General features: G+C 36.4%; 43 protein-coding genes and 1 pseudogene (2 of these 44 running past the window's edge). 34 read left to right on the top strand and 10 right to left on the bottom strand.

The annotated features are described in order from the left end of the window. Positions 1-929, top strand: the 3' portion of a protein-coding gene (gene gor / locus IGJ23_RS13115; RefSeq protein WP_063627678.1) for a glutathione-disulfide reductase. 418 nt of this gene lie to the left of the window's left edge; only the last 929 of its 1,347 coding nucleotides appear in the window; its start codon lies off the left edge, out of view; its stop codon occupies positions 927-929. Between the two features lie 108 nt (positions 930-1,037). Here the strand turns inward: gor and IGJ23_RS13110 are convergent, their stop codons facing one another. Then, positions 1,038-2,486 carry a helix-turn-helix domain-containing protein gene (locus tag IGJ23_RS13110; protein ID WP_228011925.1) on the bottom strand — a complete coding sequence of 483 codons (1,449 nt, stop codon included), beginning with the start codon at positions 2,484-2,486 and terminating at the stop codon, positions 1,038-1,040. 356 nt (positions 2,487-2,842) lie between these two features. Between IGJ23_RS13110 and IGJ23_RS13105 the strand changes: the two genes are divergently transcribed. The 11 genes from IGJ23_RS13105 to IGJ23_RS13055 all read left to right on the top strand — a co-directional run bounded on the left by IGJ23_RS13105 (position 2,843) and on the right by IGJ23_RS13055 (position 20,905). Next, positions 2,843-4,264: a helix-turn-helix domain-containing protein gene (locus IGJ23_RS13105; RefSeq protein ID WP_063627677.1), complete on the top strand. Its 1,422-nt coding sequence runs from the start codon at positions 2,843-2,845 to the stop codon at positions 4,262-4,264. Between the two features lie 122 nt (positions 4,265-4,386). Next, positions 4,387-4,920, top strand: a complete 534-nt coding sequence (locus IGJ23_RS13100) for a hypothetical protein (protein ID WP_063627676.1) — start codon at positions 4,387-4,389, stop codon at positions 4,918-4,920. Positions 4,921-4,985: 65 nt separating this feature from the next. After that, positions 4,986-9,698, top strand: a complete 4,713-nt coding sequence (locus IGJ23_RS13095; RefSeq protein WP_438775061.1) for a hypothetical protein — start codon at positions 4,986-4,988, stop codon at positions 9,696-9,698. 46 nt (positions 9,699-9,744) lie between these two features. Continuing rightward, positions 9,745-11,490, top strand: a complete 1,746-nt coding sequence (locus IGJ23_RS13090; protein ID WP_370566299.1) for a VirD4-like conjugal transfer protein, CD1115 family — start codon at positions 9,745-9,747, stop codon at positions 11,488-11,490. A gap of 469 nt (positions 11,491-11,959) precedes the next feature. After that, positions 11,960-12,190, top strand: coding sequence for a hypothetical protein (locus IGJ23_RS13085; protein ID WP_010720705.1), 231 nt, complete (start codon positions 11,960-11,962; stop codon positions 12,188-12,190). A gap of 24 nt (positions 12,191-12,214) precedes the next feature. Beyond that, positions 12,215-13,039, top strand: coding sequence for a hypothetical protein (locus tag IGJ23_RS13080; protein WP_010737215.1), 825 nt, complete (start codon positions 12,215-12,217; stop codon positions 13,037-13,039). Positions 13,040-13,050: 11 nt separating this feature from the next. Beyond that, complete coding sequence (locus tag IGJ23_RS13075; RefSeq protein WP_010737216.1) at positions 13,051-13,413, top strand: PrgI family protein; 363 nt, start codon at positions 13,051-13,053, stop codon at positions 13,411-13,413. Continuing rightward, positions 13,410-15,746 carry a VirB4-like conjugal transfer ATPase, CD1110 family gene (locus IGJ23_RS13070; RefSeq protein ID WP_053765982.1) on the top strand — a complete coding sequence of 779 codons (2,337 nt, stop codon included), beginning with the start codon at positions 13,410-13,412 and terminating at the stop codon, positions 15,744-15,746. Before IGJ23_RS13075 ends, IGJ23_RS13070 begins: the two co-directional genes overlap by 4 nt. A 32-nt stretch (positions 15,747-15,778) precedes the next feature. Beyond that, a complete protein-coding gene (locus tag IGJ23_RS13065; RefSeq protein WP_251849743.1) occupies positions 15,779-18,844 on the top strand; it encodes a lysozyme family protein in 3,066 nt (1,021 codons plus the stop codon). Between the two features lie 102 nt (positions 18,845-18,946). Beyond that, positions 18,947-19,831 carry a hypothetical protein gene (locus IGJ23_RS13060; RefSeq protein ID WP_207433498.1) on the top strand — a complete coding sequence of 295 codons (885 nt, stop codon included), beginning with the start codon at positions 18,947-18,949 and terminating at the stop codon, positions 19,829-19,831. Between the two features lie 33 nt (positions 19,832-19,864). Next, complete coding sequence (locus IGJ23_RS13055) at positions 19,865-20,905, top strand: hypothetical protein (RefSeq protein ID WP_242694129.1); 1,041 nt, start codon at positions 19,865-19,867, stop codon at positions 20,903-20,905. Between the two features lie 98 nt (positions 20,906-21,003). On the opposite strand, the gene menA is transcribed toward IGJ23_RS13055, so the two are convergent. The 3 genes from menA to pplA form a co-directional block, all read right to left on the bottom strand. Next, a complete protein-coding gene (gene menA / locus IGJ23_RS13050) occupies positions 21,004-21,957 on the bottom strand; it encodes a 1,4-dihydroxy-2-naphthoate polyprenyltransferase (protein ID WP_010737221.1) in 954 nt (317 codons plus the stop codon). A 12-nt stretch (positions 21,958-21,969) separates the two neighbouring features. Then, positions 21,970-23,070 (bottom strand): FAD:protein FMN transferase, encoded by a 1,101-nt coding sequence (locus tag IGJ23_RS13045; RefSeq protein WP_010720696.1) that lies wholly within the window; start codon positions 23,068-23,070, stop codon positions 21,970-21,972. A 175-nt stretch (positions 23,071-23,245) separates the two neighbouring features. Further along, the gene (gene pplA, locus IGJ23_RS13040; protein WP_010720695.1) at positions 23,246-24,175 is read right to left on the bottom strand and encodes an extracellular electron transfer flavoprotein PplA; all 930 of its coding nucleotides are present in this window, start codon (positions 24,173-24,175) and stop codon (positions 23,246-23,248) included. A 300-nt stretch (positions 24,176-24,475) separates the two neighbouring features. Between pplA and IGJ23_RS13035 the strand changes: the two genes are divergently transcribed. From IGJ23_RS13035 to IGJ23_RS13015, 5 genes are all read left to right on the top strand, one after another. After that, positions 24,476-26,413 (top strand): NAD(P)/FAD-dependent oxidoreductase, encoded by a 1,938-nt coding sequence (locus tag IGJ23_RS13035; protein ID WP_053765979.1) that lies wholly within the window; start codon positions 24,476-24,478, stop codon positions 26,411-26,413. Between the two features lie 135 nt (positions 26,414-26,548). Further along, positions 26,549-26,959: a NusG domain II-containing protein gene (locus IGJ23_RS13030; protein WP_010737224.1), complete on the top strand. Its 411-nt coding sequence runs from the start codon at positions 26,549-26,551 to the stop codon at positions 26,957-26,959. Between the two features lie 12 nt (positions 26,960-26,971). Next, positions 26,972-27,538 carry a Gx transporter family protein gene (locus IGJ23_RS13025; RefSeq protein WP_010720692.1) on the top strand — a complete coding sequence of 189 codons (567 nt, stop codon included), beginning with the start codon at positions 26,972-26,974 and terminating at the stop codon, positions 27,536-27,538. Positions 27,539-27,560: 22 nt separating this feature from the next. Then, on the top strand, positions 27,561-28,550 hold the full coding sequence (locus tag IGJ23_RS13020; protein WP_207414274.1) for a polyprenyl synthetase family protein: 990 nt from the start codon (positions 27,561-27,563) through the stop codon (positions 28,548-28,550). 749 nt (positions 28,551-29,299) lie between these two features. Beyond that, complete coding sequence (locus tag IGJ23_RS13015; protein ID WP_010737226.1) at positions 29,300-29,542, top strand: hypothetical protein; 243 nt, start codon at positions 29,300-29,302, stop codon at positions 29,540-29,542. Between the two features lie 537 nt (positions 29,543-30,079). Here the strand turns inward: IGJ23_RS13015 and birA are convergent. From birA to IGJ23_RS12995, 4 genes are all read right to left on the bottom strand, one after another. Next, positions 30,080-31,042 (bottom strand): bifunctional biotin--[acetyl-CoA-carboxylase] ligase/biotin operon repressor BirA, encoded by a 963-nt coding sequence (gene birA, locus IGJ23_RS13010; RefSeq protein WP_207433496.1) that lies wholly within the window; start codon positions 31,040-31,042, stop codon positions 30,080-30,082. 96 nt (positions 31,043-31,138) lie between these two features. Next, the gene (locus tag IGJ23_RS13005; protein ID WP_094940706.1) at positions 31,139-31,942 is read right to left on the bottom strand and encodes an ABC transporter ATP-binding protein; all 804 of its coding nucleotides are present in this window, start codon (positions 31,940-31,942) and stop codon (positions 31,139-31,141) included. Continuing rightward, on the bottom strand, positions 31,935-32,849 hold the full coding sequence (locus IGJ23_RS13000) for an ABC transporter permease (RefSeq protein ID WP_010720687.1): 915 nt from the start codon (positions 32,847-32,849) through the stop codon (positions 31,935-31,937). The genes IGJ23_RS13005 and IGJ23_RS13000 overlap by 8 nt, the downstream gene beginning before the upstream one ends. 18 nt (positions 32,850-32,867) lie before the next feature. After that, positions 32,868-33,836, bottom strand: a complete 969-nt coding sequence (locus IGJ23_RS12995) for an ABC transporter substrate-binding protein (protein WP_207433494.1) — start codon at positions 33,834-33,836, stop codon at positions 32,868-32,870. A 497-nt stretch (positions 33,837-34,333) separates the two neighbouring features. Here IGJ23_RS12995 and IGJ23_RS12990 point away from each other — a divergent pair, with 497 nt between their 5' ends. The 4 genes from IGJ23_RS12990 (at position 34,334) to msrA (ending at position 43,445) form a co-directional block, all read left to right on the top strand. Further along, the gene (locus tag IGJ23_RS12990) at positions 34,334-34,576 is read left to right on the top strand and encodes a hypothetical protein (RefSeq protein ID WP_010720685.1); all 243 of its coding nucleotides are present in this window, start codon (positions 34,334-34,336) and stop codon (positions 34,574-34,576) included. Positions 34,577-34,581: 5 nt separating this feature from the next. Next, positions 34,582-38,199, top strand: a complete 3,618-nt coding sequence (gene rpoB / locus IGJ23_RS12985) for a DNA-directed RNA polymerase subunit beta (RefSeq protein ID WP_010720684.1) — start codon at positions 34,582-34,584, stop codon at positions 38,197-38,199. Positions 38,200-38,278: 79 nt separating this feature from the next. Then, entirely contained in the window at positions 38,279-41,932 is a 3,654-nt protein-coding gene (gene rpoC, locus IGJ23_RS12980) for a DNA-directed RNA polymerase subunit beta' (protein WP_010720683.1), read from the top strand. Positions 41,933-42,920: 988 nt separating this feature from the next. Further along, positions 42,921-43,445 (top strand): peptide-methionine (S)-S-oxide reductase MsrA, encoded by a 525-nt coding sequence (gene msrA / locus IGJ23_RS12975; protein ID WP_438775060.1) that lies wholly within the window; start codon positions 42,921-42,923, stop codon positions 43,443-43,445. A 311-nt stretch (positions 43,446-43,756) separates the two neighbouring features. Here msrA and IGJ23_RS12970 read toward each other — a convergent pair whose 3' ends face one another. Then, a complete protein-coding gene (locus tag IGJ23_RS12970) occupies positions 43,757-44,434 on the bottom strand; it encodes a prepilin peptidase (RefSeq protein WP_207433484.1) in 678 nt (225 codons plus the stop codon). 72 nt (positions 44,435-44,506) lie between these two features. Here IGJ23_RS12970 and IGJ23_RS12965 point away from each other — a divergent pair, with 72 nt between their 5' ends. The 4 genes from IGJ23_RS12965 (at position 44,507) to rpsI (ending at position 47,847) form a co-directional block, all read left to right on the top strand. After that, complete coding sequence (locus IGJ23_RS12965; protein ID WP_207433482.1) at positions 44,507-46,048, top strand: gluconokinase; 1,542 nt, start codon at positions 44,507-44,509, stop codon at positions 46,046-46,048. A gap of 190 nt (positions 46,049-46,238) precedes the next feature. Further along, complete coding sequence (locus tag IGJ23_RS12960; protein WP_438775059.1) at positions 46,239-46,706, top strand: Dps family protein; 468 nt, start codon at positions 46,239-46,241, stop codon at positions 46,704-46,706. Positions 46,707-47,010: 304 nt separating this feature from the next. Next, on the top strand, positions 47,011-47,439 hold the full coding sequence (gene rplM, locus IGJ23_RS12955; protein ID WP_034686358.1) for a 50S ribosomal protein L13: 429 nt from the start codon (positions 47,011-47,013) through the stop codon (positions 47,437-47,439). Between the two features lie 15 nt (positions 47,440-47,454). Further along, positions 47,455-47,847 carry a 30S ribosomal protein S9 gene (rpsI, locus tag IGJ23_RS12950; protein ID WP_002287505.1) on the top strand — a complete coding sequence of 131 codons (393 nt, stop codon included), beginning with the start codon at positions 47,455-47,457 and terminating at the stop codon, positions 47,845-47,847. A gap of 22 nt (positions 47,848-47,869) precedes the next feature. Here rpsI and IGJ23_RS12945 read toward each other — a convergent pair. Next, positions 47,870-48,266, bottom strand: a pseudogene (locus IGJ23_RS12945) (tyrosine-type recombinase/integrase); the annotation flags it as partial. On the opposite strand from IGJ23_RS12945, the gene IGJ23_RS12940 reads away from it, so the two are divergent. From IGJ23_RS12940 to IGJ23_RS12900, 9 genes are all read left to right on the top strand, one after another. Further along, the gene (locus tag IGJ23_RS12940; RefSeq protein WP_096709799.1) at positions 48,220-48,531 is read left to right on the top strand and encodes a hypothetical protein; all 312 of its coding nucleotides are present in this window, start codon (positions 48,220-48,222) and stop codon (positions 48,529-48,531) included. The pseudogene IGJ23_RS12945 and the gene IGJ23_RS12940 sit on opposite strands and share 47 nt — an antisense overlap. A 482-nt stretch (positions 48,532-49,013) precedes the next feature. Continuing rightward, positions 49,014-49,967 (top strand): hypothetical protein, encoded by a 954-nt coding sequence (locus tag IGJ23_RS12935; RefSeq protein WP_096709801.1) that lies wholly within the window; start codon positions 49,014-49,016, stop codon positions 49,965-49,967. A gap of 14 nt (positions 49,968-49,981) precedes the next feature. Further along, on the top strand, positions 49,982-50,449 hold the full coding sequence (locus tag IGJ23_RS12930; RefSeq protein WP_096709802.1) for a hypothetical protein: 468 nt from the start codon (positions 49,982-49,984) through the stop codon (positions 50,447-50,449). 14 nt (positions 50,450-50,463) lie between these two features. After that, on the top strand, positions 50,464-52,488 hold the full coding sequence (locus tag IGJ23_RS12925; RefSeq protein ID WP_096709803.1) for a hypothetical protein: 2,025 nt from the start codon (positions 50,464-50,466) through the stop codon (positions 52,486-52,488). A gap of 977 nt (positions 52,489-53,465) precedes the next feature. After that, a complete protein-coding gene (locus IGJ23_RS12920; protein WP_438775058.1) occupies positions 53,466-55,409 on the top strand; it encodes a BglG family transcription antiterminator in 1,944 nt (647 codons plus the stop codon). Between the two features lies 1 nt (position 55,410). Then, positions 55,411-55,872 (top strand): PTS sugar transporter subunit IIA, encoded by a 462-nt coding sequence (locus IGJ23_RS12915; RefSeq protein ID WP_010720675.1) that lies wholly within the window; start codon positions 55,411-55,413, stop codon positions 55,870-55,872. 23 nt (positions 55,873-55,895) lie between these two features. Further along, positions 55,896-57,242: a PTS galactitol transporter subunit IIC gene (locus tag IGJ23_RS12910; protein ID WP_034700117.1), complete on the top strand. Its 1,347-nt coding sequence runs from the start codon at positions 55,896-55,898 to the stop codon at positions 57,240-57,242. A gap of 22 nt (positions 57,243-57,264) precedes the next feature. Further along, the gene (locus IGJ23_RS12905; RefSeq protein ID WP_010720673.1) at positions 57,265-57,549 is read left to right on the top strand and encodes a PTS sugar transporter subunit IIB; all 285 of its coding nucleotides are present in this window, start codon (positions 57,265-57,267) and stop codon (positions 57,547-57,549) included. Positions 57,550-57,575: 26 nt separating this feature from the next. Beyond that, on the top strand, positions 57,576-57,671 hold the 5' end (the start) of the coding sequence (locus IGJ23_RS12900; RefSeq protein WP_081128970.1) for a class II fructose-bisphosphate aldolase. Its footprint extends 732 nt past the window's final position; only the first 96 of its 828 coding nucleotides appear in the window; the start codon lies at positions 57,576-57,578; the stop codon falls past the right edge of the window.

Genomic DNA, 57,671 nt, shown 5'->3' with positions numbered 1-57,671 from the left:
GTAAGCCTAGCAAAATGACGATCCCTGGTGGCGAATATGCAATTGATTCAAATGGCTTCTTTGAGATGACAGAATTGCCAAAACGGACAATTGTTTTAGGAGCAGGTTATATTGCCGCAGAACTTTCTGGTGTTTTACACGGGCTAGGTAGTGAGGTAATGTGGGCGTATCGAAAAGAACGTCCATTACGAACTTTTGATAAAATGCTATCTGATAACTTAGTTGAGATGTATCAAGAAGCTGGGATCAAAACTTACGCTGGACATATAGCTAAAGAAATCATCAAAAACGACAATGAGTATACAGTTGTATTTGAAAATGGTGAACGACTCTCTGGTGATTGTGTATTGTTTGCAGGTGGTCGAGTGCCTAATACCGATCAATTAGGATTAGAAAATACCCAAGTAAAATTAGATGAACGTGGTTTTATAAAAGTTGATAAATATCAAAATACCACAGATCCACATATTTTTGCGGTGGGAGATGTGATCGGTAAAATTGATTTGACACCAGTGGCAATTGCTGCAGGTCGCCGTTTATCTGAACGGCTATTCAATGGGAAAGAAAATTCTTATCTAGACTATCACTTAGTACCGACTGTTGTATTTACCCATCCACCGATTGCAACGATCGGTGTAACAGAAGATGAAGCATTGGCTACCTATGGAAGTGATCAGATCAAAGTTTATCGTTCACGATTTACACCTATGTATTTTGCATTGAATGACTATCGTCAAAAATGTGAGATGAAATTGATTTGCGTAGGAGAAGAAGAAAAAATCATTGGCTTACATGCAATTGGTATTGGTGTCGATGAAATGTTACAAGGTTTTGCTGTTGCAATTAAAATGGGCGCGACAAAAGCAGATTTTGATGATACGGTCGCTATCCATCCAACTGGTGCAGAAGAGTTTGTTACTATGCGATAGAAAGTATAACTATAGTGCGAGTCCAAAGTTAGTTTTTAGACTAACTTCAGGTCGCACTATATTTTTATGCTGTGATACCGATGTTAAATGAGCAATGATGTAACTCCCTTACGCATAAAGAAGTTCTTTTAGGTTGCTCCAAAAAGCAGAAGTGGGAATTTTTGATATTTTTAACATATTAGTCGAGATCTTCGTTTGATTTAGCTCGATATCAGTTAAAATTAGGTCATATTGATTGATTTTCACATAATCAACAGAGAAAATATTTTCTTGATACATATCAATTTTATATAACGACGGAAATTTTTTTAACAGCAGTTGTTTATAGAAAGACAAAATCCGTTCTTCCTGATAAGAAACAATGACGATGGATAAATGTTTTTTATAAGGAAGGAGTGTTGATAATAATTGTGGAGATAATGTAATCAGTTCTAAAAATAATTCTTCATAAAGCAATTGGTTTTCTTTGATTTCAGTCAAACCGGCTTGTTCGATTGACTTTTCATAAGCTGATAATAGTTTTTCTGATTCTTTGATAAATGTTTGTGACAAAAGATCTATGTATGTCGTCTTAAAGGATTGCAATCGTTCATTAAAATGGATAAAGTCATTTAGTCTTTGTATGTCATTAGGAGATAAGGTAATATCTATGCCCATATAATGATAAAAACTATGAACTAAATTTTGTAATTTCTTTTGCTCCATTAATTCATCATTTTTTGAATTAAAAAAATATAAATGACTATATGAACTTAATAGGTTATGGACATTTGACTTTGTAATACTAAAATTATATTTCTTTTCAATGATCGAACAAAGAACGGTACTTTTTGTCAATAAGTCAAAAAATAATCGTTCACTTTCGGTTTCTTTTTTTAAAGGGTAATCAATTATGTGTCGTTGTCCGATACGAATAATGGACGTATAAAAATAGTAACTATTTAAAATTAACTTATATGTACTTACTGAAGAAAACGTATGGTTTTTATTATGATAACGTTGTAACAAGTCAAATATATAGTCAAAATGTGGTAGTTGCTGCGGGGTATAAATTTCACGAAACATGCTACAAAAAAAATGCCGTATAAAACTTTCGTCACCTGTAATTTGTAACTGAGAAGCAACTTTAATCATGATTGGCCAGTTTCTTTCAGAAAAATATTCATTGATTTTAAAAATAATTCGCCGAATACTGGTTTCACTTAAAAATAATGTTTCAGCGAGTTTTGACAAAACAGGTTCATTGATAAAAATAGTTTTTAAGATTTGAACGTTCGTAGAATGATTTAGTATTTTTTTGATTAAGTCTTCCAGATTCATATCATTAGGCATTTTTAATGTTATGATTTGATACTGATCAATTTTAACGACAACAGGTGAATAGGTGTGGTTAAAAAAAACAATGTCACTTAATAATGTTTTTTTTGTCACATTTAATTGCTTTGTTAGCGTGTTGCACTCAATTGATGACATACCCAGAAGTAATGCTAACTTGACTTGCCTTTCTGAAGTTTTTTCCAGTATATTAAGTTCTTTCATCATCATTTTGGATTTCAAAATCTTAGAAATCGCTTCCTCCCACCTTTCTCTTATGGTATATAAATTATTTTATCATATATTTTTGTTATGTTAGTGTTTTTTTTATAAATTTCTATACTTGTTTTTTATTAACTTTATAGTAAATCGTTCATGGTTATTTGTTACATTGGTTATTATTGTATTTAGTTATTGTTATTTAAAAAATGGAATAGATATATTCTATATGATTGGATTTTTAAATTTTATATTTTAACACAATTCAAATATTTTTGAGAACTTAAATTTCTAAAACTAGAAAAAAACATACGGGAAATTAAAGGAATTGACTGTACGATACTCTTACATGATGTTTAATAGAAGGGAGTTTTGTACTTATGGGGTTACTTGAAAAGCAATTAGAAAGGCAAGTTACCTTACTTTATTTGTTAAATACTAGGTCTTCCAATCTTAACAAACTAGCAAGGAAGCTGACAATTACCGATAAAACACTAATTGCTGATATTGAACACTTCAATGATTCCTATTTTCCTGTTCATATTGAGGTAAATAATCACAAAGAAGTGAGTTTGACGATACCGAACAATGTCAATTTAGATGATATTTTTGTTAAAATACTGAATAATTCAATTAATGTCAAAATACTAAAATACATAGTCATATACGAACCAACACTAACTGAAATTTCTCAATCTTTATTTTTGAGTAAAACAAGTATTCGCAGGATTGTGTCAAAAATAAACAATTATTTTTATACAGAGACCATAAATATTCAGATCGATTTACAAGCAAAATTAATGGTAGTTGGCAATGAAACGGAAATTAGACGTTTATTTGCATGTATGTTTAAAGAGATGTATCGAATACAAGAGTTTGCTTATTTTGATTCTATCTATCAATTAATACGTAGGTGTCTCAAAGCACAAAATAAAACGGCTAGTGCTCCTAAAATTATTTATTCGGTGTATTACATTTTTCTTTCGATCATTCGTATAGGTCACAAACACTTTGTACCGGAAGATGAGTTGGAGAATAAAGAAATGGTTGTCACTGAGCTTTTAACAGTAATTCAAAAAGATACGGTCTTTACAACGTTGATGAGTCAAAAATATAAGTTTAATGTAACTAGAAATAATGTAGCAAATGTCTTAAGTTCCTATTTCGGTTTGCTCTTTACAACAGATACTAATCGCCAGACAATCATGCCTAAGAAAATTGAAACTTTTCTTACTCATTTTTATTATTTACTTAATATTGAAGGATCGATCAGTAAAAGGACAATCGACTACTTATCTGACTTTATCAATTTTTATAAAGAATTAATGATCTTTAAAGTCAGTTATGCGGATATATTTTATCAAAAAGTGATGCAAAACAATCCTAAGATTTGGCAAGCGTATCATCATTCGCTAGAAGTTGCAGAACTGAGCTTTATTGAAAAAAGTGAATTATTACATAAAGACTTATTTTTGGAATTACTTATTTCTTCCAATCAATTAGTACATATGATCGAACCACAAGTGAAAGAAAAGTCAATTTTGGTTTTAAGTACACAGGAAATTGGTGTCGCTTTACTTTATAAAAATATTATTTTAAACAAGTATCCTTTTTTTAAGCAGATTGATATTTATGAACAAGATGTCTTTTCAATTGATTACCAGGTGTTGAATCAATATGACTTGATACTAACAGATCTCTCCCTGAATTTTGAACGAATCAATGCGGATATTTTAAAAATTTCAAAAGTGCCAACGCCAATTTTTTGGTCGAATTTTGAGGCGTGTTTATATTCTTCCTAAGGACAACTTTTACGAGTGCCATCTTTTTTTATTTTTTGGAAAAAATAGGATAGAGCTAGCAAGAAAGTCAGGTATGATTAAAATAAACAAAAAAATAAAAAAATTTAAAGGAGGAAAAAGTGATGGATTCTGAAGATCGTAGTATGTTGTTTCTTTTATGTTGTCTATTTGGGGGCTTGGGATTTTTGACTGTGAAATTATTAAAATGGACTTGGGAAATCTCAAAGGTTATTTGGGAAGTAGCGAAGTGGACTGGAGCTAAGCTTTGGAACGGAGCAAAATGGACTGGGGTTAAACTTCGAGAAGGATATAAAGTTCTTAAGAACAAATGGGATGAACGGCAAGCAAGAAAGGCATTGGCCAAAGAAAAACAAGACCTAAGCCAAGAAACAGATAAGGTCCCATTACTTAAAGATGAACAAGTTCCAGAATTACAACCAATTGATAAACAAGTTCCAAAATTACAACCAATTTGGGTAGTAGCGCAACAACAAAATCCTGAGAGAGTACCAGTACCAATTAAACAAGTAGATGACAAAAAGAGTATGAAAGATGTCACTACGGGAGCAGTAAGAACCAGTATAAATACTAAAAATAGTCTAACAAGTGGTTTCCAAATAAACAACGGTCATAGTGCAATTGCACATCAGCTTTAATCAAATTGCGCTATTACGCAATTAGTATAGATCTAGTAGAATGATCCAAGAAGGATGAAGGAGGAATGAACTACTTGGTAAGAAAGAATATATTGGAGAATGAAACCGGTGAATGGCAAAATAAATCTAATTTAAAGTCCGAGTTTATCAAAGAAGCATCGTCGTTTTCTGTCAAAAAAGAAAATGTCTTTACTCTTTGTGAAAAGTCAATCCAAGAGAATCATGGAGAAAAGACTGCACTTTTAAAAGTGCAAGATATGTTAGATGACTTTAAATTTGAAGTACTTCGACGGATGGCTGGGGATCGTAAAGTGTTTGAATTACAAAGTGAAAAAACTGAGTATGAAGCAAGAATCGAACACGCCGAGGGAAAAATCAGCGGGGAGCAACTTCAACAAAAAATTAATGTATTAGAAAAGGAACAAGAAACGAAGATCGTAAAGCATGAAAGGGATAAGGCCACAATAGAAGAATTAGAAACAAAGGACGTTTTTTTATCTAATAATAGTCATGAAAGTAATGATTATCTTGGAGCCATCGCAAAAGATGAAAAAACGAAGTACTTTGAGAATAAAGATCTGGCCGAAATATTAGCTAGTGAGATCAGTCAATCGAAACAAAAACTTACTGGGCTTAAGCAGCACAAACGAAACGAAGTAGCAGATTGTAACAAAAAATTAAATGAATTAAATAATGTTAGTCAGAAAAATAAAAAAATGATGCAAGAGATGTCAAATACGTCAAATACGCTAGATCCGCCAAATGCGTCAGATAAGGTAAGAGACCAAACAATAACAGATCAAACAATAACAGACGCTAAGATTGTTGATAAAATTAAGAAGCTTGTTAAAGAATTCATGAGAACTGAGAATTTTGAAATAATAAAAACGGATACTTTGGAAGAGAGGTATGCAAAAGCTACTGCAGTTGATATTACGAGGGAGGAAGTAGAGAACAGAAAAGACAAGGCGAAAAAAGTTCTCGTAGAGACAGCCACTATAAGGAGGAAAAAAAGACAGGATAGGGGGAGTGTATTAGAACAAAATCAAGACCAAATGAATGTATCAGAAAGGGTTGCAGCGTTTGAAAAGAATGGAGAGTCAAAACCCGACCAAACAGTATCAGTAAAAACACCTAATAAAAATGGAAGTAATCTATCAAAAGGAAACAAGCAGCAAACGAATAATTCTTTCAATCGATCAGAAGACGATTTGCGAGATCAAGTAAAACCTGAACCTGAACCTAAATCTATCAATCGCCTAAGTAATAGTAATCTATCAAAAGAGAACGAGCAGCAAACGAATCATTCTCTCGATGAATCAGAAGTCGTTTTGCGAAAACAAGCTAAGCCTGAAATTCAAGCTACTAATAGTCTCCCAAATGGTGCATCAGAAAAGGATTCGGCAAATGCTAGACCTTACAGTGGCGATGTGCGAGGGCTAATCGATAAATTTAATAGCGAAAAAAAAGACTCTCACGAGCTTCAGAAAGGTCCTAGAATAAAATTCAATCAAGGACATAGCCAACAAGACCAACAAGAAGTGTCTAACCCAAACGGAAATAAGCAGCAAACGAATCATTCTCTCGATGAATCAGAAGTTGGTTTGCGAAAGCAAGCTAAGCCTGAAATTCAAGCTACTAATAGTCTCCCAAATGGTGTATCAGAAAAGGATTCGGCAAATGCTAGACCTTACAGTGGCGATGTGCGAGGGCTAATCGATAAATTTAATAGCGAAAAAAAAGACTCTCACGAGCTTCAGAAAGGTCCTAGAATAAAATTCAATCAAGGACTTAGCCAACAAGACCAACAAGAAGTGTCTAACCCAAACGGAAATAAGCAGCAAACGAATCATTCTTTCAATCGATCAGAAGACGATTTGCGAGATCAAGTAAAACCTGAACCTATCAATCGCCTAAGTAATAGTAATCTATCAAAAGAGAACGAGCAACAAACGAATCATTCTCTCGATGAATCAGAAGTCGTTTTGCGAGATCAAGCAAAACCTGAAACTAAATCTATCAATCGCCTAAGTAATGTATCAGAAATAGTTTCGACGTTTGAAAAGAATGGAGAGTCAAAACCCGACCAAACAGTATCAGTAAAAACACCTAATAAAAATGGAAGTAATCTACCACAAGGAAACAAGCAGCAAACGAATAATTCTTTCAATCGATCAGAAGACGATTTGCGAAAGCAAGCTAAGCCTGAAATTCAAGCTACTAATAGTCTCGCAAATAGTGTATCAGAAAAGGATTCGGCAAATGATAGACCTGTCCCTGTCCCTGTCCCTGTCCCTGGCCATGTGAAAAATCTAATCCATAAATTTAATAATATAGAAGAAAAAGACTCCCTCGTGCTCCGGAAAGGTCCTAAAGCAAATTTTATTCATGGACTTAGCCAACAAGAGGAGCGTAGACCAAATAGAATAGCAAGATCTAGATCAGTTAGTCACACATTACATGAAGTACATAGAGAACAAACAGATAAAGGTCGCCGAAACAGTGCACCAGAACTCACTATGCCATCTGAATCTCCATTACGTTCAGAAGATCGAGAAACATCTTCACCCATGTATGATGACAGTCTTCATGAACGGCATTTAAAATTATCAGATTTTGAGTTAGATCCAGAGAAAAAACCATTTGATGATACACAATTTGACAAATTTCAAAGGTTTGAAAATGATATTCCATTGCGTTACATTGGAAAGTTACGGAATTTAACCAATTCAGAACGTGTACTATCATCATTATCTACAACTCAAGATTTAAAGAATCATGACAAGTTAGTTCGTAGAAATTCGGCTCCCGGAGTAATGACGGAACAGTCTATACCAAGTCACAGTTTTGACCAATTTGACCGAATTCTTATACCAAGAGTTAAATTGCGTTATGTTAATGGTAAAGTTAGTTTATCAAAGGAAATTACAAATCAAACTGCTGAACTCAATAAATTTCCAGAATTAAGCAGTTTTACAAACCAAGTTTTAACACCAGGAGATTCCTTAGACCAACCGTCTACACCCAATAGCGATTCAGAAATAAATAATTTTACAAATCAAGTTCCACTACCAAAGGATTCTTCAGATTTACGTTCAGTATCAGAAGGTGACATGAACCAAACTTCTATGCCGGAAAACGTCAACAGTACATTAGATGAAACAGATAGTGTGAAAAAATCAGTTTCGGTTGAGGATCTAAAGTTAGCATACGTAGAAAGATTACGATCTCAGGTCGCGTTTGTCGAACAAAAGATAAAGCACGATGAAGAATTAAAAAAATATGGACCGTACAATAATTTTTTCCTTGATCAATCGAAGAAGTCTAAAGCAGCAAGATCTAAGATAGAAATCGATCTTACTAAAAATAAAACACTATGTGAAGGTTTAAAGACAATTCTTGGCGATGAAAAAAAATTAGCTGAATTTTTAGAAGAGATACAGCCAAAGGATCCTCAGGTGCTAGCTAAGGAACTTGAAAATGTTAAGCAAGATACGGCAGAATTGATAGGAAAAGCCGAAGAGTTAAAAGAAATTACTTATAAAGATCTTAAAAAGAAATGGTATCAGGTGCTGACCCGCCCTTCATTTTATTTGTTTTTAGCAAGACAAGTACTGTGGGTTGCACCGATGGCGTTTTTTAGTGCGATGGCTGGCGCTCTTCCGCTAATGCCTACTGGCACACAAATATTACACGGATCCGCTGTAGTCAACTGGTTAAGAGGCGTGATTATTGGTAGTTATGTCGGTCAACGTTTAGTAAATGCCGTACCTAAAATCATTCCACGTACTTCCAAGAGAGTCCAGCGATTTGCTAAGGAAAGATTTCCTAAGACAGTGGCAGCGCTAGAAAAAGGTTCAAAAACAATTGCTAGACCATTTAAATCCATCGGAAAATCGGTGCGCTCGACAGCTAGAACAATTGGTCGACCTTTAAAACCAGTCGGTAAAGTAGTGGCTAGACCATATAAATTTGGTAAGGAAAAATTAAGTAATCTTAACGCTAAAACCTTTGTTCCAATCGGAAAGAAAATAAAAGAAACATTCGATATTGCCCATTCTGAAAAACGTTCATCAGAAGAAAACCAAAAACTGAAAAAAGGATTGGATGCTAACGGACAGCGGTTGCCGTTTGCTACTCGAGTAAAAAATGCGGCATTGATGACGACAACCAGTTTCGCCAAACGTTTATGGAGAAATAAAGTGAAAACGTTAATTGGAGTCGCCCTATTTGTTGGGTTAGCTACTTTCGGCTTACCTTTACTGTTAACCGCAGCTCTTCCAGCGATTTCTGGTACACTTATTGCTTCAGTAGCAGCTATAGCAGTTCCTGCCCTTTTTACGTTGCTAGGTGTGTGGGTTGCTGATAAATACTTATTGAAACCTCTGCAAAATCGATTAGCTAATCGAGAAAATGAGAAGCGTGAACAGTTATTTACCGAACGCTCAGCTAAAGTGCAAGAACTAGGACAGCACCACTCTCTTACCCCTGACTTTAATACGCGAGTAGCACGAGTGGCTCAGATAGACAATGAAAAGCAAACAGCTGAAAAACAGAAAACGCAGACGAGCCAAAAAACGCAAGAACAAGAATCAGCTCGGACGAGTATATCTTCCATTTCTACTTTGAATAAACAGCCAGAAAATGTCAAACAACGAAGATTAAGTGATTCTCTTAATAGAGTGCTGAATAATCCAACTAATGAAAAACAATCTAGTGGACGAGCATCAGTGAGCAGTAAAAATGATCACCAGCGCTCGGAGGGCTACGGACGTTAGTGATAATATCACATAAACGCTATATTCAAATTAAGTAACGAAAGGGATGAACAACCACTTGAAAAAGTCTCAATATGTTTTATGGGTAGTCCACGTAGTTGTGGTGAGTACATTAATGTATATAGGGAATCGTACATTTTTTTTATTTACGATTGATCAAAATACAACCGTAACATTTGTGGAAAAAATAGCTAGATCTTTTCTTCACGCAGTTGATGAAATAGCTAGTTTTTCCTTCCAATTCTCATTTAACGTAAAGTCATTACTGGGAGGGCTCGCTTTTGTTCTTTCTTATGGATTACTAGTATTATACAAAACGTTTGATGAAAAAAAAGTACGCCCAAATGAAGAATATGGAAGTGCAAAATGGGGGAAATTTCGAGATATCAAACCATTTTTGGCGAAGAAAAAGAGTTTTAATATCATATTGACTAAAACAGAGAGTTTATCCCTGTCAGGACGAATGAAAATTACTGGTAAAGATAATTTTAACCGTAACAAAAATGTCGTTGTGGTTGGAGGAGCCGGTAGTGGTAAGACGCGATTTTATGTAAAACCGAATCTGATGCAAATGCATTCTTCCTATGTCGTCAGTGATTCCAAAGGATTGTTATTGATGGAAACAGGAAAAATGTTTGAGGAAGCGGGTTACAATATCAAAGTCTTTGATTTGATCAATCGGCGTGACACCCATCACTACAATCCATTTAAATACATAAGAACGGAAGACGATATTCTAAAAATCGTAAATAATTTGATTAAAAACACTTCAAATCCTGATAAAAAAGGTGGCGATGATTTCTGGGAAAAGGCAGAGACTGCTTTATTAATGGCAATTTTTAGCTATTTGATCCAAGAAGTCGTTGAAGAAGATCGCACATTAGGAAATGTGATTGAATTGGTACGTCTAGCAGATATTGACGAAAATGTTCCTGGATTCGTCAGTCCTTTAGACGTGCTGTTCAATGAGTTAGAAGAGAAAGATCCAACAAACTTCGCGGTTGCGCAATATAAAATTTTCAAACTATCAGGGGATAAGACGACCAAGAGTATTTTAGTTAGTTTAGGGGTAAGGTTGTCTCCGTTTGATATTCCTAGTATCAAAGACTTGGTCTCTAAAGATACATTAGAATTGGACACCATTGGGGATCGGAAAACGATTTTGTACATCTTACTGCCAGATACAGATACCAGTTTTAACTTCTTAGCCAGTATGATGTACCAACAGCTCTTTGATATGCTGGTCTACAAAGCAGATAATATTTATAAAGGACGCTTACCATGTCATGTTCGCTGTATTCTAGATGAATTTGCCAATATTGGTCAAATTCCGGATTTTGAGAAAGTTATTTCGGTTATTCGAAGTCGAGAAATCTCAACAAATGTGATCTTACAAAATATTAGTCAGTTAAAAACGTTGTATAAAGACACTTGGGAAACCATCATCGGTACGAGTGACGTCTTTTTATATTTAGGTGGGATGGAACAAAGTACGCATGAATATATTTCTAAACTTTTAGGTAAAGAAACGATCGAACAAAGAAATATCAGTGTCACTAAAGGCTCAAATGGATCATTCAATGAAAGTTTCCAAAAGTTGGGGCGTAATTTGATGGACCCCGATGAAGTAGCCAGTTTGAAAGGGCAACAATGTATTTTAAAAATACGTGGAGCAAATCCTTTCCTGTCTGAAAAATATGACATTGTCAAACATAAAAACTATAAAAAATTAGGGGATGTGACAGACTCATATATGTATGAACGTAATCTCTCTACACCTTCCACTACGTAACATACATATGTAATAGGAATTTAATCCTTGTCAATGATGCTGAGTGAAACTAGTAGAAGATGATATAAGGACTGTCTGGCACTCGAAAATCATGGGAAATCCAAAATTGACTTCTTGTTATTTTGAGCATTTTTGATTTTTTGACTTATTTTCAGGAATCAATTCTTAAGCGCTGTGCATTTGTTTGAAAAAAATGGATAGATGTTCCAAGTTTTATAGATGAATCAATTTATTGTGTCCAAAATAACGAATTTTAAAATTTTTTAGAGTAACTATTCTTCTCAGCTAGTCTGCTTTTTGATAAAGACCTCTTACATATATTGACTAAATTAGTCAATTATAAAATTTGAGAGAGGGAGTTTCTAAAATTTCTCAACTTAGAAATAACTGGCAAACATCGGTTGAAAAATTACCATATACTAAAAGTAGTAACAAATAATAAATAACTCAAAAAAGGGGAAATGTTTAAATGAAAGATGCAGCTTTATTAGAAAAAGTTTTTAGTTTAGTATCAAACTTCACTTTAGTAGGTGGAGGTCTTTGGCTAATTTGGGGAACGGTCATTTTAGCTGGTGCATTAAAAGATAAAAATGGTCCGCAATTACAGCAAGGAATTTGGCAAATTGTCGGTGGTGGATTGATTTTAGTTGCTGCAGGCTGGTTCGCAACTCAATTTGATTTCTCTTCACTTTTACAATAATACACTGAAAGCAGGATTTAATTTATGACATCAGCGATAATGTGGCTCTTTAATCAAATCATGTTTTATTTGAATGGAGATGATTTAAAATACACTCTGAGTAAGAATCTATCAGGATACATGTATGATGCATATAAATTAGTAGTAGATTTACAGGAACTAGTTGTTATTCCGCTTTCATTGTCTATTTTAGCCATCTTTATTCTTTTGGAATTTCAAAAAATTTCACTTAAGGTTGAGGGAGCTGGAGGAGCACCAATGCTTGGGTTTGAAATGATCATCAAATCATTTATTAAATTTGCGATTTGTTATGTGGTTATTTTAAAAATCCAAGTTTTGTTAGACGGAATCATAGTGATTACTTCTAATTTGACGTATAAAATTTTACAAGTAGGTGACGAAAAAACTGTAGCGAATGTAGCAGCAAGAGTAGAACAGGCGGTAAATGATCTAGATTTCTGGTCACAAATCGCTGTGCTATTAATTATGTTCATTCTATTTTTAGTGTCACTTGTTGTACGGACGTTGATTCAGGTAACAATTTATTTACGATTTATGGAGCTTTATATTTTTAGCGCGATGGCACCAATTCCGATGGGGGCTCTACCAAGCCAAGAATTTTCTGCTATGACCAAAGGCTTCTTTAAAAATTTTGCCGCTACGGGGTTGCAGTCAACCTTTATCGCCCTGGTTTTAGTTACATATCCAATGCTATTCATGAGAATAATGGAAGACGTTGGCACCCATATGTTTGGGATTATTTTAGGATTAACGATCTATATGATTGGAATCTTACTAGCTATCAATAAAACTAAAGGATGGGCCAAAACACTAATATCTGCATCATAAGGAGGGGAGATATGGCAATAGAAGTAAAAGTTCCAAAAGATATCAAAGAATACAAAGAAAAAGTAATAGCAGGAATGAATCTAAAACAATTATTGTGTCTTTGTATTGCTGGCGGGGTAAATGTCGCGATCGCACTGATATTCATTGCATGGTTAAAAATGCCAATCGAAATCATCAGTTGGTTGATGATCATTGCCTCTATTCCAATCGTGTCTTTTGGATGGTTCAAACGAAATGGCTTATCATTTGAAGTTTATGTTAAGCAATTTTTTAAATACCATATTTCGACAGGAACTAGAAAAAAGAAACGAAAAAAGAATGATGGTCAACAAGATATGTCAGAAAGTAAAGAATTAGGCGGACAAGAACGATGATGAAATTAAAGTCAAAAATAAAGAATAATCATAAAAATTTAAAGAAGACTTCTAAAAATATAAAGAAACAACAGAAAAAAAATCCACAAGATGTGGATTTTTTGCGCGATACTTTTTACTTTAAAACAATTTTTCCCAGCGGTGTTTGTCAACTGGATGATAATACGTACTCCATCACAGTCGAATTAGAAGATATCAACTATCAGCTTTCATCAGAAGAGAATCAGATTGAGATTTTCTCGCAATATTGTGATTTCCTTAATTCTTTAAGTAGTAAAACCCAGCTACAGTTAACTGTCTACAAAAAGAAACGACCGTTGAGTGAATTGCAATCAATTCTTTACTACCAAGAAAAGAATGATTTTTTAGACCCTTATCGCGTAGAAATGAATGATGTTATTTCCAGAAAACTGGATGAAGAAAAAAATGGCTATAAGAAACGGATTTTGTTTACCTTCATCCAGCAACATCAAACAGAAAAACTTGCTCATAAAGAGCTGGAAATGGTTGTAGATCGCTTTGCAATGTTTGCGAGTCGATTAGGTAGTGGGATCAACCGTCTTGAGAAAAAACAGATGTTGACAATTTTGTCTGATATCTTATTAACAAAAAGCGATAAGGAAGAACCAGAGATTGAGGATATCCTACCAGAAGTGATTGAACTGAAACAAAACAAAAACTACTTGAAAATGGATGATCATTATGCCAAAACCGTTTATTTGCAAGAATATCCATCGGAACTAGCAGATACCTTTATTTTTGAACTGTTAGAAATCCCTCAAGAGTTGGTGATTACATTACATATTAAGCCACTTGAACAAGATGAAGCATTTGACTTAGTGAAGACCAAATTAGCTTTTATGGAACAACAAAAAGTGGATGAACAGAAAAAAGCCCTACAAAATGGCTACGATTTTGAAATGCTTTCCTATGATTTGACTTATTCGTTAACAGAAGCGAAAAATTTAGTTGATGATTTACAGAACAAGGGTCAAAAGCTTTATTCGATGACTGGAAGTATCCATTTCCATGCCCCAACAGTTGAAAAATTAACAGAAGTACATGACGAGGTATCTTCTATTGGTCGACAATTTGGATTTAAGATCATCGAGTTAGAATTTATGCAAGAGGCTGGGCTGAACGCAACCTTACCTTTAGGAAATAATATATTGCCATTGGATCGAACACTAACGACTGCCAGCACTGCGATATTTGTGCCGTTTACTATTTCAGATCTAATTCAAGAAAATGGGAAATATTATGGCGTAAATGCTATTTCAAAGAATATTTTATCTCTTGACCGGAAATTATTAAAAGCACCCAATGGATTTGTTCTAGGAACTCCTGGTTCTGGTAAAAGTTTCTCGGTGAAGCGTGAGATCGTAAATGTACTATTGCGTGATGCCGAAGATGAAGTCATCATCATTGATCCTGAACGTGAGTATTCCGTTATCGGTAAAAATTTCAATGGTGAGATTATCAAGATCGCTAGTGATTCCGCTACCACGATCAATCCAATGGATATCAACGAAAACTATGGAGATGACAGTGACCCGGTTGTTTTAAAGTCGGAGTTTTTGATTTCATTGTTCGACTTGATTATTGGCGGTGCATTGGGGCTAACCTCTACCCAGAAAACGTTGATCGACCGTGTATGTCGTCGAACGTATGAAACAGTTAGCGATCGGATGCCAACTTTTGTAGATTTCTACCACATCTTACAAGAGCAAGAGGAAGAAGAAGCGCACCAATTGAGGACGGACTTGGAAATTTATATCGAAGGAAGTTTGTCAGTATTCTCCTCTGAAACAAATGTCGATATTACCAAACGGCTCGTTGTCTATGATATCAAAGATTTAGGGAAACAGCTTAAAACAATGGGGATGTTGATCGTGTTGGACCAAGTCTGGAATCGGATCACCACCAACCGGGAAAGAGGCGTTCGGACCTGGTTGTATATCGACGAAATGCAATTACTGTTTACAAATGAGTATTCTGAAAATTATTTCTTTGAATTATGGAGTCGTGCCAGAAAGTGGGGGGCAATTCCAACTGGGATTACACAGAATGTGGAGACACTTTTACTTTCGGACCTTGCACGGCGGATGCTTTCAAATAGTGATTTCGTCATGATGCTCAATCAAGCAAAATCTGACCGTTCACAATTAGTCCGGTTATTTGATATCTCAGAAGAACAAGAAAAATTTGTTGTGAATTCACCAGAAGGTTATGGACTGATGGTATTTGGCGATACAACTTTACCTTTTTATGATCATTTTCCGAAAGATACGCAGTTGTATAAGATGATGTCAACCAAACCTGGTGAAGACTAAAACGAAAATGGAATCAGAAAGGATACGTCACAGTGCCCGATTTGAATGAACCCAATAACGAACAGCAGGAATCACAAAATAGTATTATCAGCACAGGATTAGAAAAAACCAAAGGTCTCATTAAAGACCAAAAAAAAAGTTCAGAACTAACAAAAGCGATCCTTAAAAACAATCAGACAATTAAAGTAACGATAATCGTCCATAAAAATGATAAACTACCAATCATTAAAAAAAAATCTCGTTTAAAAAGAGTCATTAAACAAGGGAAACAAAAGATTAAACTGACTAAGAAACAAATTTCAAAAATAAAACGAGACGTTGAAGAATTTGGTAATAAAACCGTCGTATTAGCTAAAAATAGGTTCCGTAAAGTTTTAGGCCTAAAACGCAAAAATGATCAAAAAAAAGTGCGACAGGAATTACGATCTGATTCAAAAAGTCAGAATAACATCCAGGGAACAAAACAGTCGACAGATCAACCAAAAGTGAATGTGCAAAAGAAACAGCTAAAAAAAGAACAGTTAAAAAAAGTAGCAGAAGAAACAAAAAAAGGCAATTTGGTTGCTCGTTCTTCTAAGGATAGTACCCCTTACAGCTACACTGCTTACAAAGATCAAAAAGGATTTGCACCTCAAGATTCAGTGAAATCCACCAAAAAAAAATGGTACAATATTTTTGGTAAGGGTAAAAACACGAAAGTTGTCTATGTAAATCCTACAAAAGGCGTCGGCAAAAAGGGTGGGTTCTTCAAGAAATTTCTAGGTAAAAAAAAATCAGCGTCAAAATTTTTAGATATGGCTCAAAAGCTGTCACCAAAAGGGCAAGCAAAAGAAGCGGCTATGAAAATGCTTGGTGGGCGAGATGAAAAGGGAGATTTAACGATTATCGGGATCCTCATTACGCTGATTTTTTTAGTGATTACAATCAAGGCGCTATTGATCATCGCGATAGTTATCGTTATACTGGCGATCATTCTCGTGGTAATCTCGGTCGTTTTAGCGATTTGGACTTTTATTGTCGCCTTGTTCACATTGAAAACAGAAGATATGGCGATCGCTGAAGCATTTGAGTATATTTCCTATTTGGATGCCTCTAAAAATAGAGATGTTTATAATCGTTACAATCAATTAGTTGAAGAACATGATGAAGTTTATTTTGAAGTGAATGGAATGGTTGCCGATCCGGAACAATTTTCGTTTGCTTCAAATGGGGATAACTATATCTATTACTTAAATGCCAAATATGAAAATTATAATATTAAAAATAGTGCGCTTCCTAATTATCTGAAACGACTAAAAGACCAAACATCCATGAGTCCTCCATTATATATGTCTTTTTATGCCCAGTTTAAAGATAAGTATTCACCAATGGAGGAAGAGCCAGTTAAGATTGCAAAAGTAGAAGATGAACTTCGCGCAATCCATGATGGCACTTTTACATACAAAGTCGAATATGAAGAAGATAAAGATACAGAAGAAAAAGTTAAAGACAAAGACAAAGACAAAGAAGAAGAAGACAAAGAAGAAAAAGACAAAGACAGCGTCACGCTGAATGTCAAAGTACAAACGATTGCTGAATTTCTTGATTTAGATCCTCAAATCGAACTCTATTCAAACAATAAAGTGATAGGAACGATCTCAGCATTCTCACAAGATGAAATCGATAAATATTATCCTGTGTTAGAAATCGATCGTTTTCAGGATAAGATTTTTATGGATAATCCTTTAGGGAAAGTTTCGTATGCTTCTGTTATTGGTAATTATGGTTATCGCGGTCGGGACGATGCCAATATGAATGATGAAATAATCATTGATGCGAAACCACAAACGCCTGTCTATGCCACATCAAACGAGAAGGTAACAGAGATCAGTACGCGTACGGCTCGAGATCTAAATGGGAAAAAGCAAACGACAACAAGTATCAAAACGGAAACAGGGAAATACCAAGCTTATTATATTAATGTGACGCCGATCATACGTGAAGGAGCTTCTTTAGAAAGCGGAGATTTGATTGGTTACACAAGTGACAAATTTGACGGTAATTTATTGATGATCATGAAAGAAAAACGAATCTTCCTCTACCGCAATCCAGAAATCAATCCGACAATTTTTATTGAAAATTTGGTTTATGGAAATCGTACGAAATTAAGTCAGTATGATCGAGAACAATCGCAAGGTGAGCTTATTTATCCACCTGAAAAAGTGGTTCAATGGCGAGAAAAAGTAGTAACAGAAGCAAAAAAACAGAACATTGAATCATTTACCAATGTCATACTATCCATAATCTGGGTAGAAAGTGGTGGGGATGGTGAAACCGTTCCGGATATTATGGGAATTGCTAAAGCACAAAATTTGAATCAAACGATCAACCCAGAAAAGTCAATTGAATTAGGTGTAGCTTATTTTGCAAATTTAATAAGAAAAGCACAAATGTATCAATTAGGTAACTTAGCAGCGATCCAAGCTTACAATTATGGGGAAGACTATTTGGACGAGTTGATCCGTACAGATAGTAAATATACATTTGAGCATAGCAAAGCTTATGCGCAAGAAAGAAGTAATGGGGAAGTTGTTTCTTATAATAAGGGCGTGGCTTTAGATCTTGGCTATAACTGGCGTTACGCATTTGGTGATATGTTCTATGCACGCTTAATTTCTTACAACCTCTCAAACTCTACTGGAAAGTTGGTAGAGGTAGCAACTAAAGAAATCGGTACGTTAAATGGCAATAAATATTGGGAGTGGGCTGGCTATGAGAGCCGAATGGAATGGTCTGCGATCTTTGTTACTTGGGTAGCAGAACAAGCAGGGTATCTCAGTCAAGGTCGTGTACCGAATACTGTAAGACCGTTAGATATGTTCAATTGGTACAAAAAGAATAATAAATTCAAAGCCACTGATATAGGCTATATCCCGCAACCAGGGGATTTGATTTTCTTTGATTGGAAAGGTAATAAAACGGGGAAAGACCAGGTGGGGATCGTCGAATTTACAGGTGGAAATACGATTCAAGTAATTGAAGGTAATTCAGAAAATATGGTTCGAAGAAGAACCTATACACTCGATCATTCAGCAATCTCTGGATATGGGGTGCCTTAATCTTTCGACTAGCTAGTTAATGATTCATCAGTCAATTCGTGAAAAGTAAAGGTGGTGAGTAATTCCTAAAAATAACGAAAATCTTTATTTTTAGGAAAAAATATGATCAAAAATTTTTTAGAAACCAAAACAGGCAGAAATTTTTTAATAGGGGTAACAGTTTTTTTCGTTGTGGTCTTGGGTTTGACAAGCTATTCATTGTTCTCAAACACAGCCAATCAGGAAGAGACGAACAAAAAAGGTCAGACAGAAGAAACAGCGGAAAGTAAGGAACGACTAGGAGAATACAGTGCCACTACTTATAGTGGTAAATGGTACTCCAATCGAAGTGACGAAATGGTACTAGAATTAAAAACCGACGGGACCTATCGTGCTTCTTCTTGGCTAGCAGCTGGTAAATATTACTTAGTCGATAACGGGTATTTAGTGCTAGAAGACAAAGAAGGAACCATGAAAAAACTCAAATTACAATCACGTATGGGAAGTACAATCTTTTATTTAAAAGAAGATAAAGAAGAAATCTACTTCTATCCAAATGAAGAAGTTAAAGTCAAAATGGAAGAAGAAATCACCGAACAAGCAGAAGCAGCACAACAAGTGATTTCACAAGCTTGGTTAGACGTCTTACAACAAGGCGCATGGGAAAATACGAATACCGATCGAGCATTTACATTAGAATTTAAAGACGGTAAGTTAATCCAGAAAAAAATCGAAGAAGACAAAACGGTCAATGAGCTCACTTATGATTATCGTGTGGTCACCGTCAACCCAGATCAAGACGGTGCAGTATTTGTCATCACGAAAATCGACGATAACGGTAGAAAAGAAGAAGTTTCTTTCTCTATTGGAGAAAAAGGCTCGAAATATGCCCTAAGAGGCGACCCTGGTTCATTTAATTGGATTACGATATACGAGAAAGAATACGAAGCGGTATCTCCCACTCAAGATGGGACCACACGTGAAGAAGCAACGAAAAAGAATGTCTGATTCAGATGAAAAATAAGAAGGAGGTGAAAATATATGATGGAACCGGGAACGGAAAGAGAGCTAGATTATACCGAAAGACTCTTTAAAAAGATGCCAGGATGGGCTGTTACTGCGACACTTTTTATTGGAAGAACGCTAATACGCGTAGGTCGAGCTGGGAAAAAATTATGGAATAAACGGAAAGAGAATCAACAACGAGCTTTTCTTACTCAACTATGTGAAGGAAAAAACGGTAGTGAAATAGAAAAAATAATAAAAGCAGATCCTAAACTAGCTAAATTAATCGAACCGGAAAAGAGAGGTTTGATTGGACGAACGATTGATAAATGGAGAGGGATCACCCCAGAAGATAGGAAGAATAAACTACTCCAACAACCACTTCATAAATTTGATAAGAACCTATTAAAACCACTCATGAATGATCATGAGGTCATTCGCGATAAAGTCCTAAGTGAGAACAGATTCTTGGGTTCGATTGATCCAAATGCAAGAAAAGTTTATCAAGCCACTCTAAAAGATACAACTAATCAGAGAGCTTTCGTTACGCAACTATGTGCAGGGAATCCAGAGGTAGTAAAGGCACTGGAAAAACAAAACTCACCATTACTTAAATTAAACGGTCCGAAAAAAAGAGGCTGGCTTGGGCGAATAATTGATAAAGTGAGAGGTATTACGCCAGAAGCTAGGCAAAGAGAATTGCTCCAACGACCACTAAAAACATTTAATAAGTTAGCATTAGAAGACCTCATAACTAGAGATGATACTAAGGTAATTGAAGATCGAGTCAATAGTCATATCAAATTCAAGAGTTCGATTGATCCAGTTGCAAGAGTAAAGTATAAAACTAATTTAATAGATGCAAAGATACAGGCTCAAAATGCTAAAAAGAGAGTGAACGCACTTGACGTCGGTAATACCATGTCTCGTAAAGGAGAACTAAGTAAGCTTACTGATCTTACGAAACATGCAATACCAAAGGCTGCAAGACTAACTGCAGAAAACCAACGAACAATCGGCGGCAATACACTAACGAAAGGTTTACAGGGACAGCTTTTGCAAGCACCTGTAAGGTAAAAGATTAGCATTCTAAGATAACTTAAAATTAACCCATGAAGTCACAGCTTTTCATTGACTTCATGGGTCTTATTTTTATTTGAAAAATCAATGGATCTCTAAACATAAGACAACAGAATACTGCAAAGTAAGCCCAATGCATAACTACTGTTGAACAAGATCATATTTTTGATGGCATAGCTAAAACTGATGGGGTGAGGCAAGGATTGTTTGAATTGTTGCAAGTTACGATAGATCGTTGGTAATGTGAGAAAAGTCAACAAGATTGGCCACTGGTAGACATGGCTCAATAGTCCAATCAAGACGACCAGATAACAAGCATACATCAATAACTGGAACAACAATTGTCCAATGGGACGCCCAATATAAAAAACTAAAGTATAGCGATGATTTTCGATATCTCTTTCTAAGTCCCGTAGGTTATTAGCTAACATGATATTGGCAATCGTAAAAACCAAGGGGAGTGAAGCTAGGATGATCGTCAGGATACTCCAAATGTTTCCTTCTAAACGGAAGGTTCCTGTCTGAAAAGAAAGAATCAGATCAAATACTTTCGTACTGTAAGTATTGATGTAAATGACCATGGCAAAAATTCCCAACCCCATTGTTACACCGCTGAAAATTTCCCCTAAAGGCATTCGTGATAAGGGAATGGGCCCAAAGGTATAAAAAATGCCAATGAAGCAACAAGTAGCGCCCATCAATAATAATAAAATCCCAGTTCTAGCGGTTAGGATTACACCAATCAGTAAGACAAAGAAAATCATTCCTAGGATCATTTTTTGGATCAGTTTTGGTGAGATGCCAGTTCGTCCAATTACGTTTTCTTGATATTTATAAGTTTTCGAATGGGCTTTTTGGTAGTCCATATAGTTGTTGATTGCGGTAGTTGCTAAATCAAAAACCAACATACCAATAAAAAACAACCCTGTATTAAGCCAATGTATTTCATGAAAAAAAGCGATAGAGAATAAAACCCCTATCGCAAAAGGAAATACACTAGCCACCTTTGTTCGTAGTTCTACTACTTCTAAAAAGATCTTTAGTGTCATAGTTCATACTCCTTATTTCAATTCAGAACGATCGCCCATCGTATATTTAGAATCTTTGTCCAAAACGAAAGTATCTTTGATCGGATCGGTCACGTATACTTTGTTTTCTTTGGTAACAAAAATGGCTTCCGTTCCGTCATTCAGTTCACTTTCGACGTATTCCAATCCTTTTTTCACACCCATTGAGAAGACAGCTGTCGACAAGCCATCACCATCAATTGATTTATCTGTGATGATTGTAACACTAGCAATATCATTATCAAAAGGATAACCAGTATCTGGATCAAATAGATGATGATATTTTTTACCATCTACTTCTAAATAACGCTCATAGATGCCAGAAGTCACTAATGTTTTGTTCCGTTCTTTGATCGTCCCCAAAACAGAACCACGTGCTAGATTCGGATCTTGGATACCAACTGTCCAGTCTTGATCTTCACCACGTGGGCTATGACCTAAAACATAGACATTTCCACCTAAGTCAACGATAGCAGTCGTTACACCTTGCTGTTTTAACACTTTGACAACTTCATCTGTGATATAGCCTTTAGCAATGGCTCCAAGATCGATGATCATGCCTTTTTCTTTCAGATAAACAGTTTTGTCTTTATCGTTCAGCTCAATTTTATGGTAATCAACCAGCTTTAATGCTTGATCGATTTCTTCTTGGGCCGGTTTTCTCGCATCGTCAAACCCAATACGCCATAATTGAGTAATAGCACCGATTGCCATGTCAAAACCACCTTGTGAATCTTGACTATATTCATAAGCACGTTTTAGTAACGTGTAGATATCATCAGAAACCTTTACTGGCTTGATACCCGCTTGTTGGTTCACTGCGTCGATTTCGGAACCCTCCTGATTGATCGTGATTTTATCACCTAGTTCTTTGACCCGAGCAAAGGCCGGTTTTAATGCTGCTTCTTTGCCTTCATCATAGATTCGAATCCGAACATAAGTGCCTAATAAGAACTGTTCATCAGAATAAGGTTCTTGTAAAATTTTGGTGGTCGTTTTGCTCTCAGAGGTCGTTTGTTTCGTCGCTGTGCTGCAAGCTGCTAACGTGAACAAACTTAAAAAGGCTACGAAAGAGAGTAATCGTTTCTTTAACATGTGTTTCCTCATTTCATTAGTGGAAGGGACGGTTGCTGAGAAATCAAAAAGTGTACTTTGAGAAATAAGCCGAAACATCACAAAAATTTTTCAAAGAAAAATTTTGGACATCTCGGCTTGGATCTCAAAGAAACAACTTGTGCAATCGTCTCTTCCACGGATAATTATAGAAAATTTATTTTGTTACGATATTGTCAACTTGAATGGTTTGAGTGTCGCCTTTTTCAGCAGCATTCACTAATTGTTGTGCATACATTACAAATGAATGTGAGCTGTGAGTCGCACCAGTGACAACTTCAACATCTGCAGGTGAACCATCTTCTTCGCCCATCGCTTTGACAAGTTCATCGTTCAATTCAGGGATGTATGTCTCTGGAGAAGTACCACTTTTTGCTTTCATATTTTTGTTGTAGTCTGCATCGTCTTGTTTTGAGTTGCCGTCTTTGTCGACATAGTCAAATTTAGATTCAGATACTTTACCATCAGCGACTGTCATTTCAAATTGGACACGGTAACCATTAGAATAGTTTTTCTCTTCTAATTTGTATGTGCCATCTTGAAGATCTGCACCGTTATTGATTTCAATTGTATCAGTATTACCAGCTTGAGCAGCTTGGATCAATTGTTGTGCATAGTTTTGGAAACTTTCTGAAGAATGAGTTGCACCAGTAACAACTTCAACTCCACTTGCGCTTTGTGCTTCGACTAATTGTTCATTCAATTGTGGAATGAATTTTTCTGGGCTAGTACCAGCTTTTGCTTCCATGTTTTTGTTGTATTCTGTATCTTTGGTTTTAGACTCGCCATTTTCGTTGATGTTGTCATATTTAGATTCAGTGATTTTGCCATCTTTGACAACCATTTCGAAGACTGCACGATAACCGTTAGAGTAATTTTTTTCTTCTAATTTATAAGTACCATCTTGTAACTCGCCGCCAGCAACGATTTGTGCTGAGCTTTCAGTTGTTTTTGTTTCTGATGTCTTAGCAGTTGAAGCTTCTGTTGAGCTGTTAGAGCTTCCGTTATCATCCGCACCACAAGCACCTAACATTAAAGCTGAAAAAGCTAATACAGCAAATCCAGTAATAAAACGTTTTTTCTTCATTTTACTCCCACCGTTTCCTTTTTTAGTACACAATATTCTTTGTGATTCATTATACATTCTAATGAAAATCAGCCATAAGTCAACCGTTTTCGTCAAATAACTAGTGTAATCTTTAAACCGTTTTCTTTCTGTAAATTTCGTGAAAAAGAGCTTAACCACAAATTTTTAAAAATAATGAAAATGAGTTAGACAAAAGGGAATAACATCTATATAATGTATAAAGATTGTGTAATAGGTAGCAAACTAATACAAATGTTAATCATTTCAAATAAAGGATTACCAATAAGGAGCGGATGAACAATGACAAAGCAAAATATTGTCGTTGTGGGTGCAGGTTATGCCGGGGTATCAGCAACAAAATACTTGGCAAAAAAACTTAAAAAAGAAGATGTGACAATCACTTTGATTGATCGTCATTCGTACCACACGATGATGACAGAATTACACGAAGTTGCAGGTGGACGGGTTGAACCAGAAGCAATCCAATATGATCTACAGCACTTGTTTGCTCGACAAAAAAATGTTCAATTAGTGACAGATACGGTCACTGGTATCGATAAAGAACAAAAAGTTGTGAAAACAAAATTAGGCACTTACCCATTCGATCAGTTGATCTTGGGAATGGGGGGAGAACCAAATGACTTTGGGACTCCTGGAGTAAAAGAAAACGGCTTTACCTTATGGTCATTTGAAGATTCAGTTAAAATACGTGAACACATTGAACGTACCGTGGCAAAAGCAGCTTTAGAACCTAACGATGCGTTACGTAAAGCAATGCTGACGTTTGTGGTCTGTGGTTCAGGATTCACCGGAATCGAAATGATTGGTGAATTGATTGATTGGAAAAACCGTTTGGCAAAAGACTACAAATTAGACCCAAGTGAAATTACACTGATGGTTGTAGAAGCAATGCCGACGATTTTAAATATGCTGGATCGTAATGATGCAGCCAAAGCAGAGCGCTATTTAAAGAAACATAAAGTAGAACTACTATTGAATGCACCAATCGTGGAAGTAGCGAAAGACCATATCAAGTTAAAAGATGGTCGTCAGATTCCTACCCACACATTGATCTGGACAGCTGGTGTCAAAGGAACTTCTGATGCTGCTGATTTCGGCTTAGAGTCCGCTCGTGGTCAACGTTTGGTAGCGAATGAATATATGCAGGCAAAAGGATATGAAGATAAAAACATCTATATTATCGGAGACTTGGTTTTCTATGAAGAATTTCCTGGAACACCAACGCCACAAATCGTTCAAGCGGCTGAACAAACAGGTCATACAGCAGCAGCCAATATCGTAGCTGCCATCAAAGGCGGCGAAAAGCATAAGTTTAAAGGAAACTATCAAGGTTTCATGGTATCGATCGGTGCCAAATGGGGCGTTGCCAATTTATTTGATAAGATCCATTTAAGTGGTTTCTTAGCAATTGTGATGAAACACATCGTCAATTTGAAATATTTCTTTGATATTCGTTCTGGCTATTATATGTTCCAATACATGATGCACGAATTCTTCCATATCAAAGACGATCGTAATGTGACACGTGGCCATTCTTCCCGTTATGGAAATGTCTTATGGAGTGTGCCTTTACGAGTGTTCTATGGTCTGGTTTGGTTTATCGAAGCCTTCAAAAAAATTGTTGGTGATGGGCAAGTGTTGAAACCAGGTACTTGGTTTGGTGAAGGTTCATGGTTTACAGGTAACAGCGTGTTCCCTTGGACTTGGGAATACAATGTGACCGATGTAGCAAGTGGGGCTTCCGCTGCTGGCGATGCAACAACAGCAGCTACTGGTGCAGCAACAAGTGGTGCAGGAGAAGCAGCGACACAAGCTACTCACTTTGGTCTAAGTTATGCTTATGGTGAACAGCCTATGGCCGTGATTGAAAAATCACCAGACTGGTTCACAAAAATGATGCAAGTGATCATGCCAAACAATGATGTAGCAATGTTTTTCCAAAAATTCATGGTATTCTTTGAAATTGCTTTAGCACTCGCTTTGATTGCTGGTTTATTTACCTGGTTATGTAGTGCAACGACCATTGTTTTAGTGATTACTTTCTGTCTATCTGGAATGTTCTACTGGGTAAACATCTGGTTTATCTTTGTTGCTTTTGCATTGATGAACGGTTCAGGTCGTGCAATTGGTCTTGATCGCTGGGTGATTCCATGGTTACAAAAAACACTAGGCAATTGGTGGTATGGGAGACCTAAATCCCGATATGGATCAAAATAAAAAATTAGCCTAGAGCTTAAACTGAACAATTTGAGAATAATGGCTGATTGAAGAAAGTTCTAGGGAAACCTAGGACTTTCTTTTGTTTCATGCTAAAATTGGAGAACAGTTCAGCAAGAGGAGGCGTGCGAAAAGATGAAAGAATTTATCAAGAAAAGTTTGCTTAAACCTTGGGATATTTTCATTATCGTTCTTTTGATTGCTCTTTCTTTTTTACCCATCATCGTATTTAGTTATCAACAAGACAATGTAGCTCCTGATAAAGAAGCTGTACTCCGCGTTGATGGTGATGAAATCAAAACCTTCCCATTAGTAGCTGGGAGTAAAAAATATACGTATACTTATGAAGATCCACATGGTGATTATAATTTAATCGAAGTTGATGGCGACAAGATACGCATAAAAGAAGCAGATTGTGGCGATCAGATTTGTGTGAGACGAGGGTGGGCTTCTAAGAATGGCGAAACGATTGTTTGCTTGCCTCATAAATTAGTGATCGAGGTTCGGTCAACAGATGGGAGTGACAAAGATGGCCTGATCTATTAGGCTATCCACACCATGACAAAATTACAAAAAATGATTTATATATCTTTACTAGTGGCGCAAGGAGTCATCATTGGATTAATTGAGAACATGATCCCATATCCTTTTTCATTTGCTCCTGGAGCAAAGTTAGGACTTGCTAATTTGATTACCATTGTAGCGATTTTTACGATGAAAAAACGGGATAGTTTTTTATTGTTATGGCTTCGCCTATTTTTAACAACTTTGTTAGGTGGGACGATCTCTACCTTTCTTTATAGTATGAGCGGCGCGTTACTCAGCTATGTAGGAATGCTGTTAGTGAAACAGTTAGGTCCTAAGCGAGTCAGTATTATTGGAATCAGTGCAACAGGTGGCTTTATGCATAATGTCGGACAACTAGTGATGGCTTCGTTCATTGCTCAATCATGGACAGTCATGTTATATCTGCCGATTCTATCTTTCTTAGGTATTCTGTCTGGAATTGCGATCGGGATTGCAGCCAATTATTTGTTGCAACATGTACGTACATTACAACTTTTTCAAAGAGACTATGAGAAAGAACAAAAAGAGAAATGGCAACCGCTTTTTTTGAAAAAATAATGGTTATACAAGGAGTTTTTTTATGAAGCTACATCCAATGTGGAGTGAGTATCCAACTTTGAAAAACGAATTAAACGAGACGTTGAAAAAGATGGAAGATGTTGTCCGCTTAAAGAACAAGCCAGTCGAACAAGCAATCAAAGAGACGATTCATGCGGGAGGTAAACTGCTAAGACCTGCCTATCAATTGCTCTTTTCTCAATTTGGTCCAGAACAAGATCGTGAAAAGGCAATTGCGCTAGCTGCTTCGATCGAAATGCTTCATACCGCTACATTGATCCATGATGATATCGTTGATGAGGCAGATGTTCGACGTGGTCAGCCTAATTTACGTGGTCGATTTGGGAATACGGTAGCCGTTTATGCAGGAGACTATTTATTTGTTTGCTGTTTCAAATTACTTTCAAATTATTCTAATTCGCTAAAGAGCTTACAATCTAATTCTCGGAGTATGGAAAAAGTATTAGATGGTGAGCTTGGACAAATGGACGACCGTTACAATTATCATTTAACTGTGCCGGAGTATTTGGAAAACATTTCAGGGAAAACGGCCGAACTCTTTCAATTAAGTTGTTCAGTCGGAGCTTATGAAAGTGGAATGAATGAACGGTTTGCTCGAAAAGCAGGTTCAATCGGTTTAGCTGTCGGGATGGCGTTTCAGATCATTGACGATATCTTGGATTACACGAAAGATGCGGTCGATATCGGTAAACCAGTATTAGAAGATATGCGTCAAGGCGTGTATTCTCTACCATTGATTTACGCATTACAAACAGATAAAAAAGCAGAATTGATTGCATACTTGGATAAAAAAACTGAGTTGACACAAGAGGAAGTAGAAAGTGTTCGTCAGATTGTCAGAGAAGTCAATGGTGTGACAAAAGCCAAAAAATTAGCGGAAGATTACACAAAAAAAGCCTTAAAGGAAATTAGTAAGCTCCCTGATACAGCCTTTGATACACGTGAGATTCTTTTGTCAGTTACTGAGTTGATTTTAGATAGGGAAAATTAAAGAAAAATATCGGAAATCAGCCGCTACAATGGCATATTCTATTTCAAGAATCAAGAAGTAAAAAGAGTAGGCATGTGATGGTTGAACTTGAGAACCTTATTGTTGAGGAGTTGCTTCTTGAACGCCGTTTATTCGTTTTTAGATATACCAGAAGAGATTGAGGAAAGTTTTGGCTCAGTCTCTTTTTTATTTTAGAAAAATATTGGATCTAGTTCAATCACTTTACTTCTTTATTTGGAAGATCGGTCTAAAGTTTATTCTTTAATTTTACCAATTTTTTTTATTTTTAGAAAAAATAGTTGTCAAAGAGTATTGAGAAGAAAGTATGCTAATAATAGATGCCAGTGAAATCAGAGGACTTTGCTGTTGCAGTCTGAAATTTACTTAACTTTAGGCATGTACTTATAAGTGAGACTTTGTATACACAGAAAGTCGCTATCTGTATAAAAGGAGGGATCAGACTATAGGTTACAATCTTTAACTGACTATTCGTAGTTTTGGGGGAAACGACGAATAGAATTTTAAATAACATTCAGCCGGTTTTCTATTTGGGAAATCGGTTTTTTTATAACTGGATGACAAATCCAAAAGATAAGAGTGAAAAAAAGAAATTTTAACGTGTATTATTCATTAAAACAACTATTTTGCGAAACAATCTTTCCTAATTTTGAAAATAATTGTTCTGGACCAAGACTAAAAATATGTTATATTCACTAGTGAAGAAATACAATTAGAAAGGAAGATGTTGAGTGAAAAAACGATTAACAACGGATTTAACCAGAGTAGATGTAAATAAGATTTTAACCCGAATGATCAGTAAAAAAAATCATTTCTCATTTGAAGATATTGAAAAAGAATGTCAAAAACCGTTAACCACGGCGGATAAATTTCTAATTAGGACACTTGTTGTCAAAAAATTTAAGCTGAATGTAGAATATCTTTCATCTAATCAGTTAAAATTTTATCGTGTAAACAAAGAAGCGTGTTTGTAAGTCCTTTTTGTACATAATAAAATTAAAAATGTTGCAATACCATACAAAATAACACAGACCTTAAAGAATAAGGTAAGATAGAACCAGAAAGAGAAAAGGAGGAGAGCTGGGAAAGAAAAAGTGTTGTTGTGTATGGATCAAGAAGTAGCATGTTTGATTGAACAAGATTTTGGGGAAATCCGTTTAATGAAACATTATATATTGGGGAAGCGACAAATAGTAAGTAGAAGTCATACTTATATGACAGAATAGCATCAGAAAAACAAACCTTTTATAGGTGGAAGTTTGTCTGTGGCTTTTGATTGAAACATTCGATACATCAGATCAATGATATTGCAGTTGTATAAAAAAGCACATAGAGGTTTAAAAATTGTGTAGCATTTTTGTTATGAACAGCAATAGCACATAGAATAACAACTTCATTTTACAACTCGCTAAATGAAGGGGCTATGAAGTATTCTGCGAGATCACATAAAAAAGGAACCACCATTGATGAAGAAAGGGATGGGCATTTTTGCCCATCCCTTTCTTTTTGACTTACTCAATGGAGGTTAAACTAATTTCGCCAGAAAAAAGAGTGAGGGCTTGATCCCCTACTTGCACGATCAACTCTCCATGTTCTCCGATTTCTTTAGCAATCCCAGTATAATGCTGCCCTTTTTGGGTAAATTGTACTTTTTTTCCAAGAACGAAAGACTTTTCACGATAAAGTGTTAAGTATTCGTCTGTGGGTTCTGAAAGATAGTGAAAGAAATTTTTCCAAATTTGACTAATCAATTGATTCCGTGTGATGGATTTCTGACCATCAGGGAAAAGAGACGTTGCTTTCTGTTGAATGGCTTCAGGAAACTGTTTTTGCGGGATGGAAAAATTTAGACCAATGCCAATAATGATCGAACTGATCCCGCCAGTTTCCATGTCACTGATTGCTTCAGATAAAATCCCGCTAATTTTTTTTCCATTTAAATAAAGATCATTGACCCATTTGATCGAAGGATCTTTTTTAGTCAATTCTTGAATGGCTTTCACGCATGCACTTGCTGCAATAACTGTATATTGGGGCAATTCATCAAATCGTTGATTGGGATGGATCAATAAGCTCATATAGATGCCTTGTCCAGGGGCTGCAAAAAAAGGACGTCCAAATCGGCCGTGTGCCTGTTCTTGGGTATCGGCGATAAAAAGAGCGGGTCCGATTTCTTTGGTTGCCGCAAGCTTAGCATCTTTCATCGTAGATTCTGATCGTTCTTGTACCGACACCATCAAATCTGGTATCCAAGGTTCTAATGCTTGGCGAATTTCTTGGGCATCTAACACATCAGAAGGAAGATAACGGTATCCCTTAGCTTGATGCTCAAAATGATAACCTGTTTTTTCTAATTCTTTGATTGCTTTCCAAATACTGGTACGTGACACTTGTAATTGCTGGGCCATTTTTTCACCTGATAAAAAATCAGGAGATTCTTTTAATAGTTGGAGTACTTTATCTTTTGTCGTCATCCATTGCAACTCCTTTCATGTAGTATTGTATCAATAAGAAAGCAGAAAACAAATGAGAAATTTGTCAGTTGTTATGGAAGTGACAACAGATGATTGCTAACTTAAAAGTACTTGGTCGTCTTTCAATGCAGCGCCACTATTTTGTTTGAACATTTCTAGTAGCTGAGGGACAGTCAAATGTTGTTTTTCTGCCTGTTGGATATCCACGACGATTTGCCCTTGGTGTAGCATGATCAATCGATTTCCGTAGCGGATGGCATCTTCCATATCATGGGTGACCATGAAAGCCGTCAAGTGCTGTTCGTTAATTAATTTGTCCGTGAGTTCCATCACTGTTTTTGAAGTTGCCGGGTCGAGGGCTGCAGTATGTTCGTCTAATAAAATCAATTCAGGACGTTGTAAAGTAGCCATTAATAAAGTGATCGCTTGACGCTGTCCTCCAGAAAGCAAGCCGATTTCAGTGGTCAAACGATTTTCTAACCCAAGATTCAAGCGTGCGAGATGTTCCTTGAAGAAGGAACGATCTTGCGGCTTGACTCCTCGGAAAAAGCCACGTTTTTTACCACGTTTCATTGCTAGTGCTAAATTTTCTTCAACCGTCAATCGGACAGCAGTGCCTAATTTAGGGTCTTGAAAGACACGACTGATTTCTTTGGAGCGAGCAACCACTGACTTTTTGGTGATATCTTTGCCATTCAATAAAATCTTCCCTTGATCCACTGGAAAAGAACCAGCAATACTGTTCAATAGTGTCGATTTACCTGCACCATTTCCGCCAATAATTGTTACGAAATCGCCTTGTTTCAACGAGAGATTGACTCCTTTTAGCACATGGTTTTCATTGATGGTTCCTTTTTCAAACGTATGGTGGATAGATTGAAGTGTTAAAACATCAGTCATTGATAGATCCTCCTTTTGCTTTCGTACGCTTAGGTAACTTTAATTTTTGTTGGATTTGTGGAAAAGATAAACAGATAACCAGAACAAGTGCAGAAGCTAATTTTGAATCGCTTGGTTGAACGTTCAACTCAAAAACTAACGCTAAGATAAAACGATAGATCACGGCGCCTAAAATAATTGTCAATAATCGAAGAAGCAATGGTTGGTTTCGAAAGAGGACTTCAGCGATGATGATCGAAGCCAAGCCAATCACGATCGTACCGATCCCAGAGTTTAAATCAGCAAAGCCATTGTTTTGTGCAAGCAACGAACCAGATAGAGCAATACAGCCATTTGAGATCATATACCCAATGATTTTCATCGTATCGGTGTTGATGCCATTTGCTTCACTCATTGCTAAATTATCGCCAGTCGCTCGAATCGCCAACCCCGTTTCTGTCCGTAAAAATAAAACAAGCAACGTGACAACGATCAATGCGACAAGTAAGCCAGCAATCAATACAGCATTTTCTTTTGAAACACCGAGTGATTCTGCCCATGTAAAGACGGTTTTTTGTCCTAATAATGAAAGATTAGGTGCGCCCATGATCCGTGAGGTAACGGAATATAAGCCAGTCATCGTGATGATTCCAGCTAGAAGTGCCGGAATTTTAAGTTTGGTATGGAGCAGTCCTGAAACTAAGCCAGCTGCTGCGCCTCCTAAAAATCCTAAGAGGCAAGCAACGATTGGGGAAAGTCCATTAGTGATACTGACGGCAGCAATCCCAGCACCTAAAGGGAAACTGCCTTCAGCTGTTAAATCAGCGATATCCAGGATACGAAAAGTCAGGAAGACACCGATTGCCAGCAGTGCCCAAAGCACGCCTTGTGAAGCAGAAGATAAAAAGATACTTATTAAATTAGTCATGATTGTCCTCCTGTAAAATTATTCAGTCTCTTTGATTGTTGTTGGATCGATCCCAAGGGCTTTTGCCATGTCTTTATTGACATATAAGGAAAGATCATCTGCTGATTCAACCGGTAATTCACTCGGTTTTTTGCCAGCTAAGATCTTGGCAGCCATTTCACCTGTTTGTCGCCCTAATTCTTCATAATCAATCCCAACAGTCGCTAAGCCACCTTCTTTGACTTGATCCACGGAACCAGCAACGATCGGTGTTTTTGTTTCTTTGGCTACTTCACCGATAACGCTAGCAGCACTGGCGAATGTATTATCCGTTGGGATATAGATACCGTCGACATCTTTGGCTAAACTTTTTGTCACTTGTTGAACATCATTGGTGGAGTTTGCCGTCAATACTTTGACTTTCACTCCGGCTTTTTTCAATGTTTTCTCGGCTAAGTCTCCTTGGATTTTGGAATTTGCTTCCCCGTTGTTGTACATGATCCCGATCGTTTTTGCTTTTGGCACGATCTGTAATAATAGCTCAATTTGTTTTTCGATCGGTACCATATCCGTTGTACCAGTCACATTTCCACCAGGTTTGTCATTAGAAGAAACTAAGTGTGCTTTTTCTAAGTCGGTAACTGCTGTCACTGTAATAGGAATCGTGGTTGTTTCATTAAGGAGCGATTGCGCAGCTGGAGTTGCAATCCCTAATAATAAGTCGGGTTGGTCTTTCACTAATTTTTCACTCATGCTTTTTAGATTGTCTTGATTGTTTTGCGCATTTTGATAGTTGATTGTTAAATTGTCGCCTTCTTTATAGCCATTTTCTGCTAGCCCTTCTTTGAACCCTTTATATGTAGCATCTAATGAATTGTGTTGAACCAGTTGTAAAACACCGATTGTTTTCGAGTCATCCGATTTTGCTGAGGAACTATTTGCAGTTCCACATCCACCAAGTACTAGTAATAATGTTGCGCCTAATCCGATCAATAAATTTTTTTTCATTTCTTTTTCCTCCTTCAATTTTGAAAACAAAAAATCCATTTAGACAAAACGTCTAAATGGATTGAGTATCGAAAGAGTATGTAAGTAAGAAATCGTGATTACTTTGTACTTTTCGCTTAGCCACTTAACGTAATGTCTACGTGGCTTTTGCGTAATACAAAGTTCTTTAGCCATCATAGATACAAACCAGTTGTTTGGTGTTTGTATCCATAATTCATGAATACAAACCTATCTAAAGTAGCTAAAGTAAAAGTTATTCAATTGTGTCGGGATAAGTTGTATATTCGGTTTTTGCATAAATAAATCCTCCACAAATAATAAATTTTCCTAAGTATAGCGGAGATGTAAGGGGATTGTCAAGACGAACATTCAGAAAATTCTCAAAATCCGTGAATGTTTATTCGATATATTATAGTAAGAAAAGTTTAAGAAAAAATGATGAAAAGGGGAGGGAAACGCCAGGAAGTGTTGACTTTTATGAAAAAAGAGTGTAATATATGAAGTTGCAAAAACTATCTGATGAAGTAAAGGCAGAAACGAAATATTGTCCGTTTCGGCTTTATAATAAGGAAACAAAAATAGAAGCGCATGAAGAAATGGTTTCAAAAGAATGCTCTATTTTTGGTTTTTTTTTGCCTAAAAGCCGCAAAAAATGTCTATTGTTATCTAAATATAATATTTTTAATATTATTGTAACAATTGATCGGGTAGTCTTTTTGAATGACATTTTAGAGGGGTGAAGAGCTTGGCTGGACACGTAGTAAAGTACGGAAAACATCGCGAACGTAGAAGTTTCGCACGAATCAGTGAAGTGTTGGAATTACCAAATTTGATCGAAATTCAAACAGACTCTTACCAATGGTTCCTAGATGAAGGACTAAGAGAAATGTTTGAAGACATTTTGCCAATTGATGACTTCAATGGCAATCTATCTTTGGAATTTGTGGATTATGAATTGAAAGAACCTAAGTATACGGTAGCAGAAGCACGTGCACATGATGCAAATTACTCTGCACCATTACATGTAACGTTACGTCTAACAAACCGTGAGACAGGTGAAATCAAAGCGCAAGAAGTCTTCTTCGGTGATTTCCCATTAATGACTGAACAAGGAACATTCATTATCAACGGAGCAGAACGAGTAATCGTTTCTCAGTTAGTGCGTTCACCTGGTGTGTACTTCCATGGAAAAGTAGACAAAAACGGAAAAGAAGGTTTCGGTTCAACTGTGATCCCGAACCGTGGTGCATGGTTAGAAATGGAAACTGATGCAAAAGATATTTCTTACGTACGTATTGATCGTACTCGTAAGATTCCTTTGACTGTGTTAGTTCGTGCCCTAGGATTTGGATCAGATGATACCATCTTTGAAATCTTTGGTGACAGTGAAACGTTACGCAATACAGTTGAAAAAGACTTGCACAAAAATGCAAGTGATTCAAGAACAGAAGAAGGATTAAAAGACGTTTACGAACGTCTACGTCCAGGCGAGCCTAAGACAGCCGATAGTTCTCGGAACTTATTGAATGCTCGTTTCTTCGATCCAAAACGCTACGACTTAGCCAACGTTGGTCGTTATAAAGTAAATAAAAAATTAGACTTGAAAACACGTCTATTGAACTTAACATTAGCAGAAACATTGGTTGATCCAGAAACTGGTGAAATCATCGTTGAAAAAGGAACCGTGTTGACTCACCAAGTGATGGAAACATTAGCACCTTTCATTGATAATGGATTGAATTCAGTGACTTACTATCCATCAGAAGATGGTGTTGTGACTGATCCAATGACTGTTCAAGTGATCAAAGTCTTTTCACCAAAAGATCCAGAACGTGAAGTGAATGTGATCGGTAACGGTTATCCTGAATCAGCTGTGAAAACTGTTCGTCCGGCAGACATCATCGCATCAATGAGTTATTTCTTAAACTTGATGGAAGGGATCGGCAACGTGGACGATATCGACCACTTAGGAAACCGTCGTATCCGTTCAGTCGGTGAATTACTGCAAAACCAATTCCGTATCGGTTTAGCTCGGATGGAACGTGTCGTACGTGAAAGAATGTCGATCCAAGATACAGAAACATTGACACCACAACAATTGATCAACATCCGTCCAGTGGTTGCAAGTATCAAAGAATTCTTTGGTTCTTCTCAGTTGTCTCAGTTCATGGATCAAACGAACCCACTTGGGGAATTGACACACAAACGTCGTCTTTCAGCCTTAGGACCTGGTGGTTTGACTCGTGACCGAGCTGGTTATGAAGTTCGTGACGTTCACTATTCTCACTATGGCCGTATGTGTCCGATTGAAACGCCTGAAGGACCAAATATCGGGTTGATCAATAGTTTATCTAGCTATGCGAAAGTTAATAAATTTGGATTTATCGAAACTCCTTACCGTCGTGTTGATCGTGAAACTGGTCGTGTAACGGATCAAATCGACTATCTAACAGCTGACATCGAAGACCACTACATCGTTGCCCAAGCAAATAGCCCATTAAATGAAGATGGTACTTTTGCACAAGACGTTGTTATGGCTCGTGCGCAAAGTGAAAACTTAGAAGTTTCAATCGATAAAGTCGATTATATGGACGTATCACCTAAACAAGTAGTTGCGGTAGCGACAGCATGTATTCCTTTCTTGGAAAACGATGACTCCAACCGTGCCTTGATGGGTGCCAACATGCAGCGTCAAGCAGTGCCATTGATCAATCCACAAGCACCATGGGTTGGTACTGGTATGGAATATAAATCAGCTCATGACTCAGGAGCTGCTTTGCTATGTAAACATGATGGTGTCGTTGAATTTGTGGACGCCTCTGAGATTCGTGTTCGTCGTGACAACGGTGCATTAGATAAATACGCTGTAACAAAATTCCGTCGTTCAAACTCAGGAACAAGCTACAACCAACGCCCAATCGTTCATTTAGGCGAAAAAGTTGAAAAAGGCGATACTTTAGCAGATGGACCTTCAATGGAACAAGGTGAAATGGCGCTAGGACAAAACGTTTTAGTAGGTTTCATGACTTGGGAAGGTTACAACTATGAAGATGCGATCATCATGAGCCGTCGTCTTGTGAAAGACGATGTCTATACTTCAATCCACATCGAAGAATATGAATCAGAAGCTCGTGATACAAAATTAGGACCTGAAGAAATCACTCGTGAAATCCCTAACGTTGGGGAAGATGCTTTGAAAGATCTAGACGAGATGGGTATTATCCGTATCGGTGCGGAAGTCCAAGATGGTGACTTACTAGTTGGTAAAGTAACACCAAAAGGGGTAACCGAATTATCAGCTGAAGAACGTCTTTTACATGCGATCTTTGGTGAAAAAGCTCGTGAAGTCCGTGATACTTCATTACGTGTACCACACGGTGGTGGCGGGATCGTCCACGACGTAAAAATCTTTACTCGTGAAGCCGGCGATGAATTATCACCAGGCGTAAACATGCTTGTACGTGTGTATATCGTTCAAAAACGTAAAATCCATGAAGGAGATAAGATGGCCGGACGTCATGGTAATAAAGGGGTTGTATCCCGTATCATGCCGGAAGAAGATATGCCATTCTTACCAGATGGAACACCAATCGATATCATGTTGAATCCTTTAGGGGTGCCATCACGGATGAATATCGGACAAGTATTGGAATTGCATTTAGGGATGGCTGCTCGTCAGTTAGGTATCCATGTTGCAACACCAGTATTTGATGGTGCAAGTGATGAGGACGTTTGGGAAACGGTTCGTGAAGCTGGTATGGCCAGCGATGCGAAAACCATCCTTTATGACGGACGTACAGGTGAACCATTTGACGGCCGTGTGTCTGTCGGTGTCATGTACATGATCAAACTTGCTCACATGGTCGATGATAAATTGCATGCTCGTTCAATCGGACCTTACTCATTGGTTACACAACAACCATTGGGTGGTAAAGCACAATTTGGTGGACAACGTTTTGGTGAAATGGAAGTTTGGGCTTTGGAAGCTTACGGTGCCGCTTATACCTTACAAGAAATCTTGACATACAAATCAGATGATGTAGTTGGTCGTGTGAAAACTTATGAAGCGATCGTCAAAGGCGAACCAATTCCAAAACCAGGTGTACCAGAATCATTCCGAGTATTAGTAAAAGAATTACAATCACTAGGATTAGACATGCGTGTCTTGGATATCAAAGATTCTGAAATCGAACTCCGTGATATGGATGACGAAGATGATGATTTGATCACTGTAGATGCTTTGACAAAATTTGCTGAACAGCAAACAGCCAAAGAATTAGAAAAGAAAGCTGCTGAACAAGTGGAAGATGAAAGACAAGATATCATCCAAAACTTTGAAACCGCAGAAGATAACTTAGACTAATCCGGTCTATGAGCTGTAAGGCGGTCGATGATCAGCCGCCTTGCGGTTTTGCCATTAAACGAAATGGAGGGAACCCCTTTTGATCGATGTAAATAAATTCGAAAGTATGCAAATAGGTTTGGCTTCTCCCGAAAAAATCAGAAGCTGGTCTTATGGTGAAGTAAAAAAACCTGAGACGATTAACTATCGTACCTTAAAACCTGAACGCGAAGGGTTGTTCTGTGAGCGGATTTTTGGTCCTACGAAAGACTGGGAATGTGCCTGCGGAAAATATAAACGTATCCGTTATAAAGGAATCGTTTGTGACCGATGCGGTGTTGAAGTGACACGTTCAAAAGTTCGTCGTGAACGTATGGGTCACATTGAATTAGCAGCACCTGTTTCACATATCTGGTACTTTAAAGGAATTCCTTCTCGTATGGGACTTGTTTTAGACATGAGTCCTCGTGCCTTAGAAGAAATCATTTATTTTGCTTCATATGTGGTTATCGAACCAGGAAACACCAACTTAGAGAAAAAACAATTGTTGACAGAACGTGAATACCGCGAAAAACGTGAACAATATGGACAAGAATTCCAAGCAGCAATGGGTGCAGAAGCAATCAAACAATTACTAGACAGTGTTGATTTAGATGCTGAAGCAGCTGAATTGAAAGAAGAATTGAAATCTGCTCAAGGGCAAAAACGGACTCGTGCGATCCGCCGTTTGGACATTTTAGAAGCTTTCCGTGCTTCAGGAAATGAACCAAGTTGGATGGTTATGGACGTTATTCCAGTTATTCCACCAGATTTACGACCAATGGTGCAATTAGAAGGTGGACGTTTTGCAACAAGTGACTTAAATGATCTTTATCGTCGAGTAATCAACCGTAATAATCGTTTGAAACGCTTGTTAGATTTGAATGCTCCAGGAATCATCGTCCAAAACGAAAAACGGATGTTACAAGAAGCTGTTGATGCGTTGATCGATAATGGTCGTCGTGGCCGTCCAGTTACTGGACCAGGTAACCGTCCATTGAAATCTCTTTCTCACATGTTGAAAGGGAAACAAGGTCGTTTCCGTCAAAACTTACTTGGTAAACGTGTTGACTATTCAGGACGTTCCGTTATCGTTGTAGGACCTTTCTTGAAAATGTATCAATGTGGGTTGCCAAAAGAAATGGCGATCGAACTATTTAAACCATTTGTGATGCGTGAATTGGTTCAACGTGAACTAGCTTCTAACATCAAAAATGCGAAACGTAAAATCGAACGTCAAGAAGACGAAGTTTGGGATGTCTTGGAAGACGTAATCAAAGAACACCCAGTACTACTTAACCGAGCACCTACGCTACACAGACTTGGTATCCAAGCATTTGAACCTGTTTTAGTACAAGGTCGTGCGATTCGTTTGCACCCACTTGTATGTGAAGCTTATAATGCCGACTTTGATGGAGACCAAATGGCCGTTCACGTACCATTGAACGAAGAAGCACAAGCGGAAGCTCGTATGTTGATGCTAGCTGCTCAAAACATCTTGAATCCAAAAGACGGTAAACCAGTTGTAACACCTTCCCAAGATATGGTTTTAGGTAACTACTACCTAACAATGGAAGAAGAAGGTCGTGAAGGCGAAGGAATGGTCTTCCGTGACCAAAACGAAGCTGTGATCGCATGGCGTAACGGCTACGTTCATTTACACTCACGTATCGGTGTGAACCCTAATTCATTAGGTGAAAAACCATTTACTGACTGGCAAAAAGAACGTACGATGATTACAACCGTTGGTAAGATCATCTTTAATGAGATCATGCCTCCAGAGTTCCCTTACTTGAATGAACCAACAGACTTCAACTTAACGGTACAAACACCGGATAAATATTTTGTTGAAGCAGGTACAGATATTCCTGCGCATATCAAAGAGCAAGAATTAGTCTTACCATTCAAGAAGAAAAATCTAGGAAATATCATTGCGGAAGTCTTCAAACGTTTCAAAGTAACTGAAACTTCTAAGATGCTTGACCGAATGAAAGACTTAGGGTATAAACATTCTACACATGCTGGTATCACAGTAGGTATCGCAGATATCAGTGTACTGAATGAAAAACAAGGAATCATTGAAAATGCCCATAAACAAGTTGAAACAATTACAAAACAATTCCGTCGTGGATTGATTACTGATGACGAACGTTATGAACGAGTAATCGCTGTTTGGAATGCTGCTAAAGATAGCATCCAACAAAAACTGATGGAAGGGTTAGAAGCGAAAAACCCAATCTTCATGATGTCTGACTCTGGAGCCCGTGGTAACATCTCCAACTTTACTCAGCTTGCTGGTATGCGTGGACTGATGGCTGCTCCGAATGGTCGAATCATGGAATTACCGATCATCTCAAACTTCCGTGAAGGACTTTCTGTCTTAGAAATGTTTATCTCTACTCACGGGGCTCGTAAAGGGATGACCGATACTGCCTTGAAGACTGCCGATTCAGGTTACTTGACTCGTCGTTTAGTTGACGTTGCCCAAGACGTTATTATTCGTGAAGAAGATTGTGGAACAGACCGCGGTCTTGAAATCCAAGCGATTCGTGAAGGAAACGAAATCATTGAATCATTAGAAGATCGTTTGATCGGTCGTTACACACGTAAAGAGGTACGTGATCCAGAAACGAACGAATTGATCATCGCTGGTAACCAATTGATTTCAGAAGATATTGCAAAACAAATCGTGGATGCAGGTGTGGAAACTGTAACGATCCGTTCTGTCTTCACATGTAACACAAAACATGGTGTCTGCAAACACTGTTATGGACGTAACTTGGCAACTGGATCTGACGTTGAAGTTGGTGAAGCAGTTGGTACGATCGCCGCTCAATCAATCGGAGAACCAGGTACTCAGTTGACAATGCGTACCTTCCATACCGGTGGGGTAGCCGGAGACGATATCACTCAAGGTCTTCCTCGTGTCCAAGAAATTTTTGAAGCACGTAATCCTAAAGGGCAAGCAGTGATCACCGAAGTAACTGGTGACGTCATCGATATCTCAGAAGATGCTTCAACTCGTACAAAAGAAGTAACAATCAAAGGGAAAACCGACACACGTACGTATACTGTTCCTTATACAGCACGTATGAAAGTCGCTGAAGGCGATATGATCCACCGTGGTGCGCCATTAACGGAAGGTTCAATCGATCCTAAACAATTGTTACAAGTTCGTGATGTATTATCAGTTGAAAACTACTTGCTGCGTGAAGTACAACGTGTATACCGTATGCAAGGGGTAGAAATCGGCGATAAACATATCGAAGTAATGGTTCGACAAATGTTACGTAAAGTCCGTGTAATGGATCCAGGTGATACGGATATCTTACCAGGTACATTGATGGATATTGCTGACTTCAAAGACCAAAACTACAATACATTGGTAGCTGGAGGCGTACCTGCAACATCTCGCCCAGTCCTACTAGGTATTACAAAAGCATCATTAGAAACAAACAGCTTCTTATCTGCTGCATCCTTCCAAGAAACAACTCGTGTCTTGACTGATGCTGCGATCCGAGGCAAAAAAGATCCTCTTCTTGGTTTGAAAGAAAATGTTATCATCGGTAAAATCATCCCAGCTGGTACTGGTATGGCTCGTTACCGTAACATGGAACCAAAAGAAGTCGGTGTTGCAAGTGAAAATGTTTATAGCATTTCAGACATCGAAGCACAAATGGCTGCAGAAGATGCAATGAATGAACAAACAAAATAATGTGACACCAAACAGAGCTAAGATGAACATCTTAGCTCTGTTTTTTTTGTCGTGCTAAAGTTGATAGAAACAAACGAAATTGAGAATTTGTTCATTAAAGACGAGCATTTTTTCATATTTTTGTACTTTTAGAAAAATAGGTCCATGAATCATTGAATTGCTTAGCAAAACTTGCTAAAGGTTGCTATGCTAGATCAGGTTTGTTCATCGTTCAGGTAAAACTGCTATGTAGGAGCGGATGGGTTGAGATTTTTTCAGATAATAAACGATACATGATCGAGTTTGAACCAAACGTTTCAGTAAGTGATGCGAGTGCTTGTTGAGCTTGAAGTATAAAAACTTCTTCTTGTAGTTGGGAATGTGAGGACGAAGGATGTGTGGTATTGAGAATCAATTTTTCAAGTAGATTTTTTGGGTTGTCTTGATCTACTAGCGTATCTGAATTCTTTACTGACTTACTTTGTAAAATTTGTTGAATTTTATCAGTGAAATTAGTTTTTTTGGCATAACGTGTCCTTCTGAAGTTAAAAATTTTAGCGGTTGTTAATTCAAAAGCTGTGGAAAAGTATAACATAAAAGAACTATCCACAAGGAAAAAGAAAAACCGTTTATTCTCCCCTGTGGAAAAAATAGTTGAGAAGGAAAAGAAAGTTATCCACAAAAGAGAATGGAAATAGGAAAAATTGATAAAAATACCGGGAGGGGGTAAAATGAGTATTTCTTTCAATAAATGTAAAAAATGTGAGAACAATAAATGATGTTTAGGTTTAAGTCTTAGGAGTATTGTATATACTTTTAAATAGATGGATAAAAAAATCAAATCAATGAAAAGATTAGTAAAAAAGAAAATGCTGCAATACTCTATCTTAATAAAGCAAGCAGGTAAGTATAGGAGTATCGATTCTTTGTTTATTCGTTTCGAAGGTAAGCAAAACAGTATCACCCTTTTATAAATCAAGGTATGATGAAAGACAAAGGGGGATTTTATATGACGAAAAAAGCAGTTTTTGCAGGTGGTTGTTTTTGGTGCATGGTCAAACCTTTTGAAACACAGCCAGGAATCATAGCAGTAACCTCTGGCTATACGGGAGGACATGTCCCAAATCCTACCTATGAACAAGTAACCACAGGAACGACAGGTCATACGGAAGCGGTAGAAATCGAGTATGATCCGTCTCTGGTTTCTTATGAACAGTTAGTCGAAATCTACTGGCAACAAACAGACCCAACGGATGCTTTCGGTCAATTTGCTGATCGCGGAGACTCTTATCGACCGGTCATTTATTATAGCAATGAAGAAGAACGTGAAATCGCTGAAGCATCAAAGAAACAACTACAAGAAAGTGGTCGATTCGATCGTCCGATTGTCACAAAAATCGAACCCCGAAGTGAGTTTTATCCCGCTGAGGAGTATCATCAAGACTATTATAAGAAGAATAAAATCCGCTATAATCTTTACCGAGAAGGCTCTGGACGAGGGAGTTTTTTACGCAAACATTGGTCTGGAAAATAAGACACAATGCATTTTGAAGAATTTCAGTTAGGGATAAAAGCTGGTCATGCTTTGGCTTGCTGTGAATTTAGTGGTTTTTATAATTTTTAGGTAAAGTTATCTAAGTGTCAATGGATCGGCCATCTGGTTGATCCATTTTTTTATAAATCAAGGTTCATTATCGTTTGTTGAATGACAGCAAGCAGAAAAGACACTAAGCTATCAAAAGCGTACGTAATGAGGCAAATAAGCGAAGTCCGTCAAATCATTAATCATCATCAGTTAAAAGGCTTGCATCAAGACTGTTGTTAACCAATAAGTAGACAACTAATTTACCACACATGAAGGAGAAAAAGTGCGACACTCAAAAAAGGCACAAAAGGTACTCTTTTAGATTTTTTATCGTGAGAGAGAAAAATAAAGAAAAAAAGTAATCCCAATAAACTAGCAAGAAAGAGGAGCTGCATCAGTTGATTGAGAGTTAGACCGCCACTCCAGCTTAAAAGTAATAAAACATCACCTAAACCTAAAAATTCACTCCCGTAACGAGTAAGGAAAAAACTGATCAAGAATAAAACAGCAAAACTAAGCCATTGAAACTCTCCTTTGATCAACCAAGTCATCCATAAGATAAACCAGATAAAATAAAGTGTTCTTCCCTCGATCATCAAATAAAAACTATCCATTAACGAGAGTAAAAAGGCTGACAAAAACCAAAAAATAAGTAACCAGTCTGGTCGCTGTGAAAAATAAAATAGCCAAACAGATAAACAACCACCGATACATTCTGCTATAAAATAAATCGGTGAAAGCTTGCTACGACAGTTTCGACAACGAAAACGTAGGTAACAGATGGAAAGCAATGGGACCAGTTCATACCAAGCCAATACATGCTGACAGTTGACACAATGAGACCGTGGGTAAATAATAGAGTGTCCTTGTGGCAGGCGTTGTGCCATTAAGCATAAGAACGAACCAATGCAACAACCAATGATAAAATAGAGAAACATAGCGAGGGCCTCCTTTTAAAGAAAGATACGCCAATAACAACCATTTTATTTATTTTTAGTAGAGGTGACAAAATGAAGATTTCGATCGGAGTCGATATCGGTACGACACAAACAAAAGCAGTGGCATTCAACGAGCAAGCTGAAGTCATCGCTTCAGCTTATTTCCTTAATCCGATGATCCAAGAAGCACCAGGAATGGCAGAACAAGACCCAGAATTGGTCTTCCACGGTGTATGTACAGTAATCAAAGAAGTCGTCAAACAGTTACCGAAGTCGACAACTATAGAAGTGATTGCATTTTCATCAGCGATGCACAGTTTGATTCTGTTAGATGATAATAAACACCCTTTGACCCGTATGATCACTTGGGCAGATAATCGTGCGAAGGTACAGGCTGAAAAACTAAAAAACAGCCAACTAGGGTTTCACTTTTATCAACAGACAGGCACGCCAATCCACCCAATGACGCCACTAGTTAAAATCCATTGGTTAAACGAAACCCAACCAGAACTAACGAAGCAAGTGGCATACTATGTTAGCATAAAAGAATATATCTTTTACCGTTTGTTTGGGCAACTAGTCTGTGACTACAGTACAGCCTCAGGCACAGGTTATTTTGATATCCATCAATTCAAATGGGCAGAAGAAGCGTTAAATTACTTATCAATCACTCAAGAACAACTACCAGCAGTGATGCCGTCAACCACGATACTCAATGGATTATCAAAAGAAAAACAAGAAATTTTAGGATTAGAAAATGATATATCATTTGTTTTAGGTGGTGCTGATGGCCCGCTATCTAATTTAGGGATGGGAGCTTTTGGCGAAAAGATAGCTGCGTTAACAGTCGGTACCAGTGGGGCATTAAGATTTATTACAGACAAACCACAACTACATCCCGAGATGGAAACCTTCTGTTATGTACTGGATCGTACACACTGGGTGGTCGGTGGCGCAACAAGTAATGGTGCGGGAATTTTTGATTGGGCAAGTCAAACTTTGATGCAAGAAGTAACTCAAGCGGCTATTGATCAAGGCGAAAATCCTTACGATGCTCTTTTCTCAGCAATTACGTTTGTCCCACCAGGAGCGAACGGATTACTCTTTCAGCCCTATTTATTAGGAGAACGAGCTCCTCTATGGGAGGCAGAAGCTTCTGGGAGTTTTTTAGGTTTGCAAAGAGACCACACGGAAAAAGAAATGATGCGAGCTATTCTAGAAGGAATTTGTTTCAATTTAAAAAGGATTTTGACAGGAGTTTGTTCAGAAGATCAATTAACAGAAATCAGAGCTACAGGCGGATTCTCACAATCGCCTGTCTTTCGCCAATTAATGGCTGACGTTTTGGGGTATCCGCTCATTTTCCCGGCGGTGTCTGAAGCCTCCGCTTTAGGAGCCGTTTTCTTAGGGTGGCAAAGTATCGGGAAGATCGCTGACTTAAGCGAAGCTATAGAAAAAGTACAGCTTGCTTCACAAGTACCAGTTCAACAAACGGTCAAAGAGACATATCAAAAAATCTTTCCCATTTTTGTTGAAACGCAAAAACAAGTAGCGGCGACTTATCAGCCTTTAGCGCATTTACGTCAAACTTTAAGTACTATGAATGAAAAATAGGATGAAAAAGTAGAGTGACGGAATAAGAGAGGAATAGTGTAAGAACTAGAAAAAACGACTAAAGCAATAGAAAGTCTTTTCTAAGAAATGATAGGATGAAAATCGTTCTCAACTAATTGGTTTTATTGTACTTTTGTCTCAAAGTTTACTATGCTTTTATTGTAGACAAAAGTTAGGAGGAGAAAAGAAAATGAAATTTCCACAAACAAAAGAAGTATTAAATCAATTAGTTGCAGACTTGAGTCAAATGTCTGTTGTTGTTCACCAAACACATTGGTATATGCGTGGACCAGGTTTCTTGACATTGCACCCAATGATGGATGAATTTATGGATGACTTGAATGAACAATTAGATGAAATCTCAGAGCGTTTGATCACACTAGATGGTTCTCCTTATTCAACCTTACGTGAATTTGCAGACAACACCAATATTCCTGACGAAGTAGGCAATTGGGATCGGACTATTCCAGAACGCTTGGAAATTCTTGTGAAAGGCTACCGCTATTTGGCAGACCTTTACCAAAAAGGAATTGAAGTAGCTGGTAAGGAAGGCGACGACCCAACACAAGATATCTTTATCGAATTCAAAACAGCGACTGAAAAACGAATCTGGATGATCCAAGCTCATTTAGGAAAAGCACCAGAAATCGATGCGTAAAATGATCATCAGCTGATGATATTATATAATAGTAGAAAAACTGCGAGGGAAGTTATTTTCCTTGCAGTTTTTATTTTAGAAGAGAAAGAAACGTTCTTCGTTATAAAAAAGAATGAGTGCATCACAAGGATACGGGCAATAAAAACGAAAGTTTTGGATTGCTAAGAAAAAACGTTGACATTAAGGGGATTAGCAGGTAATATGTTAAATGGTATTGTTTGCCCCACAAAGAGCCCCGGAAACTCGAAGTGTATGTCAAACATCAGAACTTAAATTGGAGGAAACTAACGTGCGTACAACATATATGGCCAAACCAGGCGAAGTAGAACGTAAATGGTATGTAGTAGACGCAACTGATGTTCCATTGGGACGTCTTTCAACAGTTGTTGCATCTGTACTACGTGGTAAAAATAAACCAACTTTCACACCTCATTTGGACACTGGCGATTTCGTCATCGTCATCAATGCAGATAAAGTGAAATTAACAGGTAAAAAAGCGACTGATAAAATTTATTACCGTCACAGCAACTACCCAGGAGGATTGAAATCAATCACTGCTGGCGAATTGCGTGCTAAAAATTCTCGTCGTTTGATCGAAACTTCTGTAAAAGGAATGCTTCCTAAAAATACTTTAGGCCGCAAACAATTTACAAAATTGAATGTATACGCTGGAGCTGAGCATCCACATGCAGCACAACAACCAGAAGTTTTAGACATTACAAACTTAATCTAATAGGAGGGAATTTCATTGGCACAAGTTCAATATATCGGCACAGGCCGTCGTAAAAATGCAGTTGCTCGTGTACGTTTAGTACCAGGAACTGGTAAAATTACTGTAAACAAAAAAGATGTTGAAGAATACATTCCACATGCTGACTTGCGTGAAGTAATCAATCAACCTTTCGCTGTTACTGAAACAAAAGGCGCTTATGACGTATTTGTTAACGTAAACGGTGGAGGCTACGCTGGACAATCAGGAGCTATCCGTCATGGTATCGCTCGTGCATTGCTAGAAGTTGATCCTGACTTCCGTCTAGCTCTTAAACGTGCTGGCTTACTTACTCGTGACGCACGTATGGTTGAACGTAAAAAACCAGGTCTTAAGAAAGCTCGTAAAGCTTCACAGTTCTCAAAACGTTAAAAACAGCTTCATATCAGTACTTTCAGGCGTTTCGCAAGTCACTTTGCGAAGCGTCTTTTTTTTGAGTTGATACCATTCCGGTCAACAATATTTTGAAATAACTTCTGATAAGCAGTTTCTCCAACAGGCATCTTAATGAAATTTGGTGTGCTTACGTAAGTCTTAGTGATGTTTGTATCACTATGGGTTAAGGCTTCTGATATTTGTTCTAAGGAAGTTCCAGATTGTCTAGCAAGTGTTGCACCTGTATATCGTAGTTTATGAGTTGTCACATGTGTTAGGTTTTTATGTCTTCGTTCAATTGTTTTCATTCGGTAGTTCAGATAATCTGTATGAAGTGGTTGATTGATATTACCTTTACGGTCAATATAAGTGAAAACAAGTTGTTCAGAAGATTGTTCGACTTCAAATTCGGGTAAAATTGCACGTGGAAAATCTGCTAATATTCAAATTAATATATTGGAAAAATTTATTGCTACATTAGATGTAGATTATTTGACATTCTTTTCTTTTGAAAATAAGATTAATCGAGAAGTATCGATTGTCCACGAGTTATCAGTATCAAAAAGGAAGGATAAACTTTTTGATATTGCCGAAAGAATTATAAAATTTGAAATAGATCAATTTATAGAAAACGCCAAATTGGGCGTTTTTTATTTACATAAAAAAATTTCGCTAGCTTAATTGTCTATCTTTCTATTTCTAGATCATAATTTTTTTATGGACAGTTAATATTTTTTCTAATATGATGCTATGGAAAGGTATTGAAAAGAGAACTACGCTAGATGTATAGTAGAATAATAAAATGAAAATAGAGTAAAATATGTGATTCATTAACGATCACAGAACATAATACTCACACGTAATGGTTTTGATGAACACTATTAAATTAATAATTGATGATACATACTTAGAAAGGTTAGTAGCTACTTAGTACACTCTTACTAAAATTTAGCAGAATAAGGATTGAGAAGTTTGGATATAGGAGAGATATTTTTTTATAGGGATACTAAAGTGGAGATAATTGAAATTGATATAGAGTTTGATTTAATTTTGATCAGAAATTTATCAAGTGAAATTAGTAACTATGTTAGCAGCAAATTGTTAAATAAGTCTCCACACGAAGAGAAATATATTTCGATTTGCCTATTAGAAGGAGAAAAAAGATGGTATTAAGTTGGATAGGCTATGAGTTAGATGGAAATTCTTGGGAAGAATTGTGTATGGATATTTGCCGAATAGCTTATAAGGACGATTACTTCCACACAGTTCCTGCTCATCATAAAGGAGATGGAGGGATAGAAGGATTTACAAAGTCAAAATTGGGTTTAGTCTTTCAGTGCTATTGTCCGGATGATGCAAACGTGGATTATGATAAATTATATGAGCTTCAAAGAGACAAGGTAACAAGAGACATACAAAAAATAATCGACAACCATCAAATATTGAAGGATATAGGAGTAACACAAATTTCTAGATGGATATTTATGATTCCAGAGTACAAAGATAAAAGAATTTTGGCACATTGCCAAAATAAACAAAATATGATTTTGAAAGCAAAGTTATCTGACCCAGAAAATCTTCAGTATATCAGTGATAATTTTCAAATAGATATAAAGGTAGCTGCTGACTTCAAAACAGAAATTGCAAGGTTGATTAGGACGAGAATAACTGATATTAAATTAGATATTCCGGATATAGAGAATGCTGATATAAATTGGGAAGATATCGATTCTGAGAAATCAGAAAATGTAATTAGAAAAATGAAGGCTATTTCCCCGTCATCTGGAGAAAATCAAAATAGAATGAATATGCTTATTGATCATCAAATAAAAAAATACGTTTCTGGAAAAGTAATGTTAGAAAAACTTTCAAATGAATACCCTGACATTTGGAATGATATCATGAGCCTCGAAAGAGTGTTTAAAAATAAAGTAAGGGAAAAAACATTACTAGCCCATAATAATGAAATGAACCTAGCTACTTATAATGAACTCTCAGCAGAGTTTGAGAAGTCTTTAAAAAAAGAGCTAAACTATTTAACTATCGAAACATCGATGTCTTTATCACAGTCTATTATAAGCAGTTGGCTGGCAGATTGTCATATGGAATTTTTTTAAATAAGGGAGAAAGAATGGATAATATTGATAATATAAATGGGATTAGATTTTTACAGAAAAAGGAATCAGTACCTTATCATAATAGATTGACGTATAAAGCTACGATTTTATTACTGATTCTTTTGAAATGTTGCCGAGGTAGAGGCTGTTCTATAGAAAAATTCCAAATTTTAATGAATTATTTATATTCTAAAGAAAGCCAAGATACACTCATCGATTTTGTGGAAACAAAAAAAACATTTGTATATCTAAGATTTGATTCGACTATAATTAAAGCGCTTGAATTTATGAAGTCGGATGGATTGATAGACATTCAACAAAATGTTAGTTTTAAAATGACTGATAAGGGTAGAGCAATTGCTATAGCAATATGGGAGGACAAGGAAGTTTTTCTTTTTGAAAAGGCGTTTTTAAGCAAGATGGGGAGCTCTTTAACAGAGAATTTGGTGCAAGAAATTAATAATAGTATATTCGGTAATTAGTTTGGAGGAAAAGAATGAATATAAAAAGATTAAGTATTGAAATTACGACTAATGAAGATCCCTTTTTCTTTGAGCACAAATTTCAAAATGGTCTAAATATAATTGCGAGTGATGTAAATACATCGGGAAAAAGTTCAGTCTTGTCTGCTATTATGTATGGCTTAGGTATGGAAGAGATTATAGGAGGACGAGGTTCTAAAGTTCTAAGTGCAGCATTTAATAATAAAATCAAAGATACTAACGATAAAATATATAATGTCTTAAAAGCAAGTGTGTATTTAGAAATAAGTAATCAAAATGAGACAGTTACAATCTTGAGAACAGTTAAAGATTTACCGAGAAATGATAACCTTGTGACCGTAATATTTGGAAATTATGAAGATAGATACAATCCTAAAGTGAAAACAATTGATTATTTCGTTCATGATGCTAATTCTGCAAAGGGGAGATTGGGCTTTTTTAGATTTTTAGAAGATTTTTTAGGATTAACGTTACCTAATGTTTTGGGATATGATGGTAAGGAAAAAAAATTATATATTCAAAATATTTTCGCTGCAATAATGATTGAGCAGAAACGAGGGTGGAGTGATATTTTATCAAGAGTTCCAAATTTTGGAATAAAAGACTCTAAGAAAAAAACAATAGAGTATATTCTAAAAATGGATTCTATTGAGTTGTCAAAAACTAAGGCGGAAATTCAAGAGAATCTTAAAAAGAAAAAGGAAGAGTGGAAAGATTATTATATTGAAATCAAAGCTTATTTAAGAAGCTTAAATTTAGAACTTTTGGGCATAACATCTGAAATTGATTTGATAAAAGAGGAACGATTAGGGATATTCTCTAAAGAGAATTCTATGAACATAGACGAAGTATTAGTTGATCAAAAGAATAAATTGGATATAATCTCTCAAAGTAGATATGAGAAAAAATATGATAATCAGTCTCTAAATGAAGAATTATTATCTACAATGGATGAAATAAGCAAGTTAAAAATTAAATCTCAAGATTTTATTAATCAAAAAAATAAAGAAGAGACTGAGATAACTAAATTATTGGAAGGCTTGGAAAATTTAGAAAATGATATTCAGAATAATAAAGATATAAATAAAATAGTAAAATATGGATCTGAGAAAAATTCTAATATATATAACGGTATTTGTCCAACTTGTAATCAAAAAATTGAAGATACGCTACTCAATAGCCAAAATCAGGTTATCATAATGACTCCTGAAGAAAACATAAAACATCTAAATAATCAAAAACTTCTATTTGAATCTATTATTAAACAAAAAAGGGTTCTAATCAAAGACATTGAACAGCAGATAGAAATAATTTCGAATAGTATAAAAAAGCTGAATCAACTAGCTATATCTATAAAAAGTGATTTGTTTAAGTTAAAGGATGAATATAATGAGCATGTCATATTGGAAAAGTTGAACTTAGAACGTAGTATAGATACACTTAACGAAGTGCAGGGAAAATTTAATGTTATTAAAGCAAAATTTTTAGAACTGTCATCTGAGTATAAAGAACTGCTAGCTAGAATGAATAATTTAAATAAAGATGAATATTCTGATCAAGATTTAAATAAGATAAAAAGTTTAAAAAATAAATTTGTTACAAATTTGAAAAATTTTGGTTATAGAAGTATAGAGCCTGAACAAAACATTAGTATTTCTACCAATACATTATTACCGGAAATAATGGGGTACGATTTAAAGTTTGATTCTTCTGCAAGTGATCATATAAGAGGAATATGGGCATATACAATTGCTTTACAAGAGGTTTCATTAGAATATGAAGGAAATCATCCTAAATTACTCCTATTTGATGAACCTAATCAACATAGTATAATCGAAAAAGATATGCGTGCCTTTTTATCTAAAATAAAATCTTTAAATAGAAATGTTCAAACTATAGTTGGATTTACTATGAAGGATGAGGATTCAAAAAAAATAATTGATGAGTTAGGATTAGATGATACAATAATAAAAATTGATGAACTTGCATTCAAAAAAAGGTTATCAGAAGAAAAGTAAGAGTAGCGAAATCAGTGCTCATTTTTTTAGTAAATATTTCGGCTCGCATTTTTTTGTTTAAAATCATTACCGTTGAATTCATTTTTTTGAAACTCAATGAAATTATTTTGATTAGGGTATTCGAAAACCTTTGATAGTAAGGCTTTTTGAAATTTATTCAAAATCAAATCAGTCGAACCAGCTCTTAAGAAAGCTCGTAAAGCTTCACAGTTTTTAAAACGTTAATTGCTGGAGTTGTTGCGAATTTATTTGCTTACGAATACAGTATGGGACGGAGATTTTGAGAGAAATTGAGTACCAGTCTATTGTATCGTTTCAAGACACTTTCCATTTTTGGGAAGGTGTCTTTTTTTTGTACTTTTGGGTGCGGAATGGGTATAAGTATGATGTTTTTAAACCTGTCATTCATTTTCCATTTGTTACTCCTTCCAATCGTTGTTCAGATTTTTGTAAGTGGATAGATCGATAATTCAGTAGCTATCTATTCCTCGACTCTTCTTGACTAAGAAATATTGTTTCTTTTTAGATGGTGTGGAAAAAGTATAATAAATGAGCTAATTTATCCGCCATTATTTGTTTTTCTCCGCCAAATAATATAAAATGGCGGAGAAAATAAGTGGATGGCGGTGAAAGAATTTAATTATTCTACACACCTTTTGTTCGTTATCTTGTCGGAATCATTTTGCGAGCTTACGGAAACTTCTCAGATAGATCGGGCGAGTTACGATAATCACACTGGGCAAAGCTATGCTGAGCGCAGTTACCTTGAGCATGTCTTTCAAGGCACTTTCCAAATTTTGGAGAGTGTCTTTTTTCATTTTGAATCATAAAAAAGTTGTCGTGAGTTTTACTGACATCAAAAATTATAGGGTCATAATAATCTCTTCCACTTTAATGTGGAACAGATTACGTATTTATCTTTAGGGAGAAAAACTCTATGATATAGACAAGGAAAACGTTTTCTGAGGTGATGATGGATGTTATCAAAGCGCGAGAGTCAGTTAATTGAATTACTTTTAGAGGAGGAGAATTTTCAACCAGCAAGTTTCTTTAGTGAAAAACTCAATGTTTCGAATAAAACAATTTATCAAGATATTCAGAAGCTTGGACAGTTCTTGAATCGTTTTGAGTTAAAAATTGAAAAAAAACCTCGCATTGGGATCTACCTAATTGGAACGTCAACTAAAAAAAATGATGCCAAAATATTTATCACTAGTAAAGAAGCCATGTCAACAGAGGTAAAGTATAGTTCAAATTATCGGAGAGTGTACTTATTCGCCAATCTAATTTTTAAAACGAATAAAAAAAGATATGAGTATTTTGAAAAAAAGTTTTTTGTCAGTATTGCAACTTTGCGTAAGGACTATGAGGAAATCATCAAATATTGTCGGTTAGCTGGGATTAGGATTACTTCAAATCATGTAATAGACACACAAAAAACACCTGAAGAGTTGATCCAGCGGACATTTGTCAATTATTTTGAAAAAAACATCGGTGTAGGGAATGAAAAATGTCAATATCACTTTGTTTTTGATCAAGCGATGGTTCAGTTTGTGGATGATTTTGTAAAGAATTTTTACCAACAGTCTAAACAGCAACCAACAAATTATATTGTCCATTCACTCAAACTTTCGTTGTTAACTTTGATTGGTCGAGTGAAGCATGGCTACCATTCACAAACGAATAAAAATCCTTTGTTTGTCGAAATAAAGAAAATGGAATTATATATGGTGGCACTAGATTTTTCAAATGGGGTCAAAGATGAATTGAATTGTTCCTTTACGATAAATGATCTTTACTTTATTTGTTCGTTGTTTATGGGACATGGAGTGAGACCGTTTGTGAATCTGGCAACCCATAGTCAACAAATCATGGAGACCACCAAACAATTCATTCAAGATATGTCGACACTGGTTGAGAAAGATTTGGAGCAAGATGGACAGCTACTTCAATCACTATTTGCGCATATTGAGCCAATGATCTATCGGCTGCAAATGGGGATTACCATTAAAAATCCTTTAAAAGAGGATATCATTCGGCAATACAGCACAATGTATACGCTAACAACTTACTGTGTTCCAAAATTGGAAAAAGCAATGGGAATCAGAGTAACGGATGATGAAATTACTTTTTTGACTATTCATTTTCAGTTAGCTTTTGAAAAAATTGTGAATACGAAGCATGTTTTTCTTATTTGTCCAACGGGGTTGGGAACTTCGCAATTATTATTTCAGCGTATTCGTCATAGTTCTCCTAGCACCGTAGTCTATGAAGTGATTGATGTTCAAAAGTTGCAGGATTACAACTTAGATAGTGTCGATTTGATTATTTCAACAGTCAAATTGGAAAATGAGTATCAAACGCCGATTATTTATGTTCGACCATTACCAACGAAAGAAGAAATTGCATTGATTAATCGTCATCTTCTTACCTTGAATCAACAAGACAATACATTTTTACCATCCATTGCACCGGATAAAACGATTTTAAAGAAATATTTGAAGGATGGTTGGATGTTCTTGAATCAAGATTTTGATAGTAGAGAATCTGTACTTTCTTTCATCACTGAGAAATATAAAGAAGAACAATTAGTAAAGGATAATTTTCTTGAGGTTGTACTTCAAAGAGAAAAACTAGGAGCTACCGGACTTTCATCAGGCGTAGCCATCCCACATGCAAATCCTAAATATGTAGTCAAAACAAAAATTTCTATTATCACTCTAAAAAACAAAATTACTTGGGGAGATGTGGATGTAAGGGTTGTTTTATTCTTAGCGATTGCAGAAGAAGATATGATTCAAGTGAAAAATATGATTGCACTACTTTATGATGTCTTTGTCTCACCTGAGAGAATAAAAAGTATTGCAAGTAAAGAAACAAGGAATGAGATTATTAACGAAATTATAGGAAAGAGGAAGTAAGATGACGAGTTATTTTGGAAAGAAAATTGCATTATTTCAATCTGAGGTAAAGAGTCAGAAGGAAGCTTTATCAATTATTGCAACTTGTCTATATCAAACAGGTTTAGTGAAGGATTCGTTTGCAGAGAATGTACTGAAAAGAGAAGAAGTGTTTCCTACTGGCTTATTAATCAATGATGTTGGGATTGCTATACCACATACGGATGCAGAACACGTGAATGATTCTCAAATTGCATTTATGTCATTGAAAACACCAGTAACTTTTTATGAAATGGGAACTGCAGATAAGGAAATTTCAGTCAGCTTGATCTTCATGTTAGCGTTGAAAGAACCACATGCACAGTTAGAAATGTTACAGAAGTTAATTACGATGTTTCAAAAAAAAGAGGTGGTTCAAAAGCTTCGAGCTGTAAATAATACTGAGGAGTATTATCAAATTATTGAAAAAGAAGGATTCGTTTAATAACCATTTTGAGGGGGAGCATTATGTTAGATTTATTACAAAAATTTGTTGATCTCGGATCAATCGTTGTATTGCCAATCTTAATTTTTGTTTTTGGTTTGATTTTAGGAACGAAACCGAGTAAGGCTTTTATTTCAGCATTAACGGTTGGTGTTGGATTTGTCGGGTTGAATTTAGTTATCGATTTATTGACCAATAGCTTAGGACCAGCAGCACAAGCGATGGTTGAACGTTTTGGACTAAACTTAACAACCATTGACGTTGGTTGGCCGGCAGCAGCTGCGATTTCTTATGGAACCGTTTTAGGTAGTTTGGCGATTCCAGTAGCTATCGTAGTCAATGTGTTATTAATTATTGTTGGCTTAACAAAAACACTGAATGTTGATATTTGGAATATCTGGCATGCAGCATTTGTTGCTTCACTTGTCTATGCGGTAACGAATGACTTTGCAATGGGCATGTTGGCAACGGTTATTTATACAATGATGATTTTATTGTTTGGCGATATTTTAGGACCAATCATCAATAAATTCTATGGATTTCCAAATATTACCTTCCCACACGGAACAGCAGCACCTGGGTTTGTTTTTGCCTTACCTTTAAATTGGTTATTCGATAGGATTCCAGGATTGAAAGATTGGCATGCAGATCCAGAAACGATTCAAAAACGGTTTGGCATCTTTGGTGATTCAACAGTCATGGGCTTTTTAATTGGTTTGGTTATGGGGATTTTAGCTGGATATGATGTTGCGGGAATTGGACAATTAGCGGTGAAAACTGGCGCTGTAATGGTCTTAATGCCTAAAATGGTGGCACTTTTAATGGAAGGCTTAACACCTATCTCAGAATCAGCAAATTCATTTGTTCAAAAACGTTTCCCAGGAAGAGAATTATATATCGGGATGGATGCCGCATTGTCAGTAGGACACCCAGCTGTATTGTCTTCTTCGTTAATCTTAGTCCCAATCACGATTTTATTAGCAGTGATTTTACCAGGTAACACAACCTTGCCTTTCGGTGATTTGGCAACTATTCCATTCTTAGTTTGTTTGATGGCAGCTGTCTTTGGTGGAAACATTATTCGAACAATCTTAGGTGGGACGATCTACATGGTCACCATTTTATACATCACTTCATGGGTGGCACCATTTTTAACAAAAGCAGCACAAGCGGCAAACTTTGATTTACAAGGACATTCATCAGTAACTGCGATGGCAGAAGGTGGACTGTGGACAACACTTCTATACGTGGGTGGTGCAAAACTATTTGGTTACTTTGCCCTAGTCGGAATTGGTCTGATTATTACAGGCTTACTATTCTACGTGAATCGCATTTTACCTAAAAGAGCAGCTAAACAAACTGAAGCTTAATACAAAATAGGAGAGATGACAGATGAAAAAATTATTAATTATGTGCGGAACAGGTGTGGCTACTTCAACAGTGGTAACAGGAAAAGTAAAAGAATGGTTGAAATCAAAAGGACTCGAAAATGAAGTGAAACTATATCAATCAAAAGTTGCTGATGAGATTGGCAAAATTGATGACTACGATATTGTGGTCAGTACGACCGTGGTTCCTGACAACATTAAAGATAAAGTAATTATGGGGCTTCCTTTATTAACCGGAATTGGCATTGATGGGTTGTTTGACGAAATTGAAGCGAAGATTAAAGCCTAAAAAATACTTGAAAAGAAGGTAATCAAATGTTAGTTACAACGAAAGAGATGTTTGAAAAAGCACAAAAAGAAAACTATGCGATTCCGGCAGCGAACTTTTTTGATTTAGATTCTGCAAGAACC

The organism is Enterococcus sp. DIV1682a (genome assembly GCF_051711005.1).
Taxonomy (GTDB): domain Bacteria; phylum Bacillota; class Bacilli; order Lactobacillales; family Enterococcaceae; genus Enterococcus_B; species Enterococcus_B hirae.
The sequence above is the reverse complement of the archived record's forward strand: the minus strand, read 5'-3'. Positions and strand labels throughout refer to the sequence as shown.

Coding starts and splice junctions, on each gene's coding strand:
- IGJ23_RS12925 (WP_096709803.1), top strand. CDS start 50,464: ATGAATATAAAAAGATTAAGTATTGAAATTACGACTAATGAAGATCCC.
- rplM (WP_034686358.1), top strand. CDS start 47,011: ATGGCCAAACCAGGCGAAGTAGAACGTAAATGGTATGTAGTAGACGCA.
- IGJ23_RS13045 (WP_010720696.1), bottom strand. CDS start 23,070: ATGTTAAAGAAACGATTACTCTCTTTCGTAGCCTTTTTAAGTTTGTTC.
- IGJ23_RS12905 (WP_010720673.1), top strand. CDS start 57,265: ATGAAAAAATTATTAATTATGTGCGGAACAGGTGTGGCTACTTCAACA.
- msrA (WP_438775060.1), top strand. CDS start 42,921: ATGACGAAAAAAGCAGTTTTTGCAGGTGGTTGTTTTTGGTGCATGGTC.
- IGJ23_RS13080 (WP_010737215.1), top strand. CDS start 12,215: ATGACATCAGCGATAATGTGGCTCTTTAATCAAATCATGTTTTATTTG.
- IGJ23_RS12960 (WP_438775059.1), top strand. CDS start 46,239: ATGAAATTTCCACAAACAAAAGAAGTATTAAATCAATTAGTTGCAGAC.
- pplA (WP_010720695.1), bottom strand. CDS start 24,175: ATGAAGAAAAAACGTTTTATTACTGGATTTGCTGTATTAGCTTTTTCA.
- IGJ23_RS12915 (WP_010720675.1), top strand. CDS start 55,411: ATGACGAGTTATTTTGGAAAGAAAATTGCATTATTTCAATCTGAGGTA.
- IGJ23_RS13100 (WP_063627676.1), top strand. CDS start 4,387: ATGGATTCTGAAGATCGTAGTATGTTGTTTCTTTTATGTTGTCTATTT.
- IGJ23_RS13035 (WP_053765979.1), top strand. CDS start 24,476: ATGACAAAGCAAAATATTGTCGTTGTGGGTGCAGGTTATGCCGGGGTA.
- IGJ23_RS13030 (WP_010737224.1), top strand. CDS start 26,549: ATGAAAGAATTTATCAAGAAAAGTTTGCTTAAACCTTGGGATATTTTC.
- IGJ23_RS13000 (WP_010720687.1), bottom strand. CDS start 32,849: ATGACTAATTTAATAAGTATCTTTTTATCTTCTGCTTCACAAGGCGTG.
- IGJ23_RS12930 (WP_096709802.1), top strand. CDS start 49,982: ATGGATAATATTGATAATATAAATGGGATTAGATTTTTACAGAAAAAG.
- IGJ23_RS12965 (WP_207433482.1), top strand. CDS start 44,507: ATGAAGATTTCGATCGGAGTCGATATCGGTACGACACAAACAAAAGCA.
- IGJ23_RS13075 (WP_010737216.1), top strand. CDS start 13,051: ATGGCAATAGAAGTAAAAGTTCCAAAAGATATCAAAGAATACAAAGAA.
- birA (WP_207433496.1), bottom strand. CDS start 31,042: ATGACGACAAAAGATAAAGTACTCCAACTATTAAAAGAATCTCCTGAT.
- IGJ23_RS12920 (WP_438775058.1), top strand. CDS start 53,466: ATGTTATCAAAGCGCGAGAGTCAGTTAATTGAATTACTTTTAGAGGAG.
- IGJ23_RS13095 (WP_438775061.1), top strand. CDS start 4,986: ATGAACTACTTGGTAAGAAAGAATATATTGGAGAATGAAACCGGTGAA.
- IGJ23_RS13060 (WP_207433498.1), top strand. CDS start 18,947: ATGATCAAAAATTTTTTAGAAACCAAAACAGGCAGAAATTTTTTAATA.
- IGJ23_RS13020 (WP_207414274.1), top strand. CDS start 27,561: ATGAAGCTACATCCAATGTGGAGTGAGTATCCAACTTTGAAAAACGAA.
- IGJ23_RS12990 (WP_010720685.1), top strand. CDS start 34,334: ATGAAGTTGCAAAAACTATCTGATGAAGTAAAGGCAGAAACGAAATAT.
- IGJ23_RS13055 (WP_242694129.1), top strand. CDS start 19,865: ATGATGGAACCGGGAACGGAAAGAGAGCTAGATTATACCGAAAGACTC.
- IGJ23_RS13105 (WP_063627677.1), top strand. CDS start 2,843: ATGGGGTTACTTGAAAAGCAATTAGAAAGGCAAGTTACCTTACTTTAT.
- menA (WP_010737221.1), bottom strand. CDS start 21,957: ATGACACTAAAGATCTTTTTAGAAGTAGTAGAACTACGAACAAAGGTG.
- IGJ23_RS13090 (WP_370566299.1), top strand. CDS start 9,745: ATGAACAACCACTTGAAAAAGTCTCAATATGTTTTATGGGTAGTCCAC.
- IGJ23_RS13025 (WP_010720692.1), top strand. CDS start 26,972: ATGACAAAATTACAAAAAATGATTTATATATCTTTACTAGTGGCGCAA.
- IGJ23_RS12995 (WP_207433494.1), bottom strand. CDS start 33,836: ATGAAAAAAAATTTATTGATCGGATTAGGCGCAACATTATTACTAGTA.
- IGJ23_RS13005 (WP_094940706.1), bottom strand. CDS start 31,942: ATGACTGATGTTTTAACACTTCAATCTATCCACCATACGTTTGAAAAA.
- IGJ23_RS13085 (WP_010720705.1), top strand. CDS start 11,960: ATGAAAGATGCAGCTTTATTAGAAAAAGTTTTTAGTTTAGTATCAAAC.
- IGJ23_RS12935 (WP_096709801.1), top strand. CDS start 49,014: ATGGTATTAAGTTGGATAGGCTATGAGTTAGATGGAAATTCTTGGGAA.
- IGJ23_RS13070 (WP_053765982.1), top strand. CDS start 13,410: ATGATGAAATTAAAGTCAAAAATAAAGAATAATCATAAAAATTTAAAG.
- IGJ23_RS12910 (WP_034700117.1), top strand. CDS start 55,896: ATGTTAGATTTATTACAAAAATTTGTTGATCTCGGATCAATCGTTGTA.
- IGJ23_RS12970 (WP_207433484.1), bottom strand. CDS start 44,434: ATGTTTCTCTATTTTATCATTGGTTGTTGCATTGGTTCGTTCTTATGC.